The organism is Pseudomonas sp. 5Vm1k, assembly GCF_056161485.1.
Genome location: NZ_JBSPCZ010000021.1, coordinates 1 through 57,550, shown reverse-complemented (window position 1 = coordinate 57,550; position 57,550 = coordinate 1). Strand labels below are relative to the sequence as shown.

Sequence of the window (57,550 nt, the reverse complement as noted above, 5' to 3'; positions counted from 1 at the left end):
GTCGGCACAGGGGCGTTTCGCAGGTCCACCGGCGTGCAAACGTAGTCCGCCGTCGCCCCGGCCAGAGTGTGCAGACGCCGATTGAGCAAACCCTTGAACACGCGTTTAGGCAGGCTCAGGTTTTGCCCCAGGTTTCGCGCCAGCCGCACGGCCACCCCTTGACGCGCGGCGAAGCGCGCGACGATTTCGCCGATGGGCCAGATGTTGTGCACGTGCTGGTGGGAATCGATGTGGCTGGGGCGCACGCCGTTGTCAAGGCAGCGTTGCCATTGTGCCTCCAGCTCATCCATCACTGCTTCGCGATCCAGGCGATTGAGCCAGAGGGTGTGGCGGGGCAGGTTGAGGTCGAATCCGCCCTGGCTGTCACAGAACGTCGGGCGCCCGAGAATGCCCTGGCTCAACGGCCGGCCGTAGGTGAGGTTGAAGTGCAGGCCGATCCGTCCTTCAAGCAACGGATGCTGGGCCATCAGGCAGGCCGCTTCGAACGCCGGCATGTTCGCCATGGCCGTGGCGGAGCTGATGACCCCGGCCTGGAAAGCCCCAAGGATCACCGCGTTTTCGCACGGGCTGAGGCCAAAATCGTCAGCGTTGACTATGACTTGGTGAGGCATGTTCGCCCTCCATGGTTTTTTCAGTGGGCGCCGGGCTTTTGCTCTCCGGCGCGGGCGCCGTCACAACAGCCGCTGCGGCCCGTTTCGCCCGCCATTTTTGCAAGGCCGGTTTCAGCCGTTGCCAGCCCCGCAACGCCAACCCCAACACCAGGCCACCGGGCCGCCAGGAATAGAAACTCCAGCGCCAGTGTTCCAGTTGCCCGGTCATGCGCTCGTGGAGTTGATGACTGGAGTTATCCAGGCTGACCCGCGAGGCATCGATCCAGCGCCAGTTGTCGTCCAGGCCCCAGCGAATCCACTCTTCGAGCAGCACTCGGCCGCTGCCCAGATCGGCGTATTGCGGCAGGAACGCCAGGTTGTAATCGTACAGCCGACCCTGTTCCAGTAAGCCGAGGCGATAGCTGATGCAGCGGCCGTCCAGTTCCAGCACCACCACCCGCACCAGGCCGCGAGCGGCGAGGGCGGTGAAGGCGCGGTCCATCCATTGTCGATGGCGTTCGTCGACGAAAATGCCGACGCCTTCATCGCCTTTCCAGCTCACCGCTTCGACTTCGCTGATGGCCTGCAACAGCGGACCCATGGTCGTAGCGTCCGGGGTAATGCGCCGCACCTCGGCACCACACGCGGCGATGCGTTTGCGCGCGCGGCGCAGTTTGTAGCGCGGATCGCCCGAGACTTCCTGGCGGTCCGCTTCGCTGATCAGGTGCACCGGCGCCTTGCAACTGAGGCGCCGTTCACCGGTGGAACTGTGAGCCATCCACACCGTCAGGGCACTTTCTTCGCCCGTGGGTTCGGACAGCTCGTTGAGTTGCAGCAACGCGTGGGGCACGCGACGGCGGATCACGATCAGCGCCTTGCGGATGCTCTCGGCATCAAGGCAGGCGAGCAGCGCCAGGCGATCGGTCAGCGGATAGCCGAGGTGATGCAACACCCGGAATGGCAACCCGCCAAAACGTTCACGCGACGCCACCAATGGCAAGCACATCGCCAGTTCGTCTCCCAGCCAGCCGAGCAGCACGTGCAAGCGCTCGCCGTCCTTGAGCGCTTGTTCCGCGGCACCCAGCCAGGCCAGGGTGTTGAACGGTGTGTGGTCCGTCACTCGCAGGCGCAGTGCTTCATAAGCCACTGCCGGAAAGTCCGGGGCACACAGCGAAGTGCGCCATTCGAATCGCGTCGCCATCAGGTCAGGTCGCCTCTGCTGCAACAGGGGCCGGCGTCGGTTTGCGCAAGGCATCCAGACGTGAGCCGCTGTAACGGGTTTCGCGGTAGAAGCGCCAGCGGCCAAACAGCTCGTAGACGTTCATGATCCGCCCTTGCTCCTTGTAACCCATGCGAATGTGCAGCTTGAGCGCCGGGATATTGTGGAACTCACAGACATCCACCACTTTGTTGCAGCCCTGATCGGCCATGGCTTTCCACAGGTTCAGTTGGAAATCCACCGACAGCGTGGTGCCCCAGTAGGCGCGGATCTGTTCACCGCCGAATTCGAAGAACTCGCCGGGTTTGACCGGGAACCAGCAGCCGTAATAGTGCCGGTCGTGGTAATTGCCGTTGCTGCCCCAGATGAAGGCCACGGCGTCGCCGTCTTCATTGAGGTACATGTGCCCGGTATGCCCTTCGTTCGCCAGTTCGGCCATGGTGCCCACGCGATCGCCGAAGTGTTTGCCAAAGGCCACCGCGTTCTGCGCGGTGATGGTTTCCAGGCGCAGCGGGTTGTAGGGCCGCAATTTATGCGGTGCTATCGGGGTGAACAGATCGCGCTCCATCCAGATCAGTTCCTGGTGGGCAAACACGTAGTGCTTCCATGCCTTGTTGAAGGTGGCCCGCAGGCCTTTTTGTTTAATGTGTTCGCTGAGTTTCTGAAAAATACTCATGTTCTTGACTCCTGAGCTTCAGCTGGGAGAACACATTCTGTGGCGAGGGGGCTTGCCCCCGTTCGGCTGCGCAGCAGTCGTAAACCGGTTCATTCGATGTACCTGATACATCGCGGTTGCAGGTTTTGGGGCTGCTTCGCAACCCAACGGGGGCAAGCCCCCTCGCCACAAATTCGGTGTTCGCTGTAGCTATCTCTTAACGGGTCGAAATAAGGGTTCATGACGCGATCCAGCTCAGGGCGAACAGGGTTTCCCCTGGCAAATCGAAGCTGACGCGACCGTCCTGGCAGCGAAAGGGCGCGTCGCGGCTGCGGTTGTCGGCGCCGAAGTAGCGCAATGAGCCTTTGGCCAACGGGCAGTTCGCCCCGGCCAGGTCGATACGTTGCAAGCGCGTGCCTTTGTTGACGCCCAGCAGGCCCCGTTGCAGGTCAGTGGACATGGCCAGCACGTCGACCTCGAAGGCGTCGTTCTCCAGAAGCATCACGTTGTGCAGCCAATGCTGCTGGATGAACTGCTGGGCCATGCCCACGGGCTTGAGCTCGAAATGATCGTCGTCCAGGACCTTGAACATACCCTTGGGGTAGTTCGGTTTTTCGTCGTCGGCCTGGAACCAGTTGAGCATCTCCAGCAAGCCGTCCTGGGCCGAGTTGATCGCCACCGAGGCCCACCACAGCGAGGCGAAATGGGTTTCCTGATCGTAGGGGCTCAGGCTTGAGCCGCTGGACATGTTGGTCTGGTCCAGCAGCAATGCCTTGCGCGGCCGGCCGTTGGCGTCCAGCCCGACGAGGTCGGCGGCGCGCCGCACGCTGTCGCGGTAGACCCGGGTAGCCAGCAGGTCGCGGATCATCCATTCGTGCCACGCCAAGGCGTCGATCTGATCACCGGATTCCGCCAGCAGGCGCCGTGCCCAGTCGATACCGCGCTTGTTCGCCGCGTTGTCGTCGAACGGGCCGTTGACCAGCCGCGAGCTGGCGGGCATGGCGATGCGCACGCCGGCGCGGGCGTTGGCCGGGTTGCTGCGTACTTGCCGGGCCATGCTGTTGAAGAGGCTTTGGTAGTTGGCGTAATCGGGGTAGTTGAGATTCGGCTCGTCCGCGAAACCGATGTAGTGAGTACCTTTGCCGCCGAGGGCGCGGGTGCTGGCGAGCCAGGCCTCGAGGCCGCTGTTGCTCATGGTGTCGGCGCGCAGATCATGCTGGCGTTGGCTGCCGGCCAGCAACGTGATGTCCTGGGTGATGCCGAAACGGTCCTGGTACAACTGACGGAATGCGTCTTCGTAGTGCGGCCTTTTCGCCGTGATATCGACAAAACTGTAGTAACTGGCCGCCCGCGCCCCGAGCGCATCGAGCACCGCAAAACTGGAGGGCGGCGGCATCACGTAGGGCAGGGCGACGCCCAGGTTCGGGGTCGGGCCGAGCACGTCGTTGTGCAGCGTCAGGCGGGTCTGGCCATCGTCCTCGCGCAGCGGCTTGAGTTGCTGCGGCGTCTGCGCGAACAGGTTGGCGGTACCGTCGAGCCAGAACGCTACCTTGCCGCTGCCGCGCAGGCGCAGGCGCCAGACTTGTTCACTGTCGCTCACCGGCAGTGCGACTTGATCGAATTGCCAATAGGCGCGATAGGGTTTGAGCGCCAGTACCCGTTGTTGGTTGTCGCCCACACGCGTGGCTTGAAGGGCACCGACGCCACCGTGAAACTTGCCGGCCAGCACCGCGTGTTCGCCCGGCGCCACTTTGAAAAGCAACTCATCGCCGTCCCGGGCTTCAGCGCTGAAATGCACCTTGGCCGGGGCGAACAGGGCCACGGTGTGTTCGTCGTGCTCCACCGTGTAGCGGCGGAAGCTGTAGCCCGGAATCTCCAGACGATAACTCGCGGCGCCCGGCGCCAACGGCCAGCTCTGGGTGCCCCGGGGTTCACTGGCGGCGATCAGGCGTTCGCCCGACAGTTTGCCTTGGCCATCGACCAGGTAAATGTGTTCTTCGTTGGCATCTGCCTGCCACGCCGGGGCCCAGCGCACGGTCACGGTGTCAGGGCGATCCGTTTGCAGGTACAGGCTGCCGTCGCGAATGTCGGCCCAACGCATCGACGCCGCCTGAGCTTCGAGCACGAGGCCCAATCCCAACAGCAGCGCCAGGCGTTTCATGCCGACTTCCTCTGCAACATCAGCAGCATCGGTGCGACGTCGCTGGGCAGGATGATCAGGGTCTGCCAGACCGGCACGCCGCTCAACCGGCAATACAACACCAGCAGTGCGATGGTCACCGCCAGGTAGGCAATAGACGAGGCCGCCGCGGCGCCGACGATGCCGTAAGTCGGGATCAACAACACATTCAGCGCCAGATTGAGTACGGCACTCATGCCCATCATCAGTGAGATCGTGCCGGGGCGATTCTTGCCCAGCAGGTCCAGGCGCAGGATGCTCGCGTAGCACAGGCCGAACAGCCCCGGCAGCAAGGCGAGTAGGGCGGGGTAGGCTGGTTGATAGGCGGCGCCGAACAGCGTGACGATCAGCCATTCGCCGATCACCGCCATGGTCAGGCAGGCGCCGAGCATCACTGTGGCGGTCAGGCGCAGGGCCAGCGGCGTGACTTTGTCGATGCCCTCTTCCTGTTGCAGCAGGCGTTTCATCAGCGGCGTGGTCACCGCTTCCGGGACGATCAGCAGCAACTCGGCGGCGGCGCTGGCCATGGCGTAATGACCGAGCGCGGTGCTGCCGAGCAGGGCGCCGATAAACAGATAATCGGAACGCAGGATTACTTGCTGGAACAACAGATCGGGATGGCTGCGGGCGCTGTAGCGCAGCAGTTCATTTTGACTGGCGCGGTCCCACTGCAGGATCAGCGGTTGATTGCGCTTGAGCCAGACCCAACCGGCCAGCACGACAAGGCTGATACCCGCCAACCAACTGATCAGCGCCGCTTCGAGGGCGGCGGTTTTCCACATCCAGAACAGCGCCAAAAACAACAGCAGCGGCGCCAGGGATTCCACCAACCGCAAGGCATTGAAAGCGACGATGCCGCCGGATGCGTTGTGCAAGGTCAACAAACCACTTTTGAGCACCGTCAGCGGCACCGCCAGCAGCAACAGCCAGGCGAGCAAACCCAGTTGCGTGGTGATGTCCAGTTCGCTACCGAATTCCCGGGTCAACGCCACCACCACCAACGTCAGCAGCAGCGCCAGCAGACAGCCGAATACCAGCACCTGGCTCAGCAGCAAACCCATCGGCCGCTGCTTGGCCGCTTGATAACCCACCGCCGAATTCAAGCCACCGCTGGTGGCGGCGCTGATCAGGTCGGGCAGGGTGCTGAGCAGCGCAAACAAACCGCGTTCGCTCGGCCCGAGAATCCGCGCCAGCAACACGTTGCGCAGCAAACGCAGGCCGATCATCGCCAGTTTGGTGCCCATGCTCAGGGCCAGGTGCTTGAGGTAACGGCTGCGGCTCATGGCCGTGCTCCGCGGAAGATGCGCCACGACAGTAACTCCGGATTACGCGCCGTGCGCTGGCTGACGCCGAAGCGCGGCAAGGCCAAAGGCTCGCCACCGCCGCGATAAATCCCGGTGCCGGTGCCCAGGGCGAACGGGAATTCATGGGCGGCCACTTGTTGGCGAACGCGCGCATCGTGGTCGCCGTTGGGGTAGCAGTAGACCGGCAGCGGTCGGTTGCAGCCATTCAACAGCGCATCGCGGCTGCGGCTCAATTCTTCGTGCAAGCGTTGATCGTCGAGGCCGGTGAGGATTGCGTGACTGGCGCCGTGAGGGCCGAAGCGCACCAGCCCGCAGGCTTCCAGCGAGCGCACTTGCTGCCAGTCCAGGGCCTGGGGCAACGACTCTTCGGGGCATTCGTCGGTCAACCGGTGCAAGTCGTCCGGTGCCAGGGTTTTCAGGCTTTGCAGGTAGTGCAGCAAGGTCAGGCTGCGGCGCTGCACGTCCAGGTCATCCATCAGCACCGGCAAGGGACGGCCGACTTGCTGCAGGCATTCGATCAGGTGCATCCGGGCTTTTTCACCGTGGCTGCCCCACAGGGTTTCGCCGAGGCTTTCCCACCAGAAGCGCTGACGGCTGCCGATGAAATCGGTGGAGAGAAATATGCTTGCCGGCACCTGATATTGCCTGAGCAACGGGAAGGCATTCACCGCGTTGTCGCGCCAGCCGTCATCGAAGGTGAGGGTAACTTTCGGCCGTTCCGAGCGCTGGGTGCCGGGGTGCAGGATGTCCATCAACGGCACGCAGTCGAAGTGTTTTTTCAGCCAGACCAGCAAGTGCTCGAACGCCTTGGGCCCGACGCACAGTTCATTGCGATGGGGCAGGTCGGCGGCGCGGTCGTTGGCCAGCACCCGGTGCAGCATCAGAATCACCCCGGCGCCGTGCAATTGACGGCGGCCCAGAGGGGAGTTCAGGTACAACCAGCCGCTGGCACGTTTGATACTGGTCTTGATCGGCATGTCAGGCACTCATCGAGTCTGGTCGGGGTTCCATTGGTTGTAGCTGTGCCCGCGCAAGAACTGCCACAGGCCGACGCTCATGCCGGCCAGGGTCACCAGCACGAACGCGGCGAGGCGAAACGGCTTGGGCAAGCGGTGATGCACGTCCAGCAGGCCGGCCACGGCGAAGGCATAGCCGAGCAACTGGGCGGCCAGGGTCAGGCGGTAGAAACCATGCTCATCGAGCAGCCAGAGGTTGGCCACTAGCAAGGGCAGCAACAGTACCGGCGCCAGCCGGCGGATCAGTTTGTGGCTGATCAACGCGATGGCGTACAGGCCATGGCGCAGCGGGTTGAGCAGCTCACGCCGGGCCGCCAGGCTGATCAAGCCACCGACGGTGACGCGCTGTCGGCGGCTGAACTGTCGATCGGCCTCGTCCACGCCTTGATCGAGCACCTTGGCGTCGTCGACATAGACGACGCGCTTGCCCGCGACCGGCGCGCAGGTGTTGATAAAGAAATCGTCGTTGACCAGGGCTGGAATCGGTTGGTACAGCTCGCGGCGTAACGCCTGCAGGGCTCCGTCGGCCGAGACCGTGCAGCCGGTGCGGCTTTCCACCCGGCGCAGCCAGGCTTCATAGTGGCGGTACAGACTTTCGCCCACGCTCAGGCCCTTGCCGGGGACGGGGATGTTCATGTTGCCGACGGTGCCACCGACCTGCGGGTCGGCAAACGGCGCCAGCAGCCGCTGCAAGGTTGCGTCGATCCAGTGAACATCGGCATCGGTAAACACCAGGATATCGCCTGTGCAGTGGCTGACAGCGGCGTTGAGCACACTGTTCTTGCCTTGGCGTGGCAGGTCGTACACTTCGATGCGTGGGTCGTCGAAGCTGCGCGCCAGGGCCACGGTCTGATCGGTTGAGCCGTCGCTGGCGACGATGATCTGCAAGCTGGCGGCGTGATAGTCCTGAGCCAGCAAATTGCGCAGTTTATTCTCGATATTGCGTTGCTCGTTATGCGCGGCAACCACCACGCTGACCCGTTGCGCAGGCAAGGGAGCGGGCCTGTGTCGAGGAAAAAACGGTCCAGCGATCGCCAGCAGCAGCGGGTAACCCAGGTAGGCGTACACCGGCAACAACAGGCACAACCAGAAAATGAATTCAGCCACGGGCGGGCCTCCTGGCATTCCTATGAAACAGGCTGAGAATAAGCGCGGCGCCGGCCAGGTGCAGGCGCACCCAATGCAGGCCCCAGAGTTGCATCGTGAGGCGGACATCACGGTGTTTCAGGCTTTGACGCAGACTCAGGACCAGCCCCGGTAACAAGGTGATCATCACCATCACTGCCGCATGGTGCGGGAAACCATTCAACAGTGCGGAGATCGCCAGGAAATCCAGCAACCAGACGACCAGTGACAGCAACGGAAACCGTAGCAGTCGCAGGCTGTATCCGTGGGTGCGGAGCAATTGCAGATGACTGCCCTGGCGCCACATTTCCTTGCCCATCCACTCGCGCCAGCTGCTCTCATAACCCCAATGCAGGGCGACGCTTTCATTGACTGCCAGCACGCGCGCGCCGGCTTCGTGCAGGCGCATGGTGAAATCCTTGTCCTCGCCGGTGCGCAGGGTTTCTTCAAAGCCACCGACCTGGTCGAACCAGGACCGGCGCATAAGCAAGTTGGAGGTGGGCAGCCATTGCACCGGGTTCAGGGTGGGGCTGGTCGGGCGCAGTGTGCGGCGTTGCCAGGCATCGGCATACCACGGCGCTTGGGCTGGCGTGTGCAGGTCCAGGCCGAACACTTCACCCTGGCCTTCGGCCTCGTGTTTGAGCAGCAGAGTCAGCCAGTGTTCGGGCATCTCGATGTCGGCATCGATGAAGGCCAGCCATTCACCGGTGGCGATGGCTGTACCGCGATTGCGCAGTGCACCGATCAGCAAACCGGGCAGCACCAATACCTGTGCACCGAACTGCCGGGCAATCTGCGGGCCCCGATCACTGGAGCCGTTATCGACCACAATCAGCTCGCACTCCAGGTCCACGGCATCGGCGGCCTTTTGTGCGGCGAGCAAAGTCCGGCCGATGTGCCGGGCTTCATTGAACATCGGGATAACAATGCTGATCCGTTTCATGCCCTGGCCTCCAGCAATGGGGCTTCTTCCGCTTTCAGGCGCAGCACGCTGGTGAGGGCCAGCATGATCCACACGTACTTCTGGTTCGGTGCGCTGAGGAACATCAAAAACAGCGTCAGCGATAGAAAACTGATGCTCAGGTGCGTCAGCAAATCAGCCTGCTCGCGGTTGTTTCGCTGCAGCCAGGCGCGGCGGGCGCGAATCAGGTTGTACAGGCCGAGGGCGAGCATGCCGACGAACAACAGGCCGGCGGGAATCCCCAGTTCGCTGAAGATTTCCAGGTAGGTGTTGTGGGCGCGGCGGTAGAGGTCACCGACCTTGCGGTTGGCCGAAAATACCTTGGCATAACCGGTGGTGGCGTAGTGCATCGGGAAGGTCCCGGGACCGGTTCCCAGTAATGGGTTCTCGCGGATCATCTGGCTGCCGACCACGATGTACGAAGCGCGGCGACCTAGGGATTCGTCCTGGCTCTTGGCGCCAGCGCTCAAGATACTCAAGGTCTGGATGCGCGCGACGTAACCGGGCGGCATCGCGTAAATGGCCAGCGGAATCACGATCACCATGCCGAGCATGGCAAACCCCAAATGCCGCGGACGGATGCGTTTGAGCTCCACGCGGTAGTGCCAGGCGCCAATCGCCATACTGAGAAACAGCACCACCAGCCCTGAACGGGATTCGGTCTTTGTCATGCCGCCCAGCAGCAAAACGAAGCAACCACCCCAAAACAATCGGTGCAGCAGGTTCGGACTGCGGATCACCAGCAGCAAACCGAGCGGCACGGCGAAGGCGATCAGCATGGCAAAGGCGTTCGGGTCTTCCAGCAGGCCGGTGGCGCGGCCCTGGTCCTGATACTTGCTGGAGAACATCGCCAATACGCAGGTCATCGCGACACTGAGCGTCACCAGTTTGGCGAACAGGTCCAGGTTCAAGTCGCGGCCGATCAGCAGCGCGATCACAAACAGAATCAGGCCGACGCTCAGTTCCCGCAGATGCCCCAATGACATGCCCATGTCATCGGTGTTGAGCAGGCTCAGCAGGTACAACAGCATGAACCAGACCAGGTAGCGCCAAATGTTACTGCGCAGCCGTTCGGACGGAAGCTGATGAATGGCCAGTTGCAGCAACAGGATCAGCACCAGTGACAGGCCGAGAAACTTGGAGCCGGAAAACGCGCTGTCCTTGAAGAGACCTTCAAATGGCAACAGCGCGACAATGCCGAGCAGGCCCCACGTGGGTTTGCGATACAGCACCGCGATGCCCACCAGGCCGATGACCGCCCCCGGTGCCAGAAACGGATAAGGGCTGGCCAGCAAACCGAGGCAGACCAGGCCGAGCAGACTGATGATCGAGAGCGGAAAGATCACGCGCGTGCCTCCCGTGCAGTACGGATATAAAGCTGCGACCAGCGTTCGGCCAGGGCCTTGAGGTCGTAGCGATCCAGTTGCGTACGTTTTGCGTTGTCACTCAGTTCACGGGCCAGGGCCGGTTCGCTCAGCAAGGTGCTGATCTGTTGGGCGAGGGCGACGCTGTCGGTCGGTGCGGCGAGCAAGCCGTTGTGTCGCTCTTCCAGCACATCGGGAATCCCGCCGACACCGAACGCCACCACCGGCACACCGGCCTGCATCGCTTCGAGCAAAATCATTGGCGTGCCTTCGGTACGCGAGCTGATCACCAGCGCATCAAGTCGGCGCCACCACGGGCCCATGGCGGTCTGGTAACCGGGCAGGGTGATGCGTTCCTGCAACCCGGCGGCGTTGATTCGTGCCAGTAACGTGTCCTGTTCCGGACCGTCGCCGAGCATCACGGCGTCCAGTTGCGGGTACTGCCGGCACAGCGGAATCAGTGCATCGAGAAACAGGTCCGGGCCTTTTTCACTGCTTAGCCGCCCGACGTAACCGGCCAGCCAACGCTGGCGATCGACGCGGTGCGGCAGCAGGCCTTTGGCCGCCGGCAATCCATTGGGGATCACTTGCAATTTTTCCGACCGGACACTGGCCTGGCGACACAACGTGGCGATGCTTTCCGCGACGCAGACCACGCGATTTACCGACGCGGTGCGGCACAGTTGCAGGCTCAGCCAGGTGTAGAACTTTTGCTTGCGGCTGCGCGGCGTGAAACCGTGCTGGGTAATCACCAGTGGCAAGCGCAACAGCGTCGCGCCGACCCAGCCAAACACCAGGCCTTTGAAGTTATGCGCATTGATCAGCGGCTGTTCCGTGCGCCGCTGACGCAAATGCCCCAACAACGCCCCCAGACCCGCGCACCCCTGGCAATCCACCCCGGCCTCGCGAAACCGTTCGATCAGGACGGGCGGCGCATTGAGAAACAGCACCTGGTGCTGCCCCGGCGTCGCCAGGCAATGGTCCAGCAGCATCCGCTCAGCCCCATAGAAGCCGCCGCTGCTGAGCAAATGAATGATCGGCAGGTCGCTGGAAGGGGTGAGCGGCGCGTTCAATTGCGCACCCAATGCACAAAGCTTGGCACGGTCCAGTTCCGGTGCGGATTGGTCGGCACTATGTTCTGTTCGTTGATCACCAGCAGCACCGGCAGGCCCAGTTCGTGGGTGATTTGCGCAGGGTGCTTGAAGCGATGATCGAAGAACTCACGCACGTAGACCAGGGCAATCGCCAGCAGCAAACCGGTGAACAAACCGAACGGAATGATCAGGAACGGCTTGGGAAACGCCGGGGCGGTCGGTTCAAACGGCGGGCTGAGCACCCGGGCGTTCGACAGGTCGTTGTCCAGCGAGCGGGACGAACTGCTTTCGGCAAAGCGTTGGGCGTAGGTACCGAACGCCGCGTGCAGGGCGTTGATCTCGGTGTCCATCTGCCGCAGCTTGCTCTGGGTTTCCTGCAACTGGTGGATGCGGTTCTTGAAGTCGGCGATGCGCGCGGTTTTCTGGGCGATCACCGAGCTGACAATCGCCAGGTCGCTGGTACGTTCCTGAATCCGGTTGCTCACCACTTTCAAGAACTGCTGACGGGTGCGGGAGATTTGCTCGCGGGTCAGCAGCATCGGCTCACTGCCTGGCTGGAACACGGCCAGGTCGTTCATGTAGCGGCTGACTTGGGTGGTCAGTGCCTCGCCCATCTGCTTGATCTCGCGATCTTCAAAGGCGACGTTGTCCACGGTGGTGGTGAAGGTGTAGGGGAAGGTGTAGTCGTTGAGTTTGGAATTATTGGCGGCAGCCAGGCTGGCCTTCAGGTAGTCGAGCCAGCGTTGGCTTTGCAGCAGGCGATCCTGGTACAGGTTGAGCGCTTGCTCTTCGGTGTTGATGGCGTTGAGGCGGAAGGTGATTTCCTCCTTGGGATCGGACGAACCGATGGCTTCCAGCAACGCCAGCCGATTGCTTTCCAGGCCATCGAGACGCACCTCGTATTGCTGCTTCTTGGTTTCGTAGAAGCTTTGCGGCAGTTCGATGGATTGCAGTTCCTGACGGCTGACCAGGTAGTTTTGCAGCAATGCCGCGACAAACTTGGTGCCCTGCGCCGGATCGCCAAAGCTGTAGACAATGGAGATCACGTTGGAGCCGGGCAGGGTCTCGATCTTGAGTTTGTCGATAGCCTCCTCGGTCAGCCCGTCCAGCACGGTGTCGCGCACCGGATCAATCTCCATCCCGAGGGCGGATTTCACCGGGTTGATCACGTATTCGCGCAGCGGCGCGGTGACAAAGCGTTTCAGCGGCTCGGACACCAGTTTGCTAAGCATGCCGGGTTTGGGGGTGTACTCGCCTTTATCCCGCAGCTCGCTGATGGTCTGGCGAATCAGCGCCGGTGAACGCAGGATATTGCTCTCGGTTTCCATGTCCGCCAGTGACGGCGGGATGAAACTGGCGTTTTCCTGAGTCAGGGACGTTGTCGCGTCGCCCTGGGAGAGTTTTTTCGATTGGACGATCACTTGCGCGGTGATATCGAAGCTCTGTTTGAGCACCAGCGGCAAGAGCAAGGCGATGACTGCAAAGACCAGGAACACGCGCTTCACCAGTTGCTTGTTGGCGAAGAAGATCCTGAAGAACTCGTGCAGGTAGTTTTCCTTTGGATTCATGTCAGGTCACCTGAGAGTCAGTTGTTGTTATTGCTGTCTTTGTTGTCGACGCGGTAGCCGAAGCTGAAGCCCACGCCCTGGAACAGCACCACATCTGCCAGTTGCCGCGCGAGCTCACCGGCGCTGGCCAGTTTGGTCTTGGGCACGTAGAGCATGTCGTCCGGTTGCAGGTAGGCGATCTGCGACGCATCGCCGGCCAGGGCTTTTTCCACGTCGTAGCGCTGGGCCTGAACCTGGTTGCCGTTGCGGCGCATGATCACCACCGAATCGAGCCGCGCCTTGACGTTGGTGCCACGGGCGAGGGTCAGTGCTTCCAGTACCGAGACCGGCCGGCGAATCGGGTAGGAGCCCGGTTGGCCGACTTCACCCAGCACATAGATTTCGTTGCCCGCCGTGGACTTCAGCAACACGTCGACGGTCATCCGCCCCGGTAACTGCGCGTAGCGTTTGTTGAGGAAGGTTTCCAGTTGGTTGACGGTCATGCCTTGCAGCGGCACCGCGCCGATTTCCGGGAAACTCGCATAGCCGTCGGTGCCCACGGTGATCTCCCGGCTCATGCCGGTGGCCGGGTGGTTCAGCGCGCTTTTGAGGTTTGATTCATCGCTCAGCGGGCTGATGATTTGCACCGTCAGCTGATTGCGATTGGGCTGGAACAGCTGTTTGCGCTGATAGACACGCTGGATTTCGGTGCGCGCTTCCTCTGAGGTCAGCCCGGCGATTTTCACCGACGTATTGGCCCCTGGCAGTTCGATGGTGCCGTCGGGCAGCACCAGTTGATTGCCGTTGAGCTGGCTGGCCGCAGTGAAATTCAGGCCGATCTGGTCACCGGACTGCACGCGGTAGGCGCCCGAGCCGCTGGTGCTGATGTGGAAGATCACGTCCAGCACATCCTGGGGCCGCAAGGTCTGTTCGACCCTGGGCATGTCGGTGGCCTGGGCGTTGGCCGGCGAGGCCGTAAGGATCTGCACCGGCATGCTCTGGGTTTCGGTATTGCTGGAGCAACCTGCAAGCGGCAGCAACAGCAGGACAAGCATTTTGGCGTTCATGGCGTCATCCTTTTCTGATTGCTTACAGGTTTTTGTAGAGCCACTTAGGCATGTAGTACTTGCGTCGGTTGAACACGCTGCCGACCAGTTTTGCCCCGGCCTGGGTCAGGCGCTGGACCGAGGCCTGGGCCACTTCCCAACGAGTGTCCTCGGAGCGCACAACCATGATCACGCCGTCGACCTGGGTGCTGATGACCAGGGTGTCTGCGGCCGAATACACCGCGTCGCCGTCAATCACCACAAAGCGATAACGACTGCCCAGTTGGTCGAGCAACGGGCTCAGGCGTTCGGCGGTCAGGTGCTCGTTGCCGCGCACGTGCCGACCGTTGGGCAACACGTGGAAAGGCAGGCTGGAGACCTGCACCACGCAATCCTGCAGCAGCGGCGGGGTATTGGCGCTGAACAGCAGGTCGCGAAAACCGCGTTCCTTCTGCAAGCCGAGCTGGGCCGTGAGGTTGGTCGCCGACTGGCTGGCGTCGACCAGCAGCACCAGGCCGCTGCTCATCTGTGCCAGTTGGCTGGCCAGCACCAGAGCGCTGGTGGTGGTGCCCGCGCCGGGGTTGGCGGCGGTCAGGAATAGGATCCGCAGATCTTGATCGAGCACGGTCGAAGTCAGATTGGACTCGCTCGGGTTGGCGATGCTTAGGCTTTTGGTGGATGAACCGTCCATTTAACTCGCTCCGTGGCCGCTGAATACTTTGAAGGGGGTTTTCAACAGGATCTTCAGATCAAGCAACAGGCTCTGCTCGGCGATATAGCTGAGGTCCAACTCAACGCGCTGGTCGAAGTCGATATTGCTGCGCCCGGAGATCTGCCAAAGGCCGGTCATGCCGGGGTAGATGCTCAGGCGTGCAAGGTGGTTATCCTTGTAGCGGTAGGCGCTGAACGAGGTCGGCCGTGGGCCCACCAGGCGCATGTCGCCAGTAAACACATTGATCAGGTTGGGCAGCTCGTCGAGGCTGCTGCGCCGCAGGAATCCACCGATGCGGGTGATGCGCGGGTCCTTGTCGATCTTGAAATCGATAGCATCGGCACCGTGCTTGTTCAGGTGGCGCAGGGACTCTTTGAGCTCCTCCGCGTTGGCCACCATGGTGCGAAACTTGTACATGCCGAACGAGCGGCCGCGATAGCCGGTGCGTTTTTGCACGAACATGATCGGGCCCGGGCTGCTGAATTTGATCGCCAGGGCGAGGCCCAGTAACAGCGGCGAGATCAACAGCAGAATCATCAGGGCTCCGAAGCACGCCACGACCCGATTGGTACGCGACAACGTCCAGGGCCGACCACCGTCGCGACCGGTCATCCAGCCGCGACCCTGCATGTGGATCGCGGTGTCGAGGCGCATTCGGTGCTCTGGGTCCAGGCGTTTGTCACGACGCAGATTCTGGAGTGGCACACCTTTTTCATGTCCAGTCATAGACTCCTCCGCTGTAGCTTTCAGCCCTGTAACTCAGCCGCGAGCGGCGCATGGGCGTGCAATGGGTAGTAATCGCGGAACCAGGCGACGAAACGGCGAAGGCCCTCGTCGAGCTCGATGCGCGGGTGGAAACCGGTGTCCTGTTCCAGTTCGTGGACATCGGCGCACGTGTTGAGCACATCGCCCGCTTGCAGGGGCAGCAGCTCGACATTGGCTTTTCGGCCCAGGTGCTTTTCCATCAGGGCCAGGTAATCCTTGAGTTCCACCGGGTGTTCGCCACCGATGTTGTAGATTCGCCACGGCGCCATACTGCTGGCCGCATCCGGTTGTTCGCGGTCCCAGTCTGGCGAGATGCTTGGTGGCCGATCGGCCAGGCGGGCGATGCTTTCGACGATGTCGTCGATGTAGGTGAAGTCGCGCTGGTGCTGGCCGTAGTTGAACAACTTCAACGGGCTACCCTCGACAATCGCCTGGGCGAAACGGATCGGCGACATGTCCGGCCGACCCCAAGGCCCGTAGACCGTGAAGAAGCGCAACCCGGTGCTGGGGATGCCGAACAGGTGGCTGTAACTGTGGGCCATCAGCTCATTGGCTTTCTTGGTGGCCGCGTACAACGACAGCGGGTGATTGACGCCGTCATGGGTCGAGTAGGGCGTGTGCTGGTTGGCGCCATACACCGAACTGGACGAGGCGTAGATCAGGTGTTTCACCGGATGGTGACGGCAGCTTTCGAGAATGTTCAGGAACCCGCTGAGGTTGCTGTCCAGATAAGCCTTCGGGTTGTCCAGCGAGTAGCGCACCCCGGCCTGGGCGGCGAGGTGAATCACCACGTCCGGTTGCTCACGGGCAAACAATGCTTCGATGGCCGGGGCGTCGGCCAGGTCAATCTTTGCCAGCGGGAAACTGCCGACTTGCTCCTGCACCCAGCGCACGCGATCGTGCTTGAGTTGCGGGTCGTAGTAGTCGTTGAAGTTATCCAGCCCGCACACCCGGTGCCCGTCGCGCAACAGCCGCAACACACAATGGGCACCAATGAATCCCGCCGCTCCGGTCACCAGAATATTCATGGGCGCAGCACCTCCGGAACGATGTGCCGAAGGCCGATGCCGCTGTAATGCAAACCGGCGGCGGCGACCTGTTCCGGGTTGTAGAGGTTGCGTCCGTCGATGATCACCTTGGAGCGCAATTTGCTCGCCAGCAGGTCGAAATCCACCACCCGGAAATTCTTCCACTCGGTGCAGATCACCAGCGCATCGGCGTCTTCCAGGGTGTCGTCGCGGGTGGCGCACAGGTGCAGGTCATTGCGGTAACCGTAAATGCGCCGGCATTCGGACATCGCTTCCGGGTCATAGGCCTGCACACTCGCGCCTTCGGCCCACAATGCATCCATCAGGTAACGGCTGGGCGCTTCGCGCATGTCGTCGGTGTTGGGCTTGAAGGCCAGGCCCCAGACGGCGATGGATTTGCCGGCCAGGCCCTGAGGGAATTGGGCTTTGAGTTTGCTGAACAGAATGTGCCGCTGCGTGTCGTTGACGTCGGTGACGCTGCGCAGCAGACGCAATGGCATGCCGTTGTGTTCGGCGGTGTGCAGCAAGGCGCGCAGGTCCTTGGGGAAGCACGAACCACCGAAGCCGCAACCGGGGTAGATAAAGTGATAACCAATGCGCGGGTCCGAGCCAATGCCTTTGCGCACCGCTTCAATGTCGGCCCCCAGCAGTTCAGTGAGGTTGGCCAGCTCGTTCATGAAACTGATGCGGGTGGCGAGCATCGCATTGGCCGCGTACTTGGTCAGTTCGGCGCTGCGGTTGTCCATGAACATGAGCTTTTCATGGTTGCGGCAAAAGGGTGCGTAGAGTTCGCTCAACTGGTTGCGGGCTTCGTCGTCGTTGGTGCCGACGATGATCCGGTCCGGGCGCATGCAGTCGGCCAGGGCGCTGCCTTCCTTGAGAAACTCGGGGTTGGACACGACCCTTACGATCAGGGCTGCTTTGCCCCGGCGCTGCAGTTCTTCGTTGGCGGCGGCGGCGACCTTGTCCGCGGTGCCGACCGGCACGGTGGACTTGATGATCAGGGTGCGATCGGCCTCCATGAAACTGGCGATCTGTCGGGCTACATTCAATACATGGCTGAGGTCGGCAGAACCGTCTTCATCCGCTGGCGTACCGACCGCGATGAAGATCAATTCGGCGTGCTCAACCGCATCGCTGGCCTGGGTGGTGAACAGTAAACGGCCGGCCTTGATGTTCTCTTCCAGCGTGCCGGAAAGTCCAGGTTCACTGATCGGTGGAACTGCCTGTTGCAACTGCTTGATCTTGTTCGGATCGATATCAACACACAGCACGCGATGTCCGACATCGGCCAGTGCTGCTGCTTGAATCAGGCCAACGTAGCCCGTACCAAATACGCTCACGTCCATATTGGCGTGCCTCGTAAGACGGTGGAAAAATCAGGATTTAGACTGTCAAAAGGGGTATAGCCCAGCCTTGGCAATTCGTGTCAGCAAAATGACATGTTGCAATGCTAGAACACCCCCGTTTTTGGGGGCGAATGGCCATCAAAGGCTTGCTGCTGCTGGATTTGCCGCGGTTTTGACGGGTTTTTCACATTTCGAAGAAAACGATAAACGGTCAAGAGGCTTGAATTACAAGGGCTGTAGCACCTTGAGTGTGTCAGATTTGAGTCAACGTTTTTTTGACGCTTTGCAAAAAAGTCGGGCATTTCTTGCGGTTTGATGGCCCGGTGCTAGTGTCAAAAAATGGCCGACAATCTATTGGCCAAATGCCTGTGACGAGCACCTTGAATACTATGATTCGATATCTCAAAGAACTGCTGTTAGTTCTCTATTTATTCAAGAGTTACGACTATTACCTTGAGCGCCTGAATGCCATGGGTATCGGTATTCCGTTGCTGCTATTTGGCGGGATGTTCGTGGTGCTGACAGTGGCGTTGTTCATGACCGCGTACATTCGCCAGACGCTTATTAGACATCTATTCGCTTTAACGCTGTTTGCCTCCGCGGTGTTCTTTGACGTTTATACAAAAGTGACCGCCGATTACCTGACTTACAGCAGCTTTGTGTCGTTGGTGTATTCCGGCGGTTTCATTCAGGAAGCCGCGTACCAGTACCGCGAGCCACTGATCAGTGGCCTGGTCAGTGGCTTGTTGCTGCTGTTCGGCATCGGCCTCAAACCGCGCCGGCGGTTGCCATTGCCGGGGGCGTTGCTGGTGTCGGCGCCAGTGCTGGGGGTGTTGTTGCTCAGCGCGGTGTTGTTCGTGCGGGCCGGCGAGGGCGCGCGCGGGCTGCCGATCATGTACACGCCGCTGGCCTACCTGAACCTGTTTGCCTATGAATCGCTGCACAATACCGTCGGCCCACGGGAGCCGGTGAAACTGGCGCGTAACGATCAGCCCATTGGCCACGACATCGTGCTGATCATCGACGAGAGCATTTCCGGCAACTACCTGGACATCAACGCGCCGTTCGGTGTGCACAGCAACCTCAAGGAGGCGCACCCCGGCGTCGACATCTTCAATTACGGCTACGCGGCGTCCATCGCCAATTGCAGCGCCGACACCAACGTCACCCTGCGCTACGGCGGCACCCGCGCCGATTACATGCGCATCAACACCACGCAGCCTTCGATTTGGCAGTACGCGAAAAAAGCCGGGTTGCGCACTGTCTACATCGACGCCCAACGTACCGGCGGCAACCTGCAGAACCTGATGAACGATGCCGAGAAAAAGGACATCGACGAGTTTGTGCAATTCGACCAGACCAGCGTGCGCGACCGCGACATGGCGGCCGCGACCAAGTTGATCGAGCTGCTGAATGACGACAAACCGGAACTGGTAGTGATCAACAAAGTAGGCGCGCATTTTCCGGTACACGACAAATACCCGGATGCCTTCATGGCCTACCGTCCGACCTTGCCTCGCGGGCAGTTTGTCGAAGTGGCCGACACCGGCAAGCGTGATGGCTTCAGTGGCCAGCCGGACGATTGGGTGCTGTACCGCAACGCCTACAAAAACACTCTGCTGTGGAATGTCGGGGAGTTTTTCGCCCGGATTTTTGCTCAAGCGGATTTGAGTCATGCATTGCTGATTTACACCTCAGACCATGGGCAGGATCTGCATGAGCGTGGCAATCCCGGGCTCAACACCCATTGCGGTGGCGATCCGGTGGAGGAGGAAGGCTTGGTGCCGTTGGTGGTGATTCAGGGCAGTGGTTTGAAGACCCTGGACTGGTCGGCGCAACTGGCCGGCAACAAGGACCGCTCCAGTCACTACAACATCTTCCCGACGCTGTTGCAGTTGATGGGCTACGACCTGGCGGGTGTGGAAGCGATATATGGCAAGCCGTTGAGTGTGGCGACGGCGGATGAATTCACTTTCAACTATCGCTTCAATGCGCGGCTGGGGGCCAAACCTGAGTGGAAGCATATTGATTTGAAGACGATTGTGACGCCGGGGCAGGCGGCGACCAGTGTGGCGGTGGGGCAGTGAGATTGTCGTTGGCTGAGCGAGCCTCTTCGCGAGCAGGCCCGCTCCCACCGTTGAAATGCATTCCCCTGTGGGAGCGAGCCTGCTCGCGAAGAACGATAACGCGGTGACAGGGGAGCCTCGCAAAGCCATCAACCCAGTGCAATCACCCACACCGCATTCCCGGAAGCATCACAGATATACAGGCGCCTCCCATCAGCGCTGAACACCGGGCTCTGCGGATACTGACCTGCCTTGAAACGGCTGATCACCTGCCACGTCCAGGTGTCGATGATTGAGACACTCCGTTCTGCCGCACTGCAACAACACGCCAGGCTACCGTCCAGGTTGAGAGTGAAACCGTGGGGCAGTGCCGGGACGGGTAGCAGGTCCACCACGTCGTGGCTCGACAGATCGATCTTCGCGACGACCCCTTCGGTCGTCCGATATGGCACGTAGCCAAAGTCGCCCGCAGGGCCGAGGGCGAATTCTTCAAAGGGCTCGGGCAGCGACAGGACCGTGGCGATCTCGTCGTTCGCCGTATTCATCGCCTTCAGTTCGTGGTGCAGGTAGTCACAAAAAAACAGGCGGCCGTCACGCCCGAGGACGGCGGCGCTGCTCAATGAGCCGGTGTCGATACGTTTGAGCCGTTTTGCGACCGGCGTATCGATAACGCAAACCTGGTGGTTGGCGTTGATATAAACCCGGTCACCCTCGGCATCGAGCACCATCGCATGCCCTTCGCTGGCAGCGATTTCGCCGATGATTTTGCGCGCCGGAATATCAACCACCACCATCAGCGGTTTGCCCAGCCCGGTCACGTAAGCCCGGGTGCCCTTGGAATCGATGGCGATGGCCAGCGGCTGGATCGGCAGCGGTATGACGGCGCTCACGCGAAGGGTAAGGGTGTCGATCAGCGACAGCGTGCTGTCCTCGCTGTTGCACACGCAGGCGATTGAACCATGGACGGCTAACGCCAGGCAGTTCGGTTCACGACCGACCGCGATAATCCCGATGACTATCGGCTTGCTCAGGTATTTGCTAACGGAGATATTCATGATCGTGGCACCTGTCCTGCGTAACGCCGTGGTGCAATGGGGTAACCCTCCTCGGTATCAGACACTCCTTGTGTGACGTATTAGATACTCGCATCTGATCGACCGCTACTGTAAGAGTTAACAGGTCGTCCATGGGCTCAGGTGAGTCCGCTATCCTTACCACGCTCATCAATCAGGTTTTCCCATGCTTCAGGTTCAGGGCGTCTTCAAAAGCTACGCCACCCCGCAAGGTCCACTGCCGGTGCTGCAAGGCATCGACCTCACTCTGAAACCCGGCAGCAGCCTGGCGCTGATGGGCGAGTCGGGCAGTGGCAAAAGCACCTTGCTGCATCTGATCGCCGGGCTGGACAAGGTCGATCGCGGCAGCATCCGCAGTGGTGAGCATCGCCTGGAACAGATGAGCGAAGGGCAACTGGCGAACTGGCGGCGCACCGAAATCGGCCTGGTGTTCCAGCAGTTCAACCTGATTGGCAGCTTGCGGGTGGAGGACAACCTGGCGTTCCAGGCTCGCCTGGCCGGGCGCCACGATTCGCGTTGGCAGGCGCATCTGGTGCGGCGTCTGGGCTTGAGCGATTTGCTGCGACGGTATCCGGAGCAATTGTCCGGTGGTCAGCAGCAACGGGTTGCACTGGGTCGAGCGCTGGCCTCGCAACCGAAACTGCTGTTGGCCGATGAGCCTACCGGCAGCCTCGATGAAGCCACCAGCGACGAAGTATTGAAGTTGTTGCTGGAGTTGCTCGACGACAGCCCGACGACTTTGTTGATGGTCACCCACAGCCCACGGGTTGCCGAGCGCCTGGCGGAAAAAGTGGTGTTACACCATGGTCGCCTGGCCGGCGCGGACGCGCTTTAAGGTGCGGGTCTTTCGTGAAACCTTGCGCGCACTGCTGAGCCATTGGCGGCAGCATCCGGTGCAGTTTTTCAGTGTGCTGACCGGGCTTTGGCTGGCCACCAGTCTGCTGACCGGCGTGCAGGCCTTGAACAGTCAGGCGCGGGAAAGCTACGCCCGGGCCAGTCAGTTGATCGGCGGTGAACCCCAGGCCAGTCTGAGTGCGCCCGGTGGCGGGGTGTTTTCCCAGCAATTGTTTGTCGACCTGCGTCGGGCAGGCTGGCCGGTCTCGCCGGTGTTGCAAGGCCGGCTGACGCTCAAGGGGCACGACGATCAGCGCTTGCAACTGATGGGCATCGAGCCGGTGTCGTTGCCCGCCGGTTCAGCCGTGGCGGGGCAGGCGCTGGCGATGGAGCGTATCGTCGAATTTTTCAGTCCGCCGGGCAGTACTTGGATAGCGCCACAGACCTTGCAGGCGTTGGGATTGCGCGAAGGTGAAACACCGGTTTCAGAGAGCGGGCAGACCTTGCCTCCGCTGCACGCCCAACCCGACATGGCCCCCGGCGTGTTGCTGGTGGACATCGGCTTCGCCCAGCAGATCCTCGGCCTGCCGGATCAACTCTCGCGCCTGTTGCTGCCCAAGGATTTCACTGCGCCGCTGCCCGAACAATTCAAAGGCCAACTCCAACTCAAGACCAGCGGCGAGGAAAACAACCTCGCGCGCCTGACCGAAAGCTTTCACCTGAACCTCGACGCCCTGGGCTTCCTGTCATTTGTGGTCGGGCTGTTCATCGTGCACGCGGCGATTGGCCTGGCGCTGGAACAACGACGAGGCTTGCTGCGAACCCTGCGCGCCTGCGGAGTCAGCGCGCGGATGTTGATCGCTTGCCTCACCGTCGAATTGGGTGGTCTGGCGTTGATCGGAGGCGTCGCCGGCGTCGCCAGCGGTTATCTGCTGGCGAGCGTGTTGTTGCCGGATGTCGCCGCCAGCCTGCGCGGTTTGTACGGCGCCGAAGTGGCGGGGCAGTTGAGCTTGAGTCCGCTGTGGTGGCTCAGCGGTGTCGGCTTGAGCCTGCTCGGTGCGTTACTGGCCGGCGCCAACAGCCTGTTGCGCGCGGCGCGATTACCGTTGCTGGCCCTGGCCAATCCACAAGCCTGGCATCAGGCCCATGCGCGGTGGTTGCGACGTCAGGGATGGGTCGCTGCAACGGCAGCAGTGATCGCGCTGCTGGCATTGGTCTGGGGCGACAGCCTGGCCAGCGGTTTTGTTTTGATGGCCGCATTGTTGCTCGGCGCCGCACTGGCGCTGCCGGTGCTGCTCAACACTGTGCTCAATCTGGTGTTGCACCGCAGTCGCACGGTACTCGGTCAATGGTTTCTCGCCGATTGCCGCCAGCAACTGCCGGCCCTGAGCCTGGCGTTGATGGCGTTGCTGCTGGCGCTGGCGGCGAACATCGGTGCGGGCAGCATGACCGCCGGCTTCCGCGAGACCTTCAGCGACTGGCTCGAACAACGCCTGACCGCCGAGCTTTACCTCAACCCGCAAAACCCGGCCCAGGCCCGCGAACTGCACACCTGGCTCAAACAGCAGCCACAGGTTACGGCGGTGCTGCCCACCTGGCAGGTGTCTATCCAGCTGCAAGGCTGGCCAGCAGACGTCTACGGCGTGATCGATCACCCGAGCTATCGCCAGCACTGGCCGCTGCTGGAAGCCCTGGGCGACAACCCGTGGGAGCGTCTGGCCAAGGACGACACCTTGATGCTCAGTGAACAACTGGCTCGGCGGCTGAAGGTGCAGTTGGGCGATCACCTGACGATCCCGACGCCCAACGGTTCGTGGTCGCCACGGATCGTTGGCATTTACGCCGACTATGGCAATCCCAAGGGTCACGTGCTGGTCAATGCCAACCACTTGCTGCGCGGCTGGCCGCAACTCACGCCCAACCGTTTCAACGTGCGTATCGACCCGGCGGCCATTCCGCCGTTCCTTACCGCACTGCAAAATCGCTTCGCTCTCGACGACAGCCGCATTGTTGACCAGGCGCGGCTCAAGGGCTGGTCCACTCAAGTATTCGAACGCACCTTTGCCGCCACTGCCGCCCTCAACAGCCTGACCCTCGGCGTGGCCGGCGTGGCGCTATTCATCAGCTTGCTGACCCAGAGTCAAAGCCGCCTCGGGCAACTCGCGCCGCTATGGGCGCTGGGCGTGACACGGCGACAACTGATGCTGCTCAACCTCGGGCAAACGTGGTTGCTGGCGGTGCTGACGCTGATTTTGGCGTTGCCCTTGGGCATCGCGCTGGCGTGGTGTCTGGACGCGGTGATCAACGTCCAGGCCTTCGGCTGGCGTCTGCCATTGCGGGTATTTGCGCTGCAATTGCTGCAGTTGATGGGGCTGGCACTGCTCGCCACGTTACTGGCGTCGGCGTGGCCGTTGTACACGTTGTACCGCACCCAACCGGCGGATCTGCTGAGGACGTTTGCTCATGAGGATTAAGGTCGGGTTGTTGTTATTGGCGTTGTTGAGCGGCTGCGATAACTCGGCTCCGGTGGAGAAGGGTTTTGCAGGCCTGGGCGGTGAGGCTTCGGCGTTTACCCCGGTGGTGCCCGGTCGCGTGTTCAGCTTTCCGGCGGATCATGGACCGCACGATGGTTTTCGCATTGAGTGGTGGTACGTCACCGCTAATCTCAAGGACGATCAGGGGCACGAGTTTGGTGTGCAATGGACGTTGTTTCGCAGTGCGTTGAAGGCCACGCCCGAGGTGGCCGGTTGGGCAGATCAGACGATCTGGCTCGGGCATGCGGCGGTCACGTCTGCCACGGTGCATCACGCCGCTGAACGCTACGCCCGTGGTGGCGTGGGTCAGGCCGGGGTGAGCGTGGCGCCATTCAATGCGTGGATCGATGATTGGCGCTTCAGCGGTCCCTTGACGGACATGCAACTCAGCGCTCGGGATAAGGGGTTCGGCTATCAACTGCGACTGGTTTCGTCCCGTCCATTGGTGCTGCAAGGCGATAAAGGCTTCAGTCAGAAATCCGAGCAGGGCCAGGCTTCGTACTACTACAGCCAGCCGTTTTTTCAGGCCAGCGGCTCGCTGGAAATCGATGGCAAAACCTACCAGGTCAGCGGCCCGGCATGGCTCGACCGCGAATGGAGCAGCCAACCCCTGACCGCCAGCCAGAGCGGCTGGGACTGGTTCTCCCTGCACTTGGACAGCGGCGAACAGGTGATGCTCTACCGCATGCGGCAAAAGGACGGCGCGCCTTACCTCACCGGCACCTGGATCGATGCCCAAGGGCAAACGCAGCTGTTGCATGGCGACGACATCAGCCTCACACCACAAGACACCGCCAAAGTCGCCGGGCGCTCGATGCCTGTGCGCTGGTCGATCAAAATCCCCGGCAAACACCTCGACATCAGCACCACCGCGCTGAACCCGAATGCCTGGATGGATTTGCGCATTCCGTATTGGGAAGGGCCGGTGCGACTGAGCGGAAGTCATGCGGGGCAGGGGTATCTGGAAATGACGGGGTATTAAGATCAAAAGACCTTGAACTTGATCCTGCTGTTGATCCAAACCCACCGGAACTCCAACCAACGCCCACCCCTCTACCGTACGTATACCCCTGCAGGAGTTCGCCATGAGCGACGACCTCAAACCCCCGGACCTCGCCACCTGGCAGCGCTTGTTCGATGACAAGGCCTACTGGCAGCAGTCCCCCGACGCCCACTACACCGAACTGCTGCGGGTGGCCGACGACTTGCTGGGGCTGGGCGCCATCGACCTCGAACAATGGCAAACCCTGAAAGCCAAGGCCGAGCAATCCCACAAGGACTCGCCCGCCGTGAACGTCGCCCGTGAAGTCGACGACCCCGAAGCCTGAGGAACCCCACATGAAACCCATCACCGAATCCGAACACCCCGACGAACCCCGTCCACCGGGTGAAACCGAGCGCGACAACGACGCCCTACGCCCCACCGATCCCAACAAACGCAAGGAAAACAGCAAGGGTACCGACAGCGGGGAATCCACCGCGCAAGAAACTGCGAACACTCCCTGAACAGCGTCTATGCTCATCGGCACGCACGGAGCGGACCCTTGATCCAGCGCCGTGCGCTGCCATCCATCACAGGGAATGTACTGTTTATGAAGCTCAACGCACTGGCCCAAGCCATCACCCTCGCAACGCTCCTGTCCGCCGCCAGCCTCAGCGCCATCGCTGCCGACATTCCATTGTCCGCCGCCGTAGAGGCCGATCAAGTCACCACCAAAGTCCTGGCCGTCGACGCCGCCAAACACCAGGTTGTCCTGGAAGGCGCCGAAGGCCGTCAGGTCCATGTACAACTTAGCGACAAGGCCAAAGACCTCGGCAACCTGAAAGTCGGCGATCAAGTTAACGTCGAAGTGACACACTCGGTGGCCGCCTACCTCGACACCGACGTCGACAAAGGCCTGCCAGGCTCCACCGAGCGCAACGGTGAAATCCGCGCCACCAAAGACAACCCGAACCCAGGCGGCGAAGCCTACCGCCAGGTGCAAGTCCAGCTGAAAATCACCCACATCGACACCAAGAAAAATCAGGTGACCTTCGAGAACCCGGCTGGGCAATCGAAAACAGTCGACGTTTTGAAACCTGAAGTTCAGGCGAAATTGAAGGATCTGAAAATCGGGCAAAGTGTTGTCGTGACCTACACCGATATCCTGAAAGTGACCAGCCAACACGAAAGTTGAGTATTGGCTCTATATGGAGTGATTATTCTTGTACAGTTTTTTGTATAAGAATAATCACCTTAATGGTCTAGTTGGTGAGTTCGATGTATGTAAATCTGATATCGATAAATATCTACTAAAGATGTGTCCATAAATTTCTTGTTTCTGTATACGGACATATTCATCGACTTCTATTAAAATGCTCAACGTTCGCCCAGTGTCAGGGCTCTTTACCGGTGCATGGATTGCCAGGCCATTACACTGGGCGAACACCTTCTTTAAGTGCGACACACACTTGCGCCAATACGTTAAGATGCGCGGCTTTTTACTCAAGGAAGAAAACGGCCGCCGCCGTTCTGACACGGATGAAACCACTTTCCCTCTACCACCCGGCCCTCTACTGGCTGCGCGTGTGGCAAAAACGACTGTTCCGCCAACTGGCCTGGCGCTTCTCCCGCAACACATACGCCGTGTCGCTGGACAGCACCCGGTTGCCGTTTCGCTACCTCAAACACACCTCCAAGCTGATACGCAAACTCGGCAACTCTGATATTGCACTGCAACATAACAAAGTCATAAACCTGAAGTTGGCGGTGGCCGCTATAGATGGCGTCGTCATTGGTCCCGGTGAATATTTGTCCTTTTGCCGGTTGGTGGGCCGACCGACTCGAAAACGCGGCTATGTCGAAGGCATGGAACTGTCGTTCGGCGAAGCGCGTACGGGCGTCGGTGGCGGGATCTGCCAGTTGAGCAACCTCATTCACTGGATGGCTATTCACTCGCCGCTGGTGGTGGTTGAGCGTTCCAATCACAGCTTTGATCCGTTTCCTGATGAGGGGCGAGTGTTGCCTTTCGGTTCAGGGGCGGCAATTTTTTATAACTATGTTGATTTGGTGTTGCATAACCCGACGGATCTGCATTTTCAGTTGAAGCTAAATGTTGGCGAGCAACAGTTGGAAGGGGAGTTGTTATGTGAGCGGGTAAGGGAATTTCGGTATCACGTTTATCAACTGGCGCATCGATTTGTGCGCGACGGTGGCCGGGTGTTTCGAGAGAACGAGATATGGCGGGATGTGCGGACCAAGGGACAGGAAAGTCAGTTGGTGCGCAGTGAACGGCTTTACAGGAATCGGGTAGTGGTGAAGTACGCAGTGGATGATGCGTTAGTTGAAATGCCGATCGAAATATAAAAAAACGGGTGATCATAAGATCACCCGTTTTTTGTGCTTTGGATTTGGAGGGACTTAGACCTCTTTTCTCCAACCGGAAAAAGTGATGGATGTTCCCTCATCCTCACTATCCTTGATCTCGATTTTGTAGGTGCCGCCGCCAGCAACGCCGTCAATCCGTGCCTTTTCATCATTCGCTTGTAACGCGGCGCCTTTAGCTTGCTGCTGGTAAAACTTCAAAACGTCGGCGAACGGCATATACGTCTGCAACATGACCTCGAAATCATGTTGGGGGCGGCCGTCAATCTGGTCGAACATACCCTCCATTGGCGCACCTTTGATGCCCGGTGAAATGTAAGCCCCATCGACACCAACGCCCGATAGAAAGGAATTTACCGGAAGCAGTGGGAGCATCGCTTTCGGAAAGTCAGAAGGCAATTGCGAGGTATTCCAGGACGGTTTTTTCGGGTCAGTTGTGATGTATTCGACCGAGCCGATCTTCTGCGCCTTGGCGCGTGTTTCGGGATCTTCACTTTCAGCCCAATACGCTACCAACGGCGGCAACTGCTTGCTCCAGACGATGATCGGATCAGCGTCGCTCTTCTTCGCGCCTTTGGCCTGGAAAATCGTCAATACGGTTTCAGGACCCGGGTTGCAGGACAACGTCTCTGTAGGTGATTTGACGGTGCAATGCCCATTGACCAGCCCAACGGCGATCAACTGACCCTTTTCATCCAACAACAGAGCGCCGCGCTCGTCGCCGTGGTTACCGTCATCCATGGCGGTCAGCATCTTGCGTCCGGCCGGCACACCTTCCTCAAATGTCGTGAATTCTGAATCCAGGGCATCGAGTATTTGCGACACGATCAAACTGCCGTCGAGGGTGTAGCTGCCAGTGGCGTAACCGATGAAATCAACCAACGCCGCGCGTATCGCCGGATCTTCATTGAGCTGAGGCGGCCGCGCGGCGGCGGGCGCATTGGAGAGCAGCAGCACGGTTGCACCGTCGGCGCGTTTTTCTGATCGAAGTGACAATGCCGCGGCATCCAGAGAAACGGACAACGCCAAAAGCAGGGCGAGGGGGCGTGCGATGGTAAACAAGGGTCATTCCTTTGCTGGGTGGTGATCCGGTTTTACTCGCCGACGGCAATGCGTCTAGCGTAAATGGGGGGTATTCAACCTGCGTAGCCGTCAAAAAGCCAGATTAAACATTGGGTAGCCTTATCGGATTCCTCCATACGGTGGGATGTTTCAATTGATACATGTACTTCACTTGGGGGCGATACCAGACTTGATAAGTTTTTAATGGTTTAAAGACTTTCAAGGTCGAGGTTGCAGCCATACGTTACCAATCTTTGGATTTGTTGGTCAAAAGAATAGGTGGAGAGGTCTTTGTTTTTTATATCGTGCACCTGTCTGAGAAGTCTAAACAAGCGTCCTGTTATTGAAAGGCTTTTCTTATCAAGGCTTTCCATTAAGTCGTAGTCTTTTGATGATAGAAATGGAAACATCCGTCGGGCGATGTAATAAGCTCTGATATTTGAAAGTAATCCATCAGCATCTTCGTAGTTTTCTTTTAGGCTGCTTACGTATTCTTCGAATAGGGTCGTCAGAAAATGCTGTGAAGCGTTCTGCATCTTGAGAATGCTGCACATCCCTTGCCAGTTATTTATGTGAAGATGATCACCCCAGTCGGAGCCCTTGGCGAAGTAAATGCCGTTTCCTTTGAAAAAGTCGGGTATTTCATGTTTGTCTATGGCTATTTCGAATGTGGTTTTCATTGATAGGTACACCTGCATCAATGATTTACTTGGATTTTTTCAAGGCTGAGATCTTTTAAGGTTTCTTGGGGTGCATCTTTAATGAGCTTTTCTACCGTCCGGTTGTAAAGATCAATACCCTGTTTGTTGTTGGAGCGGGTAAGCTCCTTGTTCAAGAATTTGATGGCTTCGGATAGGGTTTGCTTTGCTTTTACGGGTAAGTCACGAACCAAGTCGAAACCGTTTGCAGATAATGCAGAAGTCTTTCTGCGCAAATAATAATAACAGCCAATATTTTCCAGTAGATCGATCGCGTCCTCTACGTGGTTCGCTACAGTGATTACATATTTAATAAACGCATTTTTCAGTATGCTCTCGGGATGTTCTTGCATTTTTAGAAAACCGCAAAGCCCCTGCCAGTTAAGTGCGTGCAACTGAGTTCCCCAGTCCGGATCCCTCGTGAAGTAGATACCGATCCCCCTGAAGTAATCCGGCAGTTCGTCTCGCTTTAACGCTTTTTCGAAGTTACTGATCATTGACGTCGTTCCCCTTTCTACTCTCGCCATAAGCTAACAAAATCGTCGAAGCTGTTAGCGACAAAGAATGTCTTGCCGGATGTTGGATCGAAAATCTCGACAGTGGTGCAGAGTGTATTGAAATTCAGACAAATAAGATAATTGCCAGCATCCCTGGCAATGGGCACCCATCCTGCTGGCAGTCCAGCAACTCTCGTGTGCCAAACAATAGTGCCAGCCTTTAACGCCGGGGAGAACGAGAAAAACTCGCTTATGCAGGTGACTGCGTTGCCATATGGGAATGAGGATAATTCTGGTGAAGCTTCGTCAGCGTATTTGACCAGGTCTAAATATAAATCGGGGAAAACCACGCATAGCAGCGTTTCAACTTGAGCTATCGTGTCAGTATCAACCGACGATCCTTGTGTAACCCCCAAAGAACGCCAGTTAGATTTCATTTTCTTCACCATTTTTTTTCTCTCTTGTTTTGAATTCAAAGCACTCAGCAGTTCTGTTTCGGAAATTGAGTACTGACCCAGATCGTCCAAGCGCTGGTGCAAAAAGCTTGCAACCTCGAGGTCACGGCTTGGGACTGCAGAAGCAATACTTATCTTGGTCATGACTGAGAATTCTTTACAAGAAGCTGTTCCGTCAGGGCTATATCGATGTAGGTAGTGAGTCCCCCGGCGTTTACGTAGTCAATGGTGCCAAAGGCTTCTGTTATGTCGAGTTGTATCTTCATGAAATCATCCATTGATATGTGATTTTTACTTTAAGCTGATTTGGCCCATTTATTTAAAGGTAATGCATTCATGTCCTCCATGAATAGCTTCTTTGCTTCTCCAAGCGTCATGCGATTTGGACCGCTATAGGTCTTGTCATCTTTCAATCCATCATCCTCCCACGAACAAAGTCTGCAAATATCATAGTTTGATGTTGATGACAGTGTGTGAAAACCACAGCAGGGGCAGGCTTCCAGTACCTCAACAGCCCCGTCGACTTCATATGTATCCTCGCCAATTTTATTCAACATGTCACTTATATAGACATTCGTCACACCTTGGTATTCAGAGGACAGCGCAACGAAAATCAACTCGTCATACATATTATTCTGAGTGTCAATCGGTGGCTCTTCATTTGAGAGAAGCTCATGTTGTAATTCTTTCGATAACAAAGGAAATTCAAGGTCGCTTTCGCTGATCCCCCACCAGTTTAATATGCAGGATTCACGTGCGTCATGAGTGAGAGCGTTAAATGCTTCGTTAATTAATATTTTTATTGCCGCGCTTCTATGTATCCTTGTCATGCTAATGGCCTCGGCTACCAGTAATGAAACGCGCTTAAGAGCTAAAAACCCGGTTAGGTATTTGTCGGGTATAACGATGTTTTCTGCGCAATGATATCAACAAATATAAGGGGTGGACCTTTTGTATCTAACGATATGAGTATAATAGAATTGTCAATGCTGAGTGCCGTGCAATCCTCTTCCTCACCACTGATCAATTGAGCTGTGATGTATAGTTTTCCTGCGTGGAAGTTTACTGAGGGAGACGTTTTGTTTGAAGGGATGATATTTTTATCCCAAACTAAATGGTCATCAATATTTATTTCGACATCGTGAGACTGGTTTTCTTTCAGATCAGAGCAAACAAAATATGATGAGCCAACCCCAAAGGGCGTAGAAAATTCTACATAAGCACCGAGGGCGGTTGGTTCGATTATTTTTAGTATTGTTATCTTCATCTATTCTGTGCTCGGGTAATTGAATATGCTGAGTCTTGACTTAGTAATTAAAGCTTCCCCGGTATACAAATGTTTTGTTTCTAATGGTGCCCCTGTCAGGGGCGCCTGAGAAGGAGATGTCGTAAATTACAACGAGCGTATCGATAGGCTCCGCAATCGGAGTGAGTATTTTGGTTACCATGTCCGAAACAATTTGAAGGTCGTATGAAAAACCCCCCATGGCATCTGTTAGCGAATTCGTCAGCTCGACTGTATTGGCTTCGACCTTGTCATCGTCAACAAAACCAAGCGAGAAGGCCCTGCTGAAATCGGACCCCAGGCAATCACCGTCTTCGGAGTACTGCGGACACACTACATCTCGAAGCGTAGATAATTCCCATCCGGTGTTTGCGGTCCAGATAGCGGCGATGTTTGTTGAGTCCATTGTTTGTATCTCATTATTCCGGCACGTCGAAAAAGGGAACAGATGTAGTTCTCGCGATTAAGGCGGGCAACTCTGGCATTGAGGAGGCTCGCTGTGCAACTTATATAAGGTAAACTGCGCGGCCTTTTTTTGCCGATGCCACGCTACGTTGAAAAGACGCGGCTCGGCAGATTGATATGGATATCTGAAGATGAAAAGACTGACCCGACGCCAACGGTTTTGGCTCTGTATGCCCCTGTTCTGCGCCGGGCTGTGGGCCGCGTCGCAGTGGTGGGAAAAGGGCCTGGCGAAGCCAGTCGGCGCCCCTGACATCAGCCCCAACGGGTGTTATCGCGTTCAGCAATTTCAACCTTTCTGGCTCTTGCCTTGGTTCTTGCACCCAATGGCCTTCCCGGACCCGGAGGCAGAAGTCTATTGGTTCGCACGCTGGGAAATTCCGGCTTTTTTTCGCCTGTACGATCATCGCAACGGCCAACTGATTGGCGAAAGCGAAATCTACGACCTGGTCAATGCTGGCGGACCTCTGGATTGGGGTGGCCGAACCTACCCCACGGTGTCGGCGGCCATGATCGAGATCGGCCCCAATCTGCCTGATTGCATAGGTGATCAGCCGGACTAATCGTTGGGACACGGACGACAGGTAAGCCTGTTGGCCTTGCTCAAACATGCAACAATCCGCCGCCGCGCACCTGTGAGGTGTCGGCGGCAATGTTTTCCCCCAATCTTAAGGATCAAGATGAGCTCCTCTCGCGCAAATATCATTGGCATGAAAGTCCACTGCAACGCCTGTGAAAAGGAATTTCCCATCGGCAAGAAACAGCAAACGCTGTTGCGCGAAGACCACCCCATTGCGTGCAAGGGTTGCAAGGCCGAACTGGTGATATCGGCTGTGGAAAAGCAGCGCTTCCTGGGTTTCGATAACCCTGCCAAACCCATGATGTTGGCCATGATGCTCAGTGGCTTGCTATCGGTGTGTGTGTTCGGCGGTACTTTTCTCGGTTTCCTGAAGTCCGACACCCTGGTGCTGGTGGCCGTGGTGGTGCTGATCGGCAGTAACCTGATATTGGGGCCGATGATCAGAAGTGCGACCAAGCCCCTGATGGTCAATCTTGACCCCAAAGGCACGCCAGCTGCCGTTTGATATTTGGCTTACCGGCCTGCCGGGATGGGCTGGCAAGGAGAGCAAAAGGCGACGGATTTATTTTTCGCGATAGGCTGTCGTCCGTCGCTACCAGGACAGCGCTTGTGCGATCTGATTTGCCTCATTCCTGGTTTGCTCACCGCCCATGATTGGCGCCCTTAGTAACGACCGTTCCCCCTCGCGGTCCACGATCCAGAACGCCATCTTTATGGGCGTCTTGCGCTGGACGCCAGCAACGAAGTCGTCGGATACGGGACCTTCATCGCCAGGCAGCTTCGTAACATCGAACTCCCATTTCTGGCCGGTTGCTTGCGACTTTGCGGGCTCGGCCGACTTGGGCGAAAACTTCGTCCTGCGCACATCCCCGGCTTGCAGTCCCAGCGTTTCCGACATGAACGAACGCAGTATTGATTCAAGCTTTTCGTCCGATGTCTGGGCCGAACCCACGGTAAGGCCAAGTTGTGCCCCTGTTTGCAGATTTTCGTAATAGAAACGATATTCCGTACCCAATCTCAGGCGGTAGTCGCCTACGCGCAAGGGTAGATGTATGCCTATTGAGCTGTTAACCAGCGCATTTTCATCCTTCGGCACTATCCAGCCGAGCGTAGCATCGCTTTTCTGCCATTCGATGAGCGTCCGGTTCAGGGCGACGGCCTCTTGAGTTCTGCCTTGGCGGTAGGCGATATCAGCGGCGTAATCCAGCGCGGTGCTATAGAGAAGTTGATAGGTAAAACCATACTCCCAGGCAGGCACGGCCAAACCCAGCGAGCGGCGCGCGGCATCCAGGGCGCCGTGCCGGTACTGCGACACGCCGATAAGTGTCTGCACGCGCGCCACTTCCTCCGGGAAAATGGCGTCGGGCAACGCCTGTTCCGCCAGTTCCGCAGCGTTGGACTCGCCGCCCGGAAGCTCCCAGTTTGAATCCATGTCTTGGGTCTGCTCGGCCATCGTGCGGTCGCGGAACAGCGGTGGTGCGCTTTGCCATTTCAGCGCCGCGAACAACTTTTGCATCTGCTCAACGGCCTGGGCTTCGTCCCGCGATTTGAACACCACATCGATGTCCATGCGCCAGTCGCCGCGCAGCGCCGTCCAACGAATATTGGTGCATTGCTCGCCGTCACACTCCTCTTGCCTCCCCAGTTTGACGGAAGCCAGGTCGGCGAAGGGGAGGTCAGGCATCGCCGATGCAACCGCCCGAACTTCACGCTGTTCCTGATAGGGCTTGAGCCAATCCTGGCGTTGCGATGCGGTGTATTTGCGTTGAGCTTCGTCATAAGCCAGCGAAATCTCGGCGCTCAGGCGGCCGTTTGCCAACTCCTGCGTATAGAGGAGGAGGGTAGTGGCATCGCGTTTTTCTGCGGGCTCAAACTTCGCCAGTTTCCACTGCCCCAGCAGGAGTGGCATCGAGAAGTCAGCCAATTCGTAACGCAAGCGCGGCTCGTCCGGCGACAACCGCCATAGACCGGGATAGGGACTGACGGCCGCAAAAAGCTTTTCCTCCAGGCGTACGACCTCGGCTCTTTCACCCGCCATCATGCTTGCCTCAATGGCCAGGCCCAACATGTTCGTGATGCGCGTGTCGCGCCTGTTAGTCGACCCGACAGAGGCTGCTTGCCGCTCCCAATACGCTATCTGCTCTTCGGCGGCTTTCCGGGCCTCTTCGTATCTCTTCTGCTGATGCAGCAGATTGACGAGCAACACACCCGCCTCGAGGTCCGTGAAATCCATGGCGCCACCCTTGCGGCCCGCCTCCATGGCCGCCCGGGCGGCGACCGTGGCCTCTGCCAGTGAATTTTCGCCGCTCAGGCGTTGTGCCTCGTGCATTAGTTGCGTGGAACTGGGTGCCTGCGCTTTTGCCTGATTCGCCGGTACCGCCCAGGCGGCGGTGCAGGTCGATAGCAGGATGGCGGCAAAGAGGGCGCAGTGTCGGCGTCGTATCGAGTTTTTCATGGTTGTGGGTTTCAATGCTTACTGCTCCTTGCAGGAAATCTTCCGGGGTGCGCTGTGTAGCCCGACTAAAGAAAATAAATCTGTCTGCTTTACGCTTAACCGCGATGAACATCATCAAAGTCATCGGCCTTAGGTGTCGCTTGAATGCCTTTGGCTTCCTGCGCGCGGTAGTACGCTTCGATACTCAGAGACGGATCAATGCGAGCCCTGATGATGCAGGGCTGTTTTTGCCAAGGGTATTGCTGCAACTGTTGGGTCAGCTGCTTGAGACCTGTTGCCAGCCAACCCTTTTCTGACTGGTCGCGCCAGCGTCGTGGGTTACGGCCCGTTTTGGCGTCGTAGGTGACAGTTACCGGGTCGAGATGACGACTTTGTTCCAGTACTGGCAGGTCCGGCAGCGGTTGCGTGACGTCCATGTAACGCTGCAGGCAATCCCAGAAGGCCAGTGCATTCACCTGGTCGAGGCCCAAGGCGTGGACCTTGGTGACCAGACAAATCTTGTTGTCGGTATAGCGGTGGTGCAGCCACAGGGCATAGTCATGGGAACCATAACCGCTGGGCAGCAGTTGCAACACTGGGTCGAACTCCTCAAAAGGCGCAACGAAGAGTCGGCGGAAACGCCGCTTGAAGCGAAGCATGCCGTCTATGCGGTTGAACTCGCTGCCGTCGTGGGTGGTGATTTTGCTGTGGAGCCAGAGTAGGGCGTCAAAACCGATGGCTCCCATGAAGTAGAGGAAGGCGCCGATCCATAGGGCTACTTGCAGTTGATCATGGCCCCATAGTGATCCAGTCATCCTAAATACGATTCCGGCGCAAACAATAAAGCCGATAATTTGTACGTGGTGAACTATCTTTTTTCCTGTCATATAAAGCGTTAATGAGCCAAATGATAGAAGGATAAATACCACTACTAAAAGTAGTAACGATGAGTCTCGCAAATACTTGGCTACCTCTGGTCCGGGGAGAAGGGCGCTCAAAATCCAAGTCCCCCAGATGACCCAAATGAAAGGAAAACTCATCAACTTTAGTAAAAACAATAGATGTGGGATTTTGCTTGAGTTTTGAAAGCGCCAGCTTTTAGCATCGCAGTAAACTTCTTCCTTTTTTCCTTGCTCCTGCTGCCGTTGGTAGCGCGTGTGCTCGTCACCTTGCAACTGGGTAGTGACCTCCATCGCCGGTTCCAGATTGGCGTAGTGACCAAAGGCGAGATGGGTGTCAAAGGTTTCTGAGCGATTGGCATCTTCCGCCCATTTTTGCGGTGGCAAAGGTTGATGACTGTTGCTGCGATAAGCATTGGCAGCGTACGGGGTATCCATTTGTACGGTCATACAGAGAATTCAGTGGTTTCGATTAGCAAAAGGCTGGGGCGATATCCCACCGCAAACTCTCCGATGGCAAACGACGGTTGACTGAGATAACGGCGAAACGGATTTTTGGACTTCCGCAAAAGGGGGGATTTATTCTTGCGCGATTTCCTGCTAGAAGACTGCTCAGAAAATAAATCTGTCCCTAATATGCTAGTGCTCTTACTTCGTATGTTTAATTTAACCACGATGAATATTGTCGTAATCGTCTGCCTTCGGCGTTGAGTGAATGCCTTTCGCCTCTTGAGCGCGATAGTAAGCCTCGACGCTAAGTGTGGGATCGATTCTGGCAACTAAAATGCACGCTTGGCTTTGCCAAGGGTACTGTAAGTTTCTCTGCATCATGGCCGGCCGCTCAGTGCGATCCCAAACTTTATATTTAGTATCACGCCAACGGCGTGGGGGGCGTTTGGACAGCTTATCTTGAGCCTCAGTGGTCGGATCAAGATGACGGAATTGTTCAAGGATTGGTAATTCTGGCATTGGCTGACTTACATCCATATATCGCTGTAATGTATCCCAGAACGCCAAGCATTCTTCACGACTCATTCCCAGCGATTGAATCTTGCCTCCAAGAAATATCTCAAAGTCGCTATAGCGATGGTGCAACCAGAGGGTCATGCTGCTATTGCCGTGAGGACCTGGTCGCATTTCCATGGTCGCATCGAACTCATAAAACGGTGCCGTGAAGGCAGGGCGAAAGCGGCGAGCTACGTTGACCATACCTGTTTGCCGATTGAATTCGCTTCCGTCATGTTGGAATACTCGTAGGTAGAGACCAAACAAATAGTCCCAGCCGATCAGCCCCATGAAAACGGTGAGCGCCATGGCCACGCTTCCTATCAAAAGATTTTCACCATAAACAGGATTGCCATAGTCAACGACAGAGGCTGTAGCGCATATTCCAATACCCAAAAACATCTGAGCTAAATATTTTTTATATTTCGGGCTGTCAGACCACATGAACCATGAACTAAATCCCATCATCACAAGGGCCAGTAAAGGGATGGTCGAGGCGATCGCCATAGAAAGATAGGTGCTCTGGTTTTTCATTAGGTTATCTAGAGGGGCTGAGATTGCCCCTGACATAACCAAAGTCCAGATAATCCAAGGTATAAAGGCAATGCAGCTCCACTTTAGAAATGGAATTAGTATTTGAATTTTGTTTGTGGTGTCAAAGCGCCGGCGTTGATTGCTTACGTAAAGGTCTGTGTTGCAATTAGTTGTTGGATAATTATTAACACCCGCTTGTAGTTGTGCACCTACGTCCTGCCAAGGCTCACGATTAGCGTAGTTCCCCCAATGAAGTGCTGTCCGAAATAATCCAGAACGCCTCGAGCCGTTAGGCCATTTGTGAGAAGGCAAGGTGGGAATAACGCGGCTATTGAAAGCCGCGATGCCGTATTGAACTGTTTCAGATGCTGCAGTGTTCATGTTTTTTAAGAAAATAAATCTGTCCCTTTTAAATTTTTACGCTCAACCGCGATGAACTTCATCAAAGTCATCGGCCTTCGGTGTCGCCTGGATGCCTTTGGCTTCCTGCGCGCGGTAGTAAGCTTCGATGCTCAGAGAAGGATCAATGCGAGCCTTGATGATGCAGGGCTGCTTTTGCCAAGGGTATTGCTGCAACTGTTGCGTCAGCTGCTTCAGACCTGTAGCCAACCAACCCTTTTCCGACTGGTCGCGCCAGCGCCGTGGGTTACGGCCTGTTTTGGCGTCGTAGGCGACAGTTACTGGGTCAAGGTGACGACTTTGTTCCAGTACTGGCAGGTCCGGCAACGGTTGCGTGACATCCATATAACGTTGCAGGCAATCCCAGAAGGCCAGTGCATTCACCTGGTCGAGGCCCAAGGCGTGGACCTTGGTGGCCAGACAAATCTTGTTGTCGGTATAGCGGTGGTGCAGCCACAGGGCATAGTCATGGGAACCATAACCGCTGGGCAGCAGTTGCATCACTGGGTCGAACTCTTCAAAAGGAGCAACAAAGAGACGACGAAAACGGCGTTTGAAGCGAAGCATGCCGTCTATGCGGTTGAACTCGCTACCGTCGTGGCTGGTGCTTTTGCTGTGGAGCCAAATAAGGCAATCAATGCCGATAGCACCCATGAAGTAAAGGAAAGAACCGGTCCAGAGGGCAATCTGGATTTCATCGCTACCCAATAGTGAACCTTTCTGGGAGTAGACAATGACGGAAAAAATGCATAAACCAATAATTTGGATGTGATGAACAACTTTTTTTCCGTTCATGTAAAGAGCAAGTGAAGTAATCATCAGCGCGACGACCAGAACTGAAGAAAGTAAAACCAGAAATGCATTAACATCTTTGCGTCCGGTTTCAGGGATGAAATTAATTATAATTCCCGCTCCCCAAGGAACCCATATGAAGAAGAAACACATGAGTCTGAAAATTGAAAATAAGTGGGGGATTTTACTCGAGTTTTGAAAGCGCCAGCGTCTGGCATCGCAATACGCCTCTTCCTTTTTTCCTAGCTTCTGCTGTCGCTGGTAAATGGTCTGTTCTTCACCTTGTAGCTGGGTATTAATTTCCATCGCCGGTTCTAGATTTGCGTAATGACCAAAGGCGAGGTGGGTGTCAAAGTTCCCTGAGCGATTGGCATCTTCCGCCCATTTTGGAGGAGGTAGCGGGGCGCGGCTGTTGCTGCGGTAGGCACCGGCAGCGTACGGGTTATCCATTTGGACAGTCATACAGAGAACTCGGTGGTTTCAATTTGCCAATAGGGTGGGGCGGCTTCCGGTTGCAGATCATCCGGTGGCAAACGACGGTTAACCGGGGTAAAAGCTGACCAGCTTTTAGGGCTAGGTTGGGGCAACACCAACCGCTCGCTTGCTTGATCTGTACTTAGTTCAAACTGAGCACTGACTTTCAAGCCCTGAGTCATACGCACATTGTAACGATCCAGAGGACTGAGTTGAGCAACGGGTAAGCTGGCGGGAAGAACATAGAGCACGCTAGTGGTATCCAGTAAAAGCGCTGCTAGCTTGGGGGCCGCAGCGGGGACACGATTATAGCGTTTTACATCGAAGGCGCCGTTTATACGCAGGCTGCTCTGGAATTCTTGGGCGATCAACTGAAATTGCTGGTCATTCTCGAACATTGATAGCAGTGGAGAACTGAGAACGATGGCCCAATCCTCATCGGTTAGAGGCTGCTTTCCGGGTATGACACATTGCAGCCCAGAATCTGGCAGTGCCCTACGATCGCTATCAGCTTGTTGCAGTGCCTTGAGATGAGCTGCAGGCGCTTTTTTTCGCCAGTCGGCTAATCGCTGTACGAATATTTGCGGTTTTCCGATAATGCCGAGCAGTTGTTGGTAGGCGATCTGCGGGTCCTTCAAGTGAGCGAAACGCTGGCCTTTGCCCAGAGCCTGATCCAGCATGCCAGCTTCGGCAAACTGGAGACCGAATGGACCTTTTTTTACCACGATTTCCATGTCGCTGTCGGTCAATAGATTGGCTGCGATAGTACCGCCTATAGCCAGAACCATACCGACCACCAAGGCGTAAGGATTAATAACTAATCCAACGCCGTAAGCCGCCCACAAACCGCCACCTACCGCTGCTACAGCATATGCAGCTGCCGCATCTGTGTCGCCTTGATTGAGAGCTCGGTAGCTGTCCCAACCGCTGAGGGATGCTCCTAGTAATGTCGCTCCGGCACCAACGGCGCGTAGTAACGGAAGCTTAGGGCTTCCAGTTTGCTTTTCCAGATTTAACGCCCACCGAGAAGAAAGCGTTTTGACCTCAATTCGTGGCGCGGTGATGTAGCTTGTTGCAGAAGAACCAAAGAGCAGCTTGCCGTGGCTACCTAGAGCAGCCATTAAGTCTACGACTGCACTAAAGACACCAACTACTCCGCGCCATTGCTCTCCTCCGGATTGAAGGTCACTGTAAGCTTTTACCTGTATTAATAGGTTATAAACCGCAAACGCCACCATCAACGTCGGCACAACCTTGTTTTTCTCCATCGTCTCGGTAACAGCCCCGAAACGAACGCGGAATTCGTTGTATTTGGCCAGGTCTGCATTCCCTTTGGGGATGGCAATGACCGTGACATCGCGCAATGTAGGGCGCCCTGCGCCAGAGCCTCGTGGGCTGGTACTGCCCACGGTTGTGCCGGACTGGTCATGCAAAGTGGCGTAACGGTAGCTTTTACGGGTCAGGGCCTGGCGTTCGACGTCGGTGAGCCCACCGCGCAGTCCGGCACCCTGTACGCCGATAACCACGTAGTTCTGGGCCAGTGCCTGGCCCTGAGGCATTAACTTGATCTCGGCCATTTTCGGCGAGAGTGCTGCCAGGGTCACAAATGTGGGGGAGAACAATCGATCAAGCTGGATTTTCGACGCGTCCTGCGACAAGCGGCCGATCTGGGCCACGACACTGGCACCGAAGTTATCGAGTAAGTCGGCGAGAAAATACGCAAAGCCTTTGCCGGCGCTGGGTTGGTCGACTTCACCCGTCAGCGATGCCGTCAGCATCAATGTGCTTAAGCCCATTGCTTCCGGCTTTGGTTCTTTACCGCTGTCGCGCAGGGTTTTCAGACGTTTAACCAGATCGGGTAACTGGTCGGCGGTTTTTGCCAGCATCAAGGCGCCCAGTGGGTGCTGACCCTGGAGCAGGCCTTGTACGAGACGATTGATAGGGCCGGTCAGTTCTGGGTAGCCCTTGCCGGTATACATGGCGTCACTGCGGTTGGGGACCTGGTTCAGCGCATCGAGTGATTCGGTTAGCAGGCAATACGGTTCCAACAGCGCTTCGTTGCGACTGTAGCTCCAGTCGAGCAGCACCGGATGCAGTTTTTTGTCCAGCAGGTCTACGAGGTTAGTTAATCGTTGCGCCAGTTTTTCACGACACTTCTCACGAGCTTCTTCGAAGACGGCTTTCTGCAATTTAGGCAGATCGACTTCGTCCTGGAGTTTGGCGAGTGGACCGGCGAGGGTGCTGTAAAGCACCTGTGCATAGCGTCCGTGAGGTTCGTGGGGTACCAGCGCATTCAGGGTTTGCAGGTAATCGACGCAATCACGAATTTGCGCGGTTGCGTGACGCAAAGCGAATAACGGGTCATCGAGAATCATGCCCACCAAATGCGGGTAGTCGCGCAAGGTGTTCTGGGCCAGCACGTCTGTCCCTGCCTCCACAGTAGGAAGCGCAGTCGGCGGCGGGAGCTTGAGTTTTCCCGCCAGGTCCTGCTTGCGTTGTTGCAGTTTCAGAATCAACGCATCTGTTTTGAACGCAGCAAACGCTGGGGTGAAGTCCGCAGGATCTTCCAGGGCGGATTCGATGTTGAAGTCGCGCGCCCGCAACCCCTTGACCAGACCCTTTACAGGCGTCGCTGGATAAATCAACGAAGCCTTCCAGTGCTGCGTTTCACCCGCAGTCGCCGCCCAGGCAGCCGCCATGTTTTGACTGCGTGCCTTGATCCGTCCCGCGTCCTTTTCGAGCCACTCGATGTATTCCCAGGTCCACGGTAATTCGCTGTAGGCCATGCTCAGTTGGTCGCCAACAAATCGACCCTGTAGAAACATCGGAACCAGAATCAGATATTGTTTGACGCACACTGGTTCGCGTTTGTCGGCATCGCCTTTTTTCTCGGCAATCTTGCGCCAGTGGGCCACGTCGACTTCGAACAGCTGACCTTTACCGTCGGTTTCCAGTTCTCGCCACAGCTTGTTTTTCAGGAACACATAGATGCGGCCAGGGCGCGGTAACGCGCCTTGTAACGTTTCATTGAGTTTGTCATGCCCCGGTAGCCGCGCCAGCGGGGTCACCGCCAACAACGTGTTGTGCTGGTACTTTTCTTCTTCTTGAGTGGTCTTGGCATCGACCATGATTGGAATCTGCAGTTTGCCGCCATCGGTACGTTCTACGTTCAGCGCCAATCGCGACTTCTGCTCATTCTCGTATTCGGTTTTCTTGCGAGTCCCTTCGCTTATGGGCTTGTCGTTAAAACTGCTCATGCCTTGCCCTCCGGGCCCAGTAGTTGCAATTGGCTGCCCAGTTCAGGGTCACCCCAGACATCAACGATAAGAGCCTCTGGGCCTTTTTCGCCCGGGGTTTTTCTCGGCGCCGCATTGTTTACCGGCGCATTGCCCAGCGTCTGTCCGACGGGCGCAGTGTCTGCAGGTTTAGGGGGGACCGGTAGAATCGGTGCCGCTCCCGTACCGTTCCCCGCGTTGCCGCCAGAGTTCATGTTGATCACCGGCCCGCTCAGCGTTACACCCCCGGCATCGATCTTGATGAAGCTACCGCCGCCAATAAGGGTCAGTTCGCTGCCGGCTTCAAGTACCACCTTGATGCCGCTGTCGAGATGAATCTCCTGGCCCGCCTCAATAAACTGCCCAGTCCCAACCTTGATGTGCTGGTTAACCCCCACAGTCAAATGATCATTCGCCTGCGCCTCAACCTTCCGGTCCGCATAAACCGTGTGATGTTCCTCAGCCTTGAACTCCGTATAGCTGTTCTTCTCAACAGTATCGTGCCGTTCATTGCCGACCCGAATCTTCTGGTCGTGCTCGATGTTTTCGTCCCAATCGCGCTGGGCGTGCAGGAAGATTTGTTCCTGACCTTTCTTATCCTCGATGCGCAGTTCGTTGTAACCGCCGCCACCGGGGGAGCTCAGGGTCTTGAAAGTGCTGCGTGTTTTGTTCGCCGGCAGCTCGTAGGGGACGATGTTTTCCTTGTGGTACAGGCATCCACTGATCAGCGGCTGGTCGGGGTCGCCTTCGAGGAAGGTCACCAGCACTTCCATGCCGATGCGCGGGATGGCGATGCCGCCGTAGTGGGCGCCGGCCCAGGCGGAGGAGACGCGTAGCCAGCAGCTGGTTTTGTCGTCGGCCTGGCCTTCGCGGTCCCAGTGGAACTGGACTTTGACGCGGCCGTATTGGTCGCAGTGGATTTCTTCACCTTTTGGCCCGGTGACGACGGCGCTCTGGCTGCCGAGGATTCGCGGCTTGGGGTGGTTCAGCGGCGGGCGGTTCGGTACGTCCCACGGCGTCGCCTGGAAACGGTTGCGATAGCCTTGATGGAAGTCATCCTTCAACGCCGTGGTGTTGCTGGTGACCGACTCTTCTAGCACTTGCGGCTGTTTGCCTTCATGGAGGACTTCAGTCAGCAGCCACAAGTCGTTCCACTTGGCTTTCGGGTGCTCGGTCAGGGCCAGGAAGTGGCCGCTGACCAGTATCGGCTGATCGCTTCTGCCTTCGGCGAGCTGGAAGTCGCTGCGGTGACGTTCGAGGGCGCGTTTGGCCAGGTGTTTGCCGCGTTCGCGGTCGATGAAGCGGCCGGGGTAGTCGTAGTCTTCGAGGTCGGGCAGGGCGTCGCCACGGTTTTCGCTTTCCAGCGTCATGCGCGGTTTTTCGAAGTCGTAGTCGCGGCGGGTGGTGCGGCTGGTGCGGGTTTCCAGGCGCAGGTCGAAGCGCTTGATCACCGGGTCGGTGGCGACCATGCCGGAGTCTTGCTGATAGGCCACTGGTGCGAGTTTCGGGAACACCGTCTGGTCATCGCCGAACACCAGTTTGTGGGCCGTGGCGCTGTGCTGGAAGTGGTAGTGAATACCTTCTTCCTCGCACAGGCGCTGGATGAACTGCAGGTCCGATTCATCGTATTGAACGCAGTAGATGCGCTCGGGATAAACCGCCCCGACTTTGAATTCGTAGGCATTGCTTTGGATGCCGTGCTCTTCGAGGACCATGCCGACGATTTTCGGCACGCTGAGGTTCTGGAAGATGCGTTGGTTGATGCGGTGCGCCAGGTAGGACAGTTGCGGGCGCAGGGTCACCGCGTAGCGGGTCAGGCGTTTGCCGGAATCACCCTGAACGGCGCGATAGATCTGGCCGTGGATGCCGCTGCCATCAGGCGAGAGCTGCAAAAAGGCCGGTTTGTGCAGCAAAGTCTCGAGGTCCAGAGACGGCTTCTCACTGACCAGTTCCACCTCAAACACAAAAGGCTGGCTGATGGCTTCCCGGCCTTGCAGGGCAAGCACCTGGAGGTCGTTATCCAGACCTTCGATAGTCAGGGCAAAGTGAGTCTGATTGGCCGGCGCGAACATCCCTTGTTCCTCGTGCAGTGTTGCGGCGTAAACCAATACCCGTTCAAAGGATCAGCAGACGCGAAATTCTGGAAAGGCGTAAACGACATCGACCAGCAGAGCTGGCCGATGCGTGAAGCGGTCAGCCGCGATTAAGCGACTGGTTGACGCCAGTCATCGGAACCCGAAGTACCGGAGACTTCGTGGGTCCAGGTGATTTTGCGGTAGGTGAACTGCACTTCTTCCAGGTGCGTGAAGTGGGAGTTCGACGGATCCTGGCAGTTGTGCATTTTGTTGTTGATGGCGACGATGATCGCGTCTTCCAGTTTGGTGGTGTAGTAGTGCTCTTGGGTCCCTTGGGCCGAAGTGCGGTACCACTGGATAACGATTTCGCTCATGCGCTCGCCGGAAGTCAGCGCCGCTTGCAGCAGTGGCGAAGCCTTGTCGTAGACCTTGGTGATCACAACTGGCTTGTGAACGCGCTGGCCGGTCGGTTGGCCGGACTGTGGGTCACGCGGGATGATCACGTCGTGGCTGAAAGCCTGAACCATGACTTGGTCTTCGTGACCTTCTTGATAAGTGTTGCCAACCGAGTCGGCGGTGAAAGCGCCGGCAGTGATCAGACCTTGTTTTTCGCCAGTGACGGACATGTACGCTGGTGTAGCCATGGATGTGCTCCTTGCTAAAAATTTAGGGTGCCCGGGAGGCGAAATCGCCCGGTGGGTGCCTAACACTTATCAAGGTCCGTGCCAGAAAAGTTGAGGACCAATTAAACCGGGGGTATGGCCGAGGTTTTTCAATAGCTTGGGTGCGTTTGGAGGGAAATCACCCCCTAAAGTGCGCAAGAAGTTGCGCAGTACTGCGCAACTTCTTGCGCACTCGGCTACAGCCCCCGGCAGGTCTGGCGCTTAGCGATATTGGAACTGTTTTTTGCGGAACAAGTGCGCAACTTCTTGCGCATCAAGGCTATGCGCCATCATTAGAGCCTGGCGCCGATCTGCTCGACAAATTGTACGATCGTGGTTTCGTTGCGTCGGTAATACGTCCAGGGCCCGATCCGCTGCGAGGTCACCAGGTTGGCCCGTTGCAGGGCGGTGAGGTACAGCGATACGGTGGACTGCGACAGGCCGACCTTTTCCTGAATGATGCTGACGCACACACCGATTTCTTCCGGGTCACGTTCCTGTGTCGGGAAGTGCACGCGCGGCTCCTTCAACCACAGCATGATTTGCAGGCGCGTGGGGTTGGAAAGGGCTTTGATGATGTCGTTCAGATCAAGAGTCATGGTCGAGCCTGGGGGCCTGTGTGCTGCGTCGAAATAAGCCGAAACCCTGAGGCCGGCAGATCGGCGCCTTGGGTCAAGGGTCCGATCTGCCGCGCAGTTTACAGGCTCGGCTGGTAGCGCGGGTAATCGCTGTAACCGGCGGCGGTTCCACCGTACAGGCTGGACGCATCGAGTTCATTGAGCGGCCACTGATTCAGCAGGCGTGCCGGCAAGTCCGGGTTGGCGATAAACCAGCGGCCGAACCCGATCAAGTCGCCCCAATCGGCGTTCAGTACCTTGTCGGCACGTTCGCTGGAGTACTTGCCGGCATACATCAGCAATCCGCTGAAGGCCTCGCGCACAGCTTGGCGGAAGGTGATCGGCAGTTCCGGGGCGTTGTCCCAGTCGGCTTCGGCCAGGGACACGTAGGCAATGCCGATCTGTTCCATCAATCTGACGGCTTCCAGGTAGGTTTCGTGCGGGTTCTCTTCCACCAATCCGAGGTATACCCGCGCTTCATCAGTGCTGGCGAACAGCGGAGCAAAACGCACACCGACCCGATCCTTGCCGACCACTGCGGACACGGCTTCAGTGATCTCGCGCAGAAATCGCAGGCGATTGCTCAACGAGCCACCATATTCGTCGGTGCGCTGGTTGCTGTGGGCGGAGATGAACTGGTTGACCAGATAACCGTTGGCGCAATGCAATTCGACGCCATCGAAACCAGCCTCCATGGCATTGCGTGCCGCCTGAGCGTAAAGCTGGACGAGTTCCTTGATCTGTTCGGTGCTCAGCGCCTGAGGCATAGACGGCTCGGCCAGGGCGCCGGTGCCCGGGCCGGTTTCGATAAACACACTCACCGCCGTCGCCGGAATCGCAGAGGGCGCGACCGGTGCCGCGCCATCTGGCTGCAGCGAGGTGTGGGACACCCGACCGACATGCCACAACTGGGCAAAAATCGGTTTGCCTTCAAGGTGCACGGCAGTCGTCACTTGTTTCCAGCCGTCGATCTGTTCCTGGGTGTGAATCCCCGGCGTCCAGGCATAGCCCTGGCCGCGCGGTTCGATCTGAATCCCTTCGGTGATCAGTAAACCGGCACTGCTGCGTTGACGGTAATACTCGGCCATCAGGGCATTGGGAATGTTGCCGGGCTGAGTGCTGCGTGAGCGGGTCAATGGCGGCAGCACCAGGCGATTTTGCAGGGTGAACGGGCCTAGACGGATAGGCGTGAAGAGGGTGGAGCCGGTCATCGGTAAGTCCTGTAAAGCGGAAGGAGTGCGTTCGTGCGCCGTCAGCCGTGGCTGAGCCGGGTGCGCTGTGAACGCCTTTATAGAGGTATCACGATATTGAGATATATCAATATCTAAATTTGAACAGCCTCCGTATCATCCGGCCTCACCACCCTTCGATGAGTGAAACGATCCGCGCAACCGGGTGGTCAATGACTCTGTACCCACGCGCCGTCGAGCGTCCGACAATTCCTGAAATCAAGTGAGAACGACATGAAAATCCTGATGGTTCTAACGTCCCACGATCAATTGGGAAACACCGGTAAGAAAACCGGCTTCTGGCTGGAAGAATTCGCCGCACCGTATTACACGTTCAAGGACGCTGGCGCTCAACTGACCCTCGCCTCGCCCAAGGGCGGCCAGCCACCGCTGGACCCGAAAAGCGACGAGCCGGATGCGCAAACCGCTGCCACCGATCGCTTTCGCAAAGACTCGGCGGCGCAATCGGCGCTCGCGTCCACGGTCGTGTTGAGCAGCGTGAAGGCTGAAGATTTCGATGCCGTGTTTTATCCGGGCGGTCACGGGCCACTGTGGGACCTGGCTGAAGACAAGGATTCGATCGCGCTGATCGAGGCGCTATACAAGGCTGGCAAACCAGTCGCGACGGTTTGCCATGCGCCGGGTGTGTTGCGTCATGTGAAAGATGCGGACGGTCAGCCGTTGGTCAAAGGCAAACGTGTGACCGGCTTCAGCAATAGCGAAGAAGAGGCTGTGCAGTTGACTGATGTGGTGCCGTTTTTGGTCGAGGATGAGTTGAAGGCCAAAGGCGGGATTTATTCGAAGGGCGACGATTGGGCGAGCTATGTGACGACTGATGGGTTGTTGCTGAGCGGGCAGAATCCGGCGTCTTCGGAAGCGACGGCTGAGGCGTTGTTGGCGGCGTTGAAAAAATAAGATCAAAAGATCGCAGCCTTCGGCAGCGCCTACATTGGAATGCGTACCCTGTAGGAGCTGCCGAAGGCTGCGATCTTTTCAATGATTCACCGCTTAAGAGCTGCGAAACACTCATCAACCGAACGCTGCTGCGTCTCGGCATACAACCCCAATTCATCAATCGTCCTACGCCCCAGCGCTTGCTCAAACGCCTGCTGGTTCGAGTGCACGCCATAGTGGGTTTGCGCCGCATCGCCCAGGTTCGACTGGAAAATCCCCGCCGCGCTGACCGGCAAAAAGTCTTCATACACCAGCGGCTCAACCCGCACATATCCGCCGCTGAGCAAGTCGTCCAGCGTCACGCCATCGAGACCATCAGCGGCCAGGCCTTTTTCCGTCACGAAGTAGCGAAAGTACGCCAGTTCCTGTCGGCGCATGCCCTCAAGCGTGTCAGGGAATTCGCCAAAGTGCTGGGCCATCAGTTCGTTGTAACGCGCGGCGTTGGCTTCATTCGGGAAATCCTTCAGCTCATCCCGCGCGGCATTAAGCAGGCGATCGTAAAGCGCTCGACCCTTGGGCGTGAGCGCCGCACCGCGTTGTTCGATTTCGCCGAAACGGGCGCTGTGGCTGCCGCGCGTCTGGTCTTGATCGGTGAAGGCAATCGGCTCGTCCAGCGCTTTGAAACTGGTCTGGCGCAGCAGGATCGGGCACTGACGGCGCGGCGGGCCTTCGATCACGGCTTTGGGGGTGATGCCGTGGGCCGGCATTTGTGCCTGGACGATGTCGATGTCCAGGGTACGCGGGGTCAGGTGATTGATGTGCGGGCCCTTGAACGCGACGACGTCGGCGACCAGTCGATGCTGGGCGCTGAGTTGCTGGTATTGCGCGGCGGTGACGGTGGCGCTGTGGTGCCAGCGGAAGGTCTCCAGAGCCTGCTCGACAAACTCCCAGGCTTGCTTTTCGGTTAAACCACCCTGGGTTTCGGCCTGCTCGATCAACGCCAAGGCAGCAGGGGTGAAGATCGAGCGTTTATCCAGCACCGATTGGGCGAACGCCCGCAACTCCAGGTCTTCGATCAGCTCCAGGCGCAGCAGCGAGGTGAACACTCGGAACGGGCTGACTTGCAACGCCGCTTCATGCACCGCGCGAAACGCTGTGGAATGCACCGGCACGCCCGCCGGGGTCAGGTCGTAATAACCCACCGGTTGCATGCCCATCACCGCGAACAGGCGGGCGAGGGTCGCCAGTTCCGTGGCGGTGCCGACGCGGATTGCGCCGTGGCGTTCCAGGTCCAGGCGCTGGATTTCGCCGGTGCTTTCGAGTTGTCGAGCGATCTGCGGGTCGTTGTCGAGTACGTGGCGGTTGGTCTGTTCCACCAGTTCCATCAGCGCGCCGTACAGCGGCACTTCTTCGCGGTACATGTCGGACATCGCTTTGGAGAAGCGTTGGCGGATCAGGTCGGGGCTGACGAAGCTCGGGTGGCTCATGAAAAAAATTCCTGGCACGGTGACAGAGAGGATGGGGGAAAAGATCGCAGCCTTCTGCGGCGCCGACAAACGAAGATTCCTACGAACTTCATTCTCCCAGCGACTGGTCCACCAATTCGATCCAGTGCCGCACTGGGGTGCGCCCGGCGCTGGCGAGGTGGCTCTGGCAGCCGATGTTGGCGGTGACGATCAGTTCGGGGTGGCCGCTTTCCAGAGCGTTGAGCTTGTTGTCGCGCAGTTGCCGGGCCAGTTCCGGTTGAGTCAGGGAATAGGTGCCGGCCGAACCACAACATAAATGACTGTCCGGTACGGCGGTGAGATTGAAGCCCAGTCGAGTGAGGACCGCCTCCACCGCGCCGCCGAGTTTCTGTGCGTGCTGCAAGGTGCACGGGCAATGGAAGGCAATCTTGCGATCCGTCGCGGCGCACACACGCTCCAGTGGCTCATCGGCCAGCACTTGCACCAGATCCAGCGCCAGTGCGCTGACCCGCTGAGCCTTGGCCGCGTAGACCGGATCGCCCTCCAGCAAATGCCCGTAATCCTTGATGAACGCACCACAACCGCTGGCCGTCTGGACGATGGCTTCGGCACCGTTTTCCAGGTGCGGCCACCAGGCGTCGATATTGTGTCGGGCGCGCTGCAGCCCTTTGGTCTGGGCGTCGAGGTGATAATCCAACGCTCCGCAACAACCGGCCTTCGGTGCCGGGATGACGCTGATCCCCAATCGATCCAGCACCCGCGCCGTGGCGGCATTGGTGTTGGGCGACAAACCGGGTTGCACGCAACCTTCGAGCATCAACACCCGCCGCGCATGCCGAGGGGCGGGGCGCTCGCCGGTGGCAGGCAAATCGTGGGGCAGTTTCGCTTCGACGTTGCGCGGCAATAACGGACGGAACGTTGCGCCGATTCGCAGCAGCGACTTGAACAGGTTCGGGTTCGGCGCCAATGCCCGCAGGCCCTCGCGCAACAAGCGTTGCCCCGCCGGGCGCGGCACTGCCTGATCGACCACGGCCCGGCCGATATCGAACAGGTTGTGATAATCGACCCCGGACGGGCAGGTGGTTTCGCAGTTGCGGCACGACAGGCAACGGTCCAGGTGCAGTTGGGTTTTCGCTGTGGCAGGCGCGCCTTCTAGCACTTGTTTGATCAGATAGATGCGCCCGCGCGGGCCGTCCAGCTCATCCCCCAGCAACTGATAGGTCGGGCAAGTGGCGTTGCAGAACCCGCAATGCACGCAGGTGCGCAGGATCTTTTCCGCTTCGGCGGCCCGTGGCAGTTGCCGGGACTGTTCGCTGAGGGTCGTTTGCATGCTTAGAGCTCCGCGTACATCCGGCCGGGGTTAAACAGCCCTTGCGGGTCGAGTTGCGCCTTGAGTTGCCGGTGGTAGCGCAGCAGCGCCGGGGCCAGCGGCTGGAACGGTGTTTCACTGGCGCCGTGGCTGAAGCAGGTGGCATGACCGCCCAATTCATGGGCCATCGACTGAATATCGCTGGCCTCGGATTTCAACCAGCGTTGCGCGCCGGCCCAGTCGATCAATTGCTCGCCGGGCAACAACAGAGGCCCGAGATTGTTCGGCAGGGACAGTCGCCACAGCGGCAGACCTTCATCAAAAAACGCCAGCCGCTGCTCGTTCAGTTCAGTCCAGTAACCCGAATCCAACGGCTCGCCGCCCAGCCGTTGGTGGGCCGCCGTCACCGAGCCTTCGCCACCCTCCAGCCGCAGATACAAACGTTGACTGTCGTGACTGGCGGCGCTGATCGGCAGCGGTTGCTGACCCCATTCGGCGAGTTTGATCAGCGCGCGGGCGCTGTCGATTTCCAGGCTGATGCTTAAGCATTGCCGGGGTTTTGGCAGCACTTTGAGCGAGACTTCCGTCAACACGCCGAGGCAGCCGTAACTGCCCACCAGCAAGCGCGACAGGTCATAACCGGCGACGTTTTTCATCACTTCGCCGCCGAACCGCAGGTGTTTGCCCAGGCCGGTAATCACCCGCGTACCGAGGACAAAATCGCGCACCGAACCCGACCATGGCCGCCGTGGCCCGGACAGCCCCGCTGCGATCATCCCGCCGACGGTGGCGCCTTCACCGAATGACGGTGGTTCGCAGGGCAGCATTTGTCCCTTGGCGTCGAGGGTGGCCAGCAATTCACTCAGCGGCGTACCGGCGCGGACGCTGACCACCAGTTCCGTCGGGTCATAGCTGACGATGCCGCGATGGGCGCGGGTGTCGAGCACTTCGCCGGCCACCTCGCGGCCAAGAAACGCCTTGCTGTTGCTGCCCTGGATTCGCAGCGGCGTGGCGTTCTCCCGTGCCTGATTGACCTGCGCGAGCAACGTCTCGCTGGCATCGAAATCCGCCATCAGAAACGCTCCAGCTCAGGAAACGGCAATTGCCCGGCGTGAATGTGCATCGCGCCGAATTCCGCGCAGCGGTGCAGGGTCGGGATGTTCTTGCCGGGGTTGAGCAGGCCTTGCGGATCGAACGCGGCTTTTACCGCGTGAAACAGGGTCAACTCGTCGCTGTTGAACTGCGCGCACATCTGATTGATTTTCTCCCGGCCCACGCCATGCTCGCCGGTGATGCTGCCGCCGACCTTCACGCACAGTTCCAGAATTTGCCCGCCCAACGCTTCGGCCCGGGCCAGTTCACCGGGCTGGTTGGCGTCGAACAGGATCAACGGGTGCATGTTGCCGTCGCCGGCATGGAACACGTTGGCGACCCGCAAGCCATGCTCGGCAGCGAGGCGGGCGATGCCTTCCAGTACGCCAGGCAGTTCGCGGCGGGGGATAGTGCCGTCCATGCAGTAGTAATCCGGCGACAGGCGACCGATAGCCGGGAAAGCGTTTTTGCGCCCGGCCCAGAAGCGCACGCGTTCGGCTTCGTCCCGGGCCTGGCGCACTTCGCTGGCCCCGGCCTGTTGCATCACCTCGCGCACCCGTTGGCAGTCGTCGTGGACATCAGCTTCGACGCCGTCCAGTTCACACAACAGGATCGCCTCGGCGTCCACCGGGTAACCGGCGTGGATGAAGTCTTCGGCGGCGCGGATGGCGAGGTTGTCCATCATTTCCAGGCCACCGGGGATGATCCCGGCGGCGATGATATCGGCCACGGCGCGGCCGGCCTTTTCCACCGAATCGAAACTGGCCAGCAAGACTTTGGCGACTTGCGGTTTGGGCAGCAACTTGACCGTGACTTCGGTGATGATTCCGAGCAAACCCTCGGAACCGGTGAACAGCGCCAGCAGGTCGAAACCCGGTGAATCCAGGGCTTCGGAGCCCAAGGTCAGGCGTTCGCCTTCGACGGTGAGCACTTCCAGCTTCAGCAGGTTGTGCACGGTCAGGCCGTATTTGAGGCAATGCACGCCGCCGGCGTTTTCCGCGACGTTACCGCCGATGGAACAGGCGATTTGCGAGGACGGGTCCGGCGCGTAATACAAGCCGAATGGCGCCGCCGCTTGCGAGATCGCCAGGTTGCGCACGCCGGGCTGGACCCGCGCGGTGCGGGCGGCGGGGTCGATGTGCAGGATGTTGTTAAAACGCGCCATCACCAGCAGCACGCCTTTCTCCAGCGGCAAAGCACCGCCGGACAACCCGGTGCCGGCACCGCGCGCCACCACCGGCACCTGTTGCGCGTGACAGATCTGCAGTAGTTTTTGCACCTGCTCCAGGCGCCGGGGCAGGGCCACCAGCATCGGCGTGGTGCGGTAGGCCGAGAGGCCGTCGCATTCGTAAGGCTTGAGTTCTTCTTCGCGCCAGAGCAGGTCGAGGTCGGGGAGTTGCTGGTGCAGGCGGTTGAGCAGGGCGGCTTTGTCTACGTTTGGCAGAACGCCGTCGACGCGTTCGTCGTACAGAATGTTCATGAAACCAATTCCTGTGGCGAGGGAGCTTGCTCCGGCTCGGCTGCGAAGCAGTCGTAAACCGTCACACGCGGTGCGCCTGAAAAAACGCGCCAGCAGGTTTTTGGGCTGCTGCGCAACCCAGCGGGAGCAAGCTCCCTCGCCACAAAAGCGGTTCTCGACTCACAGGTCTTGATCATCGTCGCGGCCCCAAAAACTCCCGATACAACCGCGCCGCCCTCGTGGGTTGCTCAACCATCGGCATATGGCCAATTCCTTCCCAGATATCCACCCGCAAGTTATCAATCCCCTTGCTCCACACCGCCACGCTGCTGACATCAATCAACCGGTCCTTACGCCCCCACAGCAATAGCGCCGGGCATTTGATGTCGGCGAGTTTCGGCTCCATCGGCGGGCTGGCGCGGAAGTCCTCGAAAATTTCCGCCAGCTCGTCGCGGCTTTGTTCGTAGCGCTGGGCGACAGCGTCCAGTACCACCCCGGGCACCCACGGCGGGTTGGCCATGGTCATGGCGTAGAAATGCTGGAATTCTTCTTTGGTGTGAATCAAAAACGGGTTGTGACCCTTGGACAATTGACGCTCCAGGTCACTGACTTCAGGGGCGGTGACGCCTGCCGGATCGATCAGCGCCACCGAGGCAATCCGCTCGGGGTAGGTGGCTGCCAGCCACGCCGCGATGTAGCCGCCCATGGAGTTACCGATCACATGCACCTTCTCGACCCCGCACACATCGAGCAACTGGATCATCCGCTTGGCCTGCAGCCCGATGTCATAGCCGCCGCCGGCCTTGAAGCCGGTTTCGCCATGGCCGGCGAGGTCCGGAATGATCACCCGATAGTCGCCGACGAAATGCCGGGCAAAGCGCAGCCAGAGGTTCTTGTCGGCGCTGTAGCCGTGCAGCATCAAGATGCTGCTGGACGCTTCATACGGCCCGCCTTGCCAGGTCGAGACGGTCATTTCGCTTATCGGCACGACGATTTTGTGCAGCCGATACAGCTTGGCTTCCAGGGCCATGCTCAGGTCATACAGCCAATAGCCGATGGCCGGGTAGCTCAGCCAGCTCCAGGCCACGAAAACCGCGATTGCGACAACCAACACAAGCATCAGGCGTCTTCCTTTTACGTGATCAGGACAGAATGTGGTCGGCGGGTTTCAGCGACCGGGTCAAACGGTGATAGCTGAAACTGAACCCCGGAAACATGGCGATTACGTGACCGCTCTTGCTTTGATACCAACTGTGGCAGCCCCCGGACTTCCACACCGTGCGCTCCATTTCCCGGTGGATCATTTCAGTGTAGGTACGTTCCGCCTCGGGGCGCACTTCAATGCTGCGCAAGCCCTGTTCTTTTAGTGTGCGAATGCAACCGAGGATGTAATTCATCTGGGATTCGATGATGAACAGCGCCGAGGTGTGGCCGATGCCGGTGTTGGGACCGGTGACGATAAACAGGTTGGGGAAGTCCGGCAGGCTGGTGCCCAGATAGGCTCGTGGGTATTGGGCCCAGAAGTCTTTCAGGCGTTTGCCGTGTTTGCCGGTGACCGGATAGGAAATCACCCCGTCGGTGGCGTCGTAACCGGTGGACCAGACAATCAGGTCGACGGCGATGTGCTGGCCGTCCAGGGTGTTGATGCCGGTTTCGTCGAGGGAGGCGATGCCTTGCTCGCGGCTGTGCAGCGTCACGTTCGGCCGGCCCAATGCCGGGTACAAGGTGCTGGAAACCAGCACGCGTTTGCAGCCGATGGTGAAGTCCGGGGTCAATTTGCGCCGCAATTCGGGGTCGGGTACCTGGCGCTTGAGAAAGCGCAGGGCCTGTTGCTGGACCAGATGAATCGCCGGTTTCGAATATTTGAAAGCGATGACCCGAGTTTCGAACAGCCAGTAGATCATCCAGCGCAGCAGCTTGTAGGCCGGTTTGAGCCCGAGCAACCAGCGCTGAAAACGGCCGAATGTGCGATCGGCGCGGGGCAGTACCCAATGGGCTGTGCGCTGGAACACATGCAGGTGTTCGACGTCCGGGGCAATCGCCGGGATCACCTGGGCCGCACTGGCGCCGCTGCCGACGATAGCGACACGTTTACCTTTGTAGTCGTAGGAATGATCCCAATTATTGGTGTGAAAGGTTTTGCCCTGGAAGCGTTCCTGGCCTTCGAAGTGTGGGACCACCGGTTGGCTCAGCGGCCCTGTCGCGTTGATCAGGAACTGCGCGTAGAACGTGCCTTTGCTGGCGGTGTGTACTGCCCAGCGTTTGTTGGCGTCGTCCCATTCGATGCCTTCGACGTTGGTTTCCAGCTCCACTTTGTCGCGTAAGCCGAAATGCTCCACCACATGCTGGGTGTAGCGGTGCAGTTCAGCCTGTTCGGCGAACATCTGCGTCCATTGGTAGGGTGCGAAGGACAGCGAATACAGCGGCGAGGGCACATCGACGGCCGCACCGGGGTAGGTGTTCTGGCACCAGGTGCCGCCGAAAAAGTCCCGCCGCTCCAGCAGGCGAAAATCGCTGATGCCGGCCTTGAGCAAATTGATCGCCGCGCACTGGCCACCAAAACCGCTGCCGATGATCAACACTTGAAAGGTTTGCATGGGCCTCCTCTTATCGTTGTCTATCGAACCCTCCCATCATGTATAGCCAATCTGTAGGTCGATGCTTGCGCTTTTCTGTGGGAGCGGGCTTGCTCGCGAAAGCGGTTTGCCAGTCGACATCCAAGTTGAATATACCGGCCCCTTCGCGAGCAAGCCCGCTCCCACAGGGTAGTGGGGTGTACACATATGCCGGTATTCACCGCCCACTGGTGATGGCTATTCGCCGTTGCCCTGATAGACTCCGTTCACACCCGCAACCCTCGGTGTGATCAGATTCCGTTCAGTGGTAGAGGCCTCTATGGCAAAAACGGGAGGAAAGGGACTTTCACTGGCCAGGAGGCTATACACGTCGCGAACCTTGGGGTTGGCCCTGGGATTGATGTGCGTGAGCGCGGCGATGTACCCGCTCGACCCGGCGCCGTGGGTCTGGGTGGTGATGCTGCTCAATGCCTTGGTCTGGCCGCACGCCGCCTATCAATGGGCCCGCCGCGCCACACTCCCGTACCACGCCGAACACCGTAACCTGCTGGTGGACGCCTTTCTTGGCGGCTTCTGGGTCGCGGCCATGCAGTTCAATCCATTACCCAGCGCCACCACCCTTTCCATGATGGCCATGAACAACGTGGCCATCGGCGGTTTGCGTTTTCTCCTGGCTGGCACCGTGGCGCAGATCCTCGGCGTGGGCGTCGGCCTGCTAGTGTTCAGCCCCGCGTTTATTCCGCATACCAGCCCATTGCAGCTCTACGCCTGCTTGCCCTTGTTGTGCCTGTACCCGCTGGCGCTCGGTTGGATCTGCTTTCGTCAGGCCATCACCCTCGGCCGGCAAAAACGTGAACTGCTAGCCCTGAGCCGCACCGACAGCCTCACCGGCCTGCTGAACCACGGCGCCTGGAAGGATCAACTGGAAATCGAATTCCAGCGCTGCCAGCGACAGAACCAGGGCGGGGCGATCGCGCTGATCGACATCGACCACTTCAAAGCCATCAACGACACCTACGGCCACGTCGCCGGAGATATCGTGCTGCGTCAGTTGAGCAAAATGCTCAAGCAGAACCTGCGCGCAGCAGATGTCGCCGGGCGTTACGGCGGCGACGAGTTTTGCGTGATCCTCCCGGACCTGCCCCTCAACAGCGCTGCCGCGGCGATGGATGCACTGCGCGATCGCTTTGCCACCCTCGGTTACGATCAAAATCCGGCGCTGAAAGTCAGCCTGAGTATTGGCCTGGCGGCGTTCAACCCTGCGCACACTGATGCGACGTTGTGGTTGAACGATGCGGATCAGGCGCTCTATGAAGCCAAGACCACCGGCAGGAATCGTGTCATCTGCTGCAGCGACGGCAAGCCCCGGCATGAGTTGCTGGATTCGGTCTGACTGACCGACCCCAAATCCCCTGTGGGAGCGGGCTTGCTCGCGAAAGCGCTACGTCAGTCAATAGTGATGTCGACTGACCGGGCCCCTTCGCGAGCAAGCCCG

The 57,550-nt window shown here is 58.4% G+C and carries 51 protein-coding genes (1 of these 51 cut by a window edge); 12 read left to right on the top strand and 39 right to left on the bottom strand.

Annotation, left to right across the window (positions count from 1 at the left end; genetic code table 11):
* The 16 genes from ACWIKB_RS28695 to ACWIKB_RS28620 form a co-directional block, all read right to left on the bottom strand.
* Positions 1 to 611, bottom strand: partial view of a ChbG/HpnK family deacetylase gene (locus ACWIKB_RS28695; protein ID WP_475270895.1) — the 5' portion only. 181 nt of this gene lie to the left of the window's left edge; the window shows 611 of its 792 coding nt (coding positions 1–611); the start codon lies at positions 609 to 611; its stop codon lies off the left edge, out of view.
* Positions 583 to 1,791, bottom strand: a complete 1,209-nt coding sequence (locus ACWIKB_RS28690) for a GNAT family N-acetyltransferase (protein WP_475270893.1) — start codon at positions 1,789 to 1,791, stop codon at positions 583 to 585. The genes ACWIKB_RS28695 and ACWIKB_RS28690 overlap by 29 nt, the downstream gene beginning before the upstream one ends.
* 4 nt (positions 1,792 to 1,795) lie before the next feature.
* Positions 1,796 to 2,485, bottom strand: coding sequence for an N-acetyltransferase (locus tag ACWIKB_RS28685; protein WP_475270892.1), 690 nt, complete (start codon positions 2,483 to 2,485; stop codon positions 1,796 to 1,798).
* A gap of 217 nt (positions 2,486 to 2,702) precedes the next feature.
* Positions 2,703 to 4,625 (bottom strand): hypothetical protein, encoded by a 1,923-nt coding sequence (locus ACWIKB_RS28680; RefSeq protein ID WP_475270891.1) that lies wholly within the window; start codon positions 4,623 to 4,625, stop codon positions 2,703 to 2,705.
* Positions 4,622 to 5,926: a lipopolysaccharide biosynthesis protein gene (locus ACWIKB_RS28675; protein ID WP_475270890.1), complete on the bottom strand. Its 1,305-nt coding sequence runs from the start codon at positions 5,924 to 5,926 to the stop codon at positions 4,622 to 4,624. The genes ACWIKB_RS28680 and ACWIKB_RS28675 overlap by 4 nt, the downstream gene beginning before the upstream one ends.
* On the bottom strand, positions 5,923 to 6,924 hold the full coding sequence (locus ACWIKB_RS28670; RefSeq protein ID WP_475270889.1) for a polysaccharide deacetylase family protein: 1,002 nt from the start codon (positions 6,922 to 6,924) through the stop codon (positions 5,923 to 5,925). Before ACWIKB_RS28670 ends, ACWIKB_RS28675 begins: the two co-directional genes overlap by 4 nt.
* Positions 6,925 to 6,933: 9 nt before the next feature.
* Positions 6,934 to 8,070: a glycosyltransferase family 2 protein gene (locus ACWIKB_RS28665; RefSeq protein ID WP_475270888.1), complete on the bottom strand. Its 1,137-nt coding sequence runs from the start codon at positions 8,068 to 8,070 to the stop codon at positions 6,934 to 6,936.
* On the bottom strand, positions 8,063 to 9,031 hold the full coding sequence (locus tag ACWIKB_RS28660; protein ID WP_475270887.1) for a glycosyltransferase family 2 protein: 969 nt from the start codon (positions 9,029 to 9,031) through the stop codon (positions 8,063 to 8,065). The genes ACWIKB_RS28665 and ACWIKB_RS28660 overlap by 8 nt, the downstream gene beginning before the upstream one ends.
* Entirely contained in the window at positions 9,028 to 10,395 is a 1,368-nt protein-coding gene (locus ACWIKB_RS28655) for an O-antigen ligase family protein (protein WP_475270885.1), read from the bottom strand. Before ACWIKB_RS28655 ends, ACWIKB_RS28660 begins: the two co-directional genes overlap by 4 nt.
* Positions 10,392 to 11,486, bottom strand: a complete 1,095-nt coding sequence (locus ACWIKB_RS28650) for a glycosyltransferase family 4 protein (RefSeq protein WP_475270883.1) — start codon at positions 11,484 to 11,486, stop codon at positions 10,392 to 10,394. Before ACWIKB_RS28650 ends, ACWIKB_RS28655 begins: the two co-directional genes overlap by 4 nt.
* On the bottom strand, positions 11,483 to 13,075 hold the full coding sequence (locus ACWIKB_RS28645) for a GumC family protein (RefSeq protein ID WP_475270881.1): 1,593 nt from the start codon (positions 13,073 to 13,075) through the stop codon (positions 11,483 to 11,485). Before ACWIKB_RS28645 ends, ACWIKB_RS28650 begins: the two co-directional genes overlap by 4 nt.
* Before the next feature lie 17 nt (positions 13,076 to 13,092).
* Positions 13,093 to 14,121, bottom strand: a complete 1,029-nt coding sequence (locus ACWIKB_RS28640; protein WP_475270879.1) for a polysaccharide biosynthesis/export family protein — start codon at positions 14,119 to 14,121, stop codon at positions 13,093 to 13,095.
* Between the two features lie 22 nt (positions 14,122 to 14,143).
* Positions 14,144 to 14,791, bottom strand: coding sequence for a CpsD/CapB family tyrosine-protein kinase (locus ACWIKB_RS28635; RefSeq protein ID WP_475270877.1), 648 nt, complete (start codon positions 14,789 to 14,791; stop codon positions 14,144 to 14,146).
* Positions 14,792 to 15,538 (bottom strand): sugar transferase, encoded by a 747-nt coding sequence (locus tag ACWIKB_RS28630; RefSeq protein ID WP_475270875.1) that lies wholly within the window; start codon positions 15,536 to 15,538, stop codon positions 14,792 to 14,794.
* A 20-nt stretch (positions 15,539 to 15,558) separates the two neighbouring features.
* Entirely contained in the window at positions 15,559 to 16,605 is a 1,047-nt protein-coding gene (locus ACWIKB_RS28625) for an NAD-dependent epimerase (RefSeq protein ID WP_475270873.1), read from the bottom strand.
* Positions 16,602 to 17,954, bottom strand: a complete 1,353-nt coding sequence (locus tag ACWIKB_RS28620; protein WP_475270871.1) for a UDP-glucose dehydrogenase family protein — start codon at positions 17,952 to 17,954, stop codon at positions 16,602 to 16,604. The genes ACWIKB_RS28625 and ACWIKB_RS28620 overlap by 4 nt, the downstream gene beginning before the upstream one ends.
* A gap of 389 nt (positions 17,955 to 18,343) precedes the next feature.
* Between ACWIKB_RS28620 and ACWIKB_RS28615 the strand changes: the two genes are divergently transcribed.
* Entirely contained in the window at positions 18,344 to 20,041 is a 1,698-nt protein-coding gene (locus tag ACWIKB_RS28615; RefSeq protein ID WP_475270936.1) for a sulfatase-like hydrolase/transferase, read from the top strand.
* 128 nt (positions 20,042 to 20,169) lie between these two features.
* On the opposite strand, the gene ACWIKB_RS28610 is transcribed toward ACWIKB_RS28615, so the two are convergent.
* The gene (locus ACWIKB_RS28610; protein ID WP_475270869.1) at positions 20,170 to 21,075 is read right to left on the bottom strand and encodes a YncE family protein; all 906 of its coding nucleotides are present in this window, start codon (positions 21,073 to 21,075) and stop codon (positions 20,170 to 20,172) included.
* A gap of 184 nt (positions 21,076 to 21,259) precedes the next feature.
* On the opposite strand from ACWIKB_RS28610, the gene ACWIKB_RS28605 reads away from it, so the two are divergent.
* The 7 genes from ACWIKB_RS28605 to ACWIKB_RS28575 all read left to right on the top strand — a co-directional run bounded on the left by ACWIKB_RS28605 (position 21,260) and on the right by ACWIKB_RS28575 (position 27,807).
* On the top strand, positions 21,260 to 21,928 hold the full coding sequence (locus tag ACWIKB_RS28605) for an ABC transporter ATP-binding protein (protein ID WP_475270867.1): 669 nt from the start codon (positions 21,260 to 21,262) through the stop codon (positions 21,926 to 21,928).
* Between the two features lies 1 nt (position 21,929).
* Positions 21,930 to 24,401, top strand: a complete 2,472-nt coding sequence (locus ACWIKB_RS28600) for an ABC transporter permease (protein ID WP_475270935.1) — start codon at positions 21,930 to 21,932, stop codon at positions 24,399 to 24,401.
* Complete coding sequence (locus tag ACWIKB_RS28595) at positions 24,391 to 25,443, top strand: lipocalin-like domain-containing protein (protein ID WP_475270865.1); 1,053 nt, start codon at positions 24,391 to 24,393, stop codon at positions 25,441 to 25,443. The genes ACWIKB_RS28600 and ACWIKB_RS28595 overlap by 11 nt, the downstream gene beginning before the upstream one ends.
* A 103-nt stretch (positions 25,444 to 25,546) precedes the next feature.
* Positions 25,547 to 25,789 (top strand): hypothetical protein, encoded by a 243-nt coding sequence (locus tag ACWIKB_RS28590; RefSeq protein WP_475270863.1) that lies wholly within the window; start codon positions 25,547 to 25,549, stop codon positions 25,787 to 25,789.
* Positions 25,790 to 25,799: 10 nt separating this feature from the next.
* Entirely contained in the window at positions 25,800 to 25,967 is a 168-nt protein-coding gene (locus tag ACWIKB_RS28585) for a hypothetical protein (RefSeq protein WP_166655970.1), read from the top strand.
* A gap of 86 nt (positions 25,968 to 26,053) precedes the next feature.
* Positions 26,054 to 26,638: a hypothetical protein gene (locus ACWIKB_RS28580; protein ID WP_475270860.1), complete on the top strand. Its 585-nt coding sequence runs from the start codon at positions 26,054 to 26,056 to the stop codon at positions 26,636 to 26,638.
* Positions 26,639 to 26,982: 344 nt separating this feature from the next.
* On the top strand, positions 26,983 to 27,807 hold the full coding sequence (locus tag ACWIKB_RS28575) for a VanW family protein (RefSeq protein WP_475270859.1): 825 nt from the start codon (positions 26,983 to 26,985) through the stop codon (positions 27,805 to 27,807).
* 54 nt (positions 27,808 to 27,861) lie between these two features.
* Here the strand turns inward: ACWIKB_RS28575 and ACWIKB_RS28570 are convergent, their stop codons facing one another.
* From ACWIKB_RS28570 to ACWIKB_RS28540, 7 genes are all read right to left on the bottom strand, one after another.
* Complete coding sequence (locus tag ACWIKB_RS28570) at positions 27,862 to 28,887, bottom strand: hypothetical protein (RefSeq protein WP_475270858.1); 1,026 nt, start codon at positions 28,885 to 28,887, stop codon at positions 27,862 to 27,864.
* 209 nt (positions 28,888 to 29,096) lie between these two features.
* On the bottom strand, positions 29,097 to 29,567 hold the full coding sequence (locus ACWIKB_RS28565; RefSeq protein WP_475270856.1) for a hypothetical protein: 471 nt from the start codon (positions 29,565 to 29,567) through the stop codon (positions 29,097 to 29,099).
* Between the two features lie 17 nt (positions 29,568 to 29,584).
* A complete protein-coding gene (locus ACWIKB_RS28560; RefSeq protein ID WP_475270855.1) occupies positions 29,585 to 30,082 on the bottom strand; it encodes a hypothetical protein in 498 nt (165 codons plus the stop codon).
* A 17-nt stretch (positions 30,083 to 30,099) separates the two neighbouring features.
* Positions 30,100 to 30,681, bottom strand: a complete 582-nt coding sequence (locus ACWIKB_RS28555) for an SMI1/KNR4 family protein (RefSeq protein WP_475270854.1) — start codon at positions 30,679 to 30,681, stop codon at positions 30,100 to 30,102.
* 152 nt (positions 30,682 to 30,833) lie between these two features.
* The gene (locus ACWIKB_RS28550) at positions 30,834 to 31,367 is read right to left on the bottom strand and encodes a CPCC family cysteine-rich protein (RefSeq protein WP_475270853.1); all 534 of its coding nucleotides are present in this window, start codon (positions 31,365 to 31,367) and stop codon (positions 30,834 to 30,836) included.
* Positions 31,368 to 31,420: 53 nt separating this feature from the next.
* Positions 31,421 to 31,804, bottom strand: a complete 384-nt coding sequence (locus ACWIKB_RS28545; RefSeq protein ID WP_475270851.1) for a hypothetical protein — start codon at positions 31,802 to 31,804, stop codon at positions 31,421 to 31,423.
* 40 nt (positions 31,805 to 31,844) lie between these two features.
* A complete protein-coding gene (locus tag ACWIKB_RS28540) occupies positions 31,845 to 32,228 on the bottom strand; it encodes an immunity 22 family protein (protein WP_475270850.1) in 384 nt (127 codons plus the stop codon).
* A 190-nt stretch (positions 32,229 to 32,418) separates the two neighbouring features.
* Between ACWIKB_RS28540 and ACWIKB_RS28535 the strand changes: the two genes are divergently transcribed.
* The gene (locus ACWIKB_RS28535) at positions 32,419 to 32,847 is read left to right on the top strand and encodes a hypothetical protein (protein WP_475270849.1); all 429 of its coding nucleotides are present in this window, start codon (positions 32,419 to 32,421) and stop codon (positions 32,845 to 32,847) included.
* 117 nt (positions 32,848 to 32,964) lie between these two features.
* On the top strand, positions 32,965 to 33,369 hold the full coding sequence (locus tag ACWIKB_RS28530; RefSeq protein WP_475270848.1) for a hypothetical protein: 405 nt from the start codon (positions 32,965 to 32,967) through the stop codon (positions 33,367 to 33,369).
* A gap of 87 nt (positions 33,370 to 33,456) precedes the next feature.
* On the opposite strand, the gene ACWIKB_RS28525 is transcribed toward ACWIKB_RS28530, so the two are convergent.
* The 9 genes from ACWIKB_RS28525 to ACWIKB_RS28485 form a co-directional block, all read right to left on the bottom strand.
* Positions 33,457 to 35,334 (bottom strand): hypothetical protein, encoded by a 1,878-nt coding sequence (locus tag ACWIKB_RS28525; RefSeq protein ID WP_475270847.1) that lies wholly within the window; start codon positions 35,332 to 35,334, stop codon positions 33,457 to 33,459.
* An 80-nt stretch (positions 35,335 to 35,414) separates the two neighbouring features.
* Entirely contained in the window at positions 35,415 to 36,044 is a 630-nt protein-coding gene (locus tag ACWIKB_RS28520; RefSeq protein WP_475270934.1) for a hypothetical protein, read from the bottom strand.
* An 819-nt stretch (positions 36,045 to 36,863) separates the two neighbouring features.
* Positions 36,864 to 37,736: a hypothetical protein gene (locus ACWIKB_RS28515; protein ID WP_475270846.1), complete on the bottom strand. Its 873-nt coding sequence runs from the start codon at positions 37,734 to 37,736 to the stop codon at positions 36,864 to 36,866.
* A gap of 423 nt (positions 37,737 to 38,159) precedes the next feature.
* Positions 38,160 to 38,789, bottom strand: a complete 630-nt coding sequence (locus tag ACWIKB_RS28510; RefSeq protein WP_475270933.1) for a hypothetical protein — start codon at positions 38,787 to 38,789, stop codon at positions 38,160 to 38,162.
* A 596-nt stretch (positions 38,790 to 39,385) separates the two neighbouring features.
* Entirely contained in the window at positions 39,386 to 42,658 is a 3,273-nt protein-coding gene (locus ACWIKB_RS28505; protein WP_475270844.1) for a hypothetical protein, read from the bottom strand.
* Positions 42,655 to 44,748: a type VI secretion system Vgr family protein gene (locus tag ACWIKB_RS28500; RefSeq protein ID WP_475270843.1), complete on the bottom strand. Its 2,094-nt coding sequence runs from the start codon at positions 44,746 to 44,748 to the stop codon at positions 42,655 to 42,657. The genes ACWIKB_RS28505 and ACWIKB_RS28500 overlap by 4 nt, the downstream gene beginning before the upstream one ends.
* A 131-nt stretch (positions 44,749 to 44,879) precedes the next feature.
* A complete protein-coding gene (locus tag ACWIKB_RS28495; protein WP_054051032.1) occupies positions 44,880 to 45,395 on the bottom strand; it encodes an Hcp family type VI secretion system effector in 516 nt (171 codons plus the stop codon).
* A 311-nt stretch (positions 45,396 to 45,706) separates the two neighbouring features.
* The gene (locus ACWIKB_RS28490) at positions 45,707 to 46,012 is read right to left on the bottom strand and encodes an ArsR/SmtB family transcription factor (RefSeq protein ID WP_475270842.1); all 306 of its coding nucleotides are present in this window, start codon (positions 46,010 to 46,012) and stop codon (positions 45,707 to 45,709) included.
* A 98-nt stretch (positions 46,013 to 46,110) separates the two neighbouring features.
* Positions 46,111 to 47,241 (bottom strand): alkene reductase, encoded by a 1,131-nt coding sequence (locus tag ACWIKB_RS28485; RefSeq protein WP_475270841.1) that lies wholly within the window; start codon positions 47,239 to 47,241, stop codon positions 46,111 to 46,113.
* 252 nt (positions 47,242 to 47,493) lie between these two features.
* Between ACWIKB_RS28485 and ACWIKB_RS28480 the strand changes: the two genes are divergently transcribed.
* The gene (locus tag ACWIKB_RS28480; protein ID WP_475270839.1) at positions 47,494 to 48,174 is read left to right on the top strand and encodes a type 1 glutamine amidotransferase domain-containing protein; all 681 of its coding nucleotides are present in this window, start codon (positions 47,494 to 47,496) and stop codon (positions 48,172 to 48,174) included.
* 86 nt (positions 48,175 to 48,260) lie between these two features.
* Here ACWIKB_RS28480 and hglS read toward each other — a convergent pair whose 3' ends face one another.
* The 6 genes from hglS to ACWIKB_RS28450 form a co-directional block, all read right to left on the bottom strand.
* Positions 48,261 to 49,640: a 2-oxoadipate dioxygenase/decarboxylase HglS gene (gene hglS / locus ACWIKB_RS28475; RefSeq protein WP_475270838.1), complete on the bottom strand. Its 1,380-nt coding sequence runs from the start codon at positions 49,638 to 49,640 to the stop codon at positions 48,261 to 48,263.
* An 88-nt stretch (positions 49,641 to 49,728) separates the two neighbouring features.
* Positions 49,729 to 50,949 carry a glycolate oxidase subunit GlcF gene (gene glcF, locus ACWIKB_RS28470; protein ID WP_475270837.1) on the bottom strand — a complete coding sequence of 407 codons (1,221 nt, stop codon included), beginning with the start codon at positions 50,947 to 50,949 and terminating at the stop codon, positions 49,729 to 49,731.
* A gap of 2 nt (positions 50,950 to 50,951) precedes the next feature.
* Positions 50,952 to 52,001, bottom strand: coding sequence for a glycolate oxidase subunit GlcE (gene glcE / locus ACWIKB_RS28465; protein ID WP_475270835.1), 1,050 nt, complete (start codon positions 51,999 to 52,001; stop codon positions 50,952 to 50,954).
* A complete protein-coding gene (gene glcD / locus ACWIKB_RS28460; RefSeq protein WP_475270834.1) occupies positions 52,001 to 53,500 on the bottom strand; it encodes a glycolate oxidase subunit GlcD in 1,500 nt (499 codons plus the stop codon). Before glcD ends, glcE begins: the two co-directional genes overlap by 1 nt.
* 172 nt (positions 53,501 to 53,672) lie before the next feature.
* Entirely contained in the window at positions 53,673 to 54,599 is a 927-nt protein-coding gene (locus ACWIKB_RS28455; RefSeq protein ID WP_475270832.1) for an alpha/beta fold hydrolase, read from the bottom strand.
* 22 nt (positions 54,600 to 54,621) lie between these two features.
* Positions 54,622 to 56,076: a flavin-containing monooxygenase gene (locus tag ACWIKB_RS28450; RefSeq protein ID WP_475270831.1), complete on the bottom strand. Its 1,455-nt coding sequence runs from the start codon at positions 56,074 to 56,076 to the stop codon at positions 54,622 to 54,624.
* Between the two features lie 298 nt (positions 56,077 to 56,374).
* Here ACWIKB_RS28450 and ACWIKB_RS28445 point away from each other — a divergent pair, with 298 nt between their 5' ends.
* On the top strand, positions 56,375 to 57,448 hold the full coding sequence (locus tag ACWIKB_RS28445) for a diguanylate cyclase (RefSeq protein ID WP_475270830.1): 1,074 nt from the start codon (positions 56,375 to 56,377) through the stop codon (positions 57,446 to 57,448).
* The last annotated feature ends 102 nt before the right edge of the window (positions 57,449 to 57,550 follow it).

Coding starts and splice junctions, on each gene's coding strand:
- ACWIKB_RS28690 (WP_475270893.1), bottom strand. CDS start 1,791: ATGGCGACGCGATTCGAATGGCGCACTTCGCTGTGTGCCCCGGACTTT.
- ACWIKB_RS28685 (WP_475270892.1), bottom strand. CDS start 2,485: ATGAGTATTTTTCAGAAACTCAGCGAACACATTAAACAAAAAGGCCTG.
- ACWIKB_RS28680 (WP_475270891.1), bottom strand. CDS start 4,625: ATGAAACGCCTGGCGCTGCTGTTGGGATTGGGCCTCGTGCTCGAAGCT.
- ACWIKB_RS28675 (WP_475270890.1), bottom strand. CDS start 5,926: ATGAGCCGCAGCCGTTACCTCAAGCACCTGGCCCTGAGCATGGGCACC.
- ACWIKB_RS28670 (WP_475270889.1), bottom strand. CDS start 6,924: ATGCCGATCAAGACCAGTATCAAACGTGCCAGCGGCTGGTTGTACCTG.
- ACWIKB_RS28660 (WP_475270887.1), bottom strand. CDS start 9,031: ATGAAACGGATCAGCATTGTTATCCCGATGTTCAATGAAGCCCGGCAC.
- ACWIKB_RS28645 (WP_475270881.1), bottom strand. CDS start 13,075: ATGAATCCAAAGGAAAACTACCTGCACGAGTTCTTCAGGATCTTCTTC.
- ACWIKB_RS28640 (WP_475270879.1), bottom strand. CDS start 14,121: ATGAACGCCAAAATGCTTGTCCTGCTGTTGCTGCCGCTTGCAGGTTGC.
- ACWIKB_RS28635 (WP_475270877.1), bottom strand. CDS start 14,791: ATGGACGGTTCATCCACCAAAAGCCTAAGCATCGCCAACCCGAGCGAG.
- ACWIKB_RS28630 (WP_475270875.1), bottom strand. CDS start 15,538: ATGACTGGACATGAAAAAGGTGTGCCACTCCAGAATCTGCGTCGTGAC.
- ACWIKB_RS28625 (WP_475270873.1), bottom strand. CDS start 16,605: ATGAATATTCTGGTGACCGGAGCGGCGGGATTCATTGGTGCCCATTGT.
- ACWIKB_RS28620 (WP_475270871.1), bottom strand. CDS start 17,954: ATGGACGTGAGCGTATTTGGTACGGGCTACGTTGGCCTGATTCAAGCA.
- ACWIKB_RS28615 (WP_475270936.1), top strand. CDS start 18,344: ATGATTCGATATCTCAAAGAACTGCTGTTAGTTCTCTATTTATTCAAG.
- ACWIKB_RS28610 (WP_475270869.1), bottom strand. CDS start 21,075: ATGAATATCTCCGTTAGCAAATACCTGAGCAAGCCGATAGTCATCGGG.
- ACWIKB_RS28605 (WP_475270867.1), top strand. CDS start 21,260: ATGCTTCAGGTTCAGGGCGTCTTCAAAAGCTACGCCACCCCGCAAGGT.
- ACWIKB_RS28595 (WP_475270865.1), top strand. CDS start 24,391: ATGAGGATTAAGGTCGGGTTGTTGTTATTGGCGTTGTTGAGCGGCTGC.
- ACWIKB_RS28590 (WP_475270863.1), top strand. CDS start 25,547: ATGAGCGACGACCTCAAACCCCCGGACCTCGCCACCTGGCAGCGCTTG.
- ACWIKB_RS28585 (WP_166655970.1), top strand. CDS start 25,800: ATGAAACCCATCACCGAATCCGAACACCCCGACGAACCCCGTCCACCG.
- ACWIKB_RS28580 (WP_475270860.1), top strand. CDS start 26,054: ATGAAGCTCAACGCACTGGCCCAAGCCATCACCCTCGCAACGCTCCTG.
- ACWIKB_RS28575 (WP_475270859.1), top strand. CDS start 26,983: ATGAAACCACTTTCCCTCTACCACCCGGCCCTCTACTGGCTGCGCGTG.
- ACWIKB_RS28565 (WP_475270856.1), bottom strand. CDS start 29,567: ATGAAAACCACATTCGAAATAGCCATAGACAAACATGAAATACCCGAC.
- ACWIKB_RS28560 (WP_475270855.1), bottom strand. CDS start 30,082: ATGATCAGTAACTTCGAAAAAGCGTTAAAGCGAGACGAACTGCCGGAT.
- ACWIKB_RS28555 (WP_475270854.1), bottom strand. CDS start 30,681: ATGACCAAGATAAGTATTGCTTCTGCAGTCCCAAGCCGTGACCTCGAG.
- ACWIKB_RS28550 (WP_475270853.1), bottom strand. CDS start 31,367: ATGACAAGGATACATAGAAGCGCGGCAATAAAAATATTAATTAACGAA.
- ACWIKB_RS28545 (WP_475270851.1), bottom strand. CDS start 31,804: ATGAAGATAACAATACTAAAAATAATCGAACCAACCGCCCTCGGTGCT.
- ACWIKB_RS28540 (WP_475270850.1), bottom strand. CDS start 32,228: ATGGACTCAACAAACATCGCCGCTATCTGGACCGCAAACACCGGATGG.
- ACWIKB_RS28535 (WP_475270849.1), top strand. CDS start 32,419: ATGAAAAGACTGACCCGACGCCAACGGTTTTGGCTCTGTATGCCCCTG.
- ACWIKB_RS28530 (WP_475270848.1), top strand. CDS start 32,965: ATGAGCTCCTCTCGCGCAAATATCATTGGCATGAAAGTCCACTGCAAC.
- ACWIKB_RS28520 (WP_475270934.1), bottom strand. CDS start 36,044: ATGGGAGCCATCGGTTTTGACGCCCTACTCTGGCTCCACAGCAAAATC.
- ACWIKB_RS28515 (WP_475270846.1), bottom strand. CDS start 37,736: ATGAAAAACCAGAGCACCTATCTTTCTATGGCGATCGCCTCGACCATC.
- ACWIKB_RS28510 (WP_475270933.1), bottom strand. CDS start 38,789: ATGGGTGCTATCGGCATTGATTGCCTTATTTGGCTCCACAGCAAAAGC.
- ACWIKB_RS28505 (WP_475270844.1), bottom strand. CDS start 42,658: ATGAGCAGTTTTAACGACAAGCCCATAAGCGAAGGGACTCGCAAGAAA.
- ACWIKB_RS28500 (WP_475270843.1), bottom strand. CDS start 44,748: ATGTTCGCGCCGGCCAATCAGACTCACTTTGCCCTGACTATCGAAGGT.
- ACWIKB_RS28495 (WP_054051032.1), bottom strand. CDS start 45,395: ATGGCTACACCAGCGTACATGTCCGTCACTGGCGAAAAACAAGGTCTG.
- ACWIKB_RS28490 (WP_475270842.1), bottom strand. CDS start 46,012: ATGACTCTTGATCTGAACGACATCATCAAAGCCCTTTCCAACCCCACG.
- ACWIKB_RS28485 (WP_475270841.1), bottom strand. CDS start 47,241: ATGACCGGCTCCACCCTCTTCACGCCTATCCGTCTAGGCCCGTTCACC.
- ACWIKB_RS28480 (WP_475270839.1), top strand. CDS start 47,494: ATGAAAATCCTGATGGTTCTAACGTCCCACGATCAATTGGGAAACACC.
- hglS (WP_475270838.1), bottom strand. CDS start 49,640: ATGAGCCACCCGAGCTTCGTCAGCCCCGACCTGATCCGCCAACGCTTC.
- glcF (WP_475270837.1), bottom strand. CDS start 50,949: ATGCAAACGACCCTCAGCGAACAGTCCCGGCAACTGCCACGGGCCGCC.
- glcE (WP_475270835.1), bottom strand. CDS start 52,001: ATGGCGGATTTCGATGCCAGCGAGACGTTGCTCGCGCAGGTCAATCAG.
- glcD (WP_475270834.1), bottom strand. CDS start 53,500: ATGAACATTCTGTACGACGAACGCGTCGACGGCGTTCTGCCAAACGTA.
- ACWIKB_RS28455 (WP_475270832.1), bottom strand. CDS start 54,599: ATGCTTGTGTTGGTTGTCGCAATCGCGGTTTTCGTGGCCTGGAGCTGG.
- ACWIKB_RS28450 (WP_475270831.1), bottom strand. CDS start 56,076: ATGCAAACCTTTCAAGTGTTGATCATCGGCAGCGGTTTTGGTGGCCAG.
- ACWIKB_RS28445 (WP_475270830.1), top strand. CDS start 56,375: ATGGCAAAAACGGGAGGAAAGGGACTTTCACTGGCCAGGAGGCTATAC.